Origin of the sequence: Hydrogenophaga sp., from assembly GCF_011772445.1 — a bacterium.
In the GTDB taxonomy this organism is placed as follows: Bacteria; Pseudomonadota; Gammaproteobacteria; order Burkholderiales; family Burkholderiaceae_C; genus Hydrogenophaga.
This window is the reverse complement of record NZ_WVZN01000010.1, coordinates 1-57,671: the sequence shown is the minus strand read 5'-3', so window position 1 is coordinate 57,671 and position 57,671 is coordinate 1. Positions and strand designations below refer to the sequence as shown.

The window sequence follows — 57,671 nt, the reverse complement described above, 5'->3', positions numbered from 1 at the left end:
CGGTCCGCTGCGCGGAATGACGCCGGAGTTGCTGAGCACGGCGATGACGGGCGCCGCCGCACCGGGGGCGCCCCGGGCCGGGGTGAAGGTGGCGACGAGGTGGCCTTCGGCGCCAACGATGCGGGTCTGCTCCTGCATGCTTAGGGTGTGTTCACACTATTTTTCCAAGTGCGAATGGGGTGAAAACAGCGCCAATCTAGGCGCGCGACGACGGCCAGGCTGGACGCCTGGCCTAGGAGTGCAACGACGAGTGGCGCTGTTTTCACCCCATTCCCTTCGGGTTGCGATCAGAAAGGCCATGCGCCGCGTTGCGAAGCCTCGCCGGGCCACCGGCCCGCCTGTGTTTCGCGCCTTGCGCATGGCCTTTCTGATCGCAACGCATCTTGGAAAAATAGTGTGAACACACCCTAGTCGATCGTGGAGAGAAGCACCCGCGGGATGTCGGGCGGCGCGATGGCGGTGCCCATGGCCTGGCTGGACATCCAGTCGGTGGGGTGTTCGACGGTGTGCAGCTTGAACGTGGGCAGGGCCGCGTGGCCGTTGAAGGGGTGGGGCTGGTCGCCGCGCACGGCGCAGGTGATGCGCAGGCCGCGGCGCAGTGCGGGCAGCACGTTGAGATCGGGCAGGGCGCGCAGCTCGGCGACGAGGCGGTCGCCGAGTTCGAAGCCCAGCACGTCGCCGGGCAGCGTGGGCTCGGCCACCTTGCCACTGCCGGCGATCTGTTCCCAGGGCTGGGCGAACATCATGGACAGTTCGGCCTTGTGGCCGGCGATGAGGGCGTCGAGGTAGTCGGCGCCATTGAAGACGGGCTCCCACAGGATGAGGTGGCGCGGCGGGTGTTTGGCCAGCAGCGCCGCGCGCAGGGCGGCCACCGCGCCCAGGCCCATGCCGAACCAGTGCACGGGAGGTCCGCCGTCCGCGGCGATGAGTTCGTGCGCCGTCAGGATGTCCTGCACCCAGTCGTCCAGCGACTGGGCGGATTCGTCGCCCGGTGAGTCGCCGGTGCCGTGGTAGTCGAAGCGCAGGGATTCGACGCCCTCGCGCGAGAGCCGCTCGCCGGCCACGCGGAAGGCGGCTGCGCTGCGCACGGCCTCCTGGCCCAGCGGGCGGCAGAGCAGGAAGCGCGCGCGCGGCGGTGCTGCGCCTTCGGCCGACACGTGAACCCCCACCATCGGCCGATCCCAGCGGCCAAAGTGCCTGATAGAGATGGTCATGGGTGCCGACGGTAACAGGCCCGCGCGTTCATTGCCTCACGCCCCTTGCACGAGACGCCGCAGCCGGGACATCAGGCCGCCGCCGCTCTTCGGGGCGCTGGTGGCGGCCTTGGCACCGGTGTCGGTGGTGGGCGCACCGGCCTGGCCGTCGTAGGCGGCGGCCAGTTGGGCCAGGGTTTCGGATACCAGGCGGCGCGGGCTCACTTCCTGGCCCAGGCGCTTCTGCAGCTTCTGCACGGCCTGCATGGCGCTGAGCGACGTACCACCGAGGTCGAAGAAGTTGTCGTTGCGGCGGATGGACGTGGTGCCCAGCAGCTCGCTCCACACGAGGAAGACCTCGCGCTCGGTGGGCGTGCCCTGGAAGTGGTCGGCGGCCGAGGCGGCGTTGTCGCGGCGGCGCAGGCGCGAGGCACTGGGCGCGAAGCGGCCGTCGGCCGTGGTGGCCAGGCGTTCGCAGCACCGCAGCTCGACGTGGGCGCGCGCGGCGGCGGGCACGAGCTGCACCAGGCGCTGGTCCACGCGCTGCAGCAGGGCGTCCAGGCCGGCGTCCTGCAGGCTGGCCTCGGGCTCGAGGCCGAGCAGCAGGCGGCGCGCGCCGTGGGCATCCACCTGCAGCGCAGTGGCGGCACGGGCCACCAGGGGCAGCCGGGCGATGTCCTGCTCCAGGGCATCAAGCGCGAGGCGTTCGCCCGCCAGGCAGGCGTACGCACCGTCCTCGCCGATGCGCTGCAGCACGCCGTCGGAGCGCCAACGCGCGAGCATGCCGGTGGCGCGCCAGGCGCCATCGGCTCCACGCGTCCACAGGGGCGCGCTCACGCCGATGGCGGCGAAGCGCTCGGCGGATTCACCGACGCGCAGGGTGTCGCACAGCAGGGGCTTGCCGACGTTGTCGTGGTCGGCGGGGCCGTGTGCCCAGGCCATGGCCAGCGGCTGACCGGTGGCGGCGTCGATGGCCAGGTTGAGGGTGCTGGCCTGGGTGTCGGCCAGGGCCTGCATCACTTCGGGGCTGGCCTCGCGCACGTCCAGCGCGGCGATGAGCGAGAGCGCGCGGCCGGCGTTGGCCTGCAGCAGCGCGGCCCAGGTGTTGGCGTCGGCAAAGACGAGGGCGGTGTTGTCGGCGTGCAGGGCCTCCAGGGCCTGGGGCGCGTTCGCAGCGTCGGCCAGCACCAGCTCCACGCCATGGCGCAGCGCCAGGCCGAGCAGGGCCAGGCGCAGGCCGGGCAGGCCGCCGTGGGCGATGAGGCGGTCGCCGGGCAGCAGTTGCACCTGCGCGGCCAGGGCTTCCACGGTGTCGCTCCAGCGGCGCGCGTCGAGTGTGGCACCGGCGGGCGCGCCAGGCCAACGCACGGCGCGGTTCGCGGCGAAAGCCGCCAGTGCCGAGGCCAGGGCCTCGAGGGGCTCGACAGCGGCGATGTCGACGGGGCCGCTGCCCGGGCCCAATGGGTCGCGCGCGGCGGCCGCACGCGCTTGCAGGGCAGGCCCGTCCAGTGCCTGTGTGCCGACGCGCAGCAGGGTCGCGCCTTCGCTGCGGGCCAGGGCCTTGAGCAGGTCGTGACCGCTGACGGGCGCGGCGTCGAGCGCGCGCAGGCGTTCCAGCTCGGCGGCGCTGGGCGTCAGCGCCTCGGCGACCTGGCGGTTCGGGTTATCGGCCAGGCCCATCAGGGTGGCCAGGAAGCGCTCGCGCAGCAGTTGCGCCGTGCTGGGCAGGAAGAGCTGCGTGTCGTACTGGATGCCGCCTTCGATGCCGCTGGGGATTTCCACCAGCCAGAAGTTCAGGTCTTCAGTGGCACCGCGGTGCTTGAAGCGCGTGCGCTCGTGCGAGAGCGGGCCCCAGTTGCCGGGACGCGCGCGTGCGTCCTGGAAGGTGAAGAGGGCCTGGTAGAGCCGTCCGTGCAGGCCGGGCTGCGCGGTCTCCAGCGCGGCCGACAGGCGTTCGAAGGGCACGTCCTGGTTGGCAAAGGCGTCCACCATGGTGGCGCGCACGTGCTTGATCCACTCCAGCCACGTCATCTCGGGCCGCACGGCCAGGCGCACCGGCAGCATGTTGTTGAAGAAGCCCATGATGGGCTCCAGGTCCGGGTGCGGGCGGCCACGCACCGGCACGCCAATGGTGGGCTCGGGATCGTGCAGCAGTTGCGAGGCCAGCACCGCGTACACCGCCAGCGCGACGATGCTCAGCGTGGAGCCGGTCTGCTTGGCCACCTCGCGCACGCGCTCGGCGTCGGCGGATTCGATGCGCATGTACTCGGTGGAGCCCACGCGCTGCGCACCGGGCAGGCGGGGCAGATCGGTCAGCGCAGGCGGCACGGGGCGCTTGAGGAACTGGCGCTGCCAGTGGTCGAGCTGGCCGGCGATCTCCTCGCTTTCCATCCACTCGTTGTGCCAGGCGGCGAAGTCCACGTACTGCAGCGGCATGGCGGGCAGCACGGGTTCGCGCTTCTCCAGCAGGGCCGAGTAGTAGGCGCTCATGTTCTCGTACAGCAGGTCGAAGGACCAGCCGTCCCACACCACGTGGTGGGTCATGAAGAAGAAGATGTGGTGCTGCGCGTCCAGGCGGATGAGCCGCGCGCGGAACAGCGGCGCCTGATCCAGCGTGAAGGGCTGGGCCACCCAGGTGGCCACGAGGTCGACCATCGCCTCCTCGCGCCGGTCCTCGGGCACGTGGCTGAGGTCTTCCACCGGCAGCAGCGAGCAGGGCACGCTGTCGAGCGTGCGCTGCACCCAGGTGTCGCCATCGCGCACGACGACCGTGCGCAGCGAGGCCTGGCGCCGCACCATGGCCTGGAAGGCCTGGTCGAAAAGGGCCTCGTCCATGGGCCCGCGCAGGCGGTGGGCCGAGGGCACGTTGTAGACCACGCGGCCCGGGTGCATCTCTTCGATGAAGCGGATGCGCTCCTGCATGAGGGTGAGCGGGGCCTGGCGGCGCTCGGGCTGGTGCACCAGCGGCGGGCGCTGCGGGGCCTTGCCGCCGCGCTGCTCGTCGATGGCGCGCGCCAGCTTCTGCACCGTGGGCGACTCGAACAGCACGCGCAGGTTGAGCTGCAGGCCCAGGCCCTTGTTGAGCTGGCCCATGAGCTTGGCCGCCAGCAGCGAGTGGCCGCCGAGCGCGAAGAAGTCCTCGTCGGCACCGATGGCGGGCAGCTTGAGCACGGCCTGCATGGCGTCCAGCACCGCGCGTTCCGTCTCGGTGGTGGCGGGGGTGAGCGGGCCGCTGGACACCGGCACCGTGGCCACGGGCGCGGGCAGGGCCTTGCGGTCGATCTTGCCGTTGGGCAGCAGCGGCATGGCATCCAGCAGCACCACCTGCTGGGGCAGCATGTAGTCGGGCAGGCCGCCGCGCAGGGCGTCGCGCAGGGCGGCGGGTTCGGGTGTGGCGCCGGCCGAGGGCACGGCGTAGGCGATCAGGCGCACGTCGCCGGGCGTGTCCTCGCGCGCCATGACGACGGTGCGGGCGATGCCGGGCAGCGCGGCCAGGCGGGCCTCGATCTCGCCGAGCTCGATGCGGTAGCCGCGGATCTTGACCTGGAAGTCCAGGCGCCCGAGGTGCTCCAGGCCGCCGTGGTCGAGCCAGCGCGCCAGGTCGCCGGTGCGGTAGAGGCGGGCGCCGGGCACGTTGCTGAACGGGTCGGGCACGAAGCGCTCGGCGGTGAGCTCGGAGCGCTTGAAGTAGCCGTTGGCCACGCCGGTGCCGCCGATGCAGAGCTCGCCTTCCTGGCCGATGCCGCAGGGCTGGCCCTGTTCGTCGAGCACCCAGACCTGCGTGTTGGCGATGGGGTGGCCGATGCTGATCTTCTGCGCGGCGTCGGTGATGCGGCTGAGCGTGGACCAGACCGTGGTCTCGGTCGGCCCGTACATGTTCCACAGCTCGATCTTCTGGTCCAGCAGTTTGGCGGCCAGCGAGGGCGGCAGCGGCTCGCCGCCGCACAGGGCGCGGAAGTTCGCGGGTGCGCGCCAGTCGGCGTCCAGCAGCATGTGCCAGGTGGTGGGCGTGGCCTGCATCACGTTGATGCGCTGATCCGCGATCAGGCGGCCGAGCACCTCGCCGTCCATGATCTCCTCGCGCTGGGCGAGCACGGTGCAGGCGCCGGTGACCAGGGGCAGGTAGAGCTCCAGCACCGCGATGTCGAAGGACAGGGTGGTCACGGCGAGCAGGCGGTCGCTGGCGGTGAGACCGGGCTCGCGCTGCATGGTCATGAGGAAGTTGCTCACCGCGCGCTGCGGCACGGCCACGCCCTTGGGCTTGCCGGTGGAGCCGGAGGTGTAGATCACGTACACCGGCGCGTCGCCGCCGGGGTTGTGCGGCGCGGGCAGGGCGGTGGCGGGCGCGGCATCGATGAGGGTGCGGTCGTCGTCGACACGCAACTGCCGTTCGCGCGGCAGGCCGGCCAGTTCGGCGTGCGCCGATTCGGTGACGACCAGGCGCAGCTCGGCGTCCTCGGCCATGTAGCTCAGGCGGTCCTTGGGGAAGTTCGGGTCCAGCGGCACGTAGGCGGCGCCGGTTTTCAGGATGCCGAGCAGCGCGGGCACGAGCTCGGGGCCGCGCGAGAGGCACACGCCCACCAGGGCGCCGGGGCCGATGCCGCGCTGGGCGAGCAGCTGGCCGAACTGGTTGGCGCGTTGTTCGAGTTGCGCGTACGTGAGCGAGGTGCCGCGCGCGATCACGGCGGTGGCGTCGGGCGTGGCCTGGGCCTGTCGGCTGATGGAGGCTTCGACGCGCGTGTTGAGGTCGAAGGGCACGTCGGTGGCGCGATTCCAGGCGGCGATGCGCGGGTCGATGGCGGCGGTGGCGGCCTTCATCGGCGTGCTCGCGGTCGTCGGTGTGCCGGCGCTCGCGGCGGGCTTGCTCAGCGCGGGCGCGCCATTGAGCCGGTCGATCTGCGCCAGCAGGCCGTCGACCAGCGACTGCGCACGCTCGAGGCTGAAGAACTCGGCGCTGTGGTGCAGGTCCAGCGTCAGGGCCGCGTCCTGCTCGTAGAAGTTGAAGAACAGCTCGGCCAGCAGGCCCTGTTTGCGGCCTTCGTGCATGGCGGCGCGCAGCGGCAGGTAGCCCGAGAGATCGACCTTGGGGTTGAGGTTGAAGTAGATGCCGGTGAGCGGCGGGCGGTCGCCGCGGCTGGGCAGGCCCAGGGCGCGGGCCAGGGTGCCCTGCGTCATGACCGGGTACTCCAAGGCATCCATGAGGTGCGAGCGCACGCGGGTGAGCAGCGCCTCATCGGTGTCCTGCGGTGAGCACGACAGTCGCAGCGGCAGATCGAGCACGCCGTCGGCCATGAGCGGGCCGTGGCGCTGCAGCGACTGGCTGGCGTAGGGGATGCTGACGACGAATTCGCCCTGGCCGCTGCGTTCGTGGATGAGGCGCGTGACGGCGGTGAGCAGCCACTGGAACAGCGTGGCGCCGCGCGCCTTGGCGCGGGCGCGCAGTTGCTCGAGCCGCGCGCCGTCGATGCGCACGCGCACGGTGTCGGCGCTGAACTGGCGGCGTCCGTCGGGACGTCGGTCGCCCAGGTTCACGGGCGGCGGCGGCTGGCGCATCACCTCGGTCCAGAACGCCAGCGCTTCTTTCGCCTGCGGACCGTCCTGACGGGCCTGCTCGCCGATGGCGAAGGCCAGCGGCGATTCGGCGGGCTTGGCGAAGGCGGGTGCCATGCCCTGGCGGCGCGCCTGGTAGGCCTCGGCGAGTTCGGCGTTGAAGACGCTGGAGGCCCAACCGTCGAAGATCAAGTGGCTGGCGACGACGTGAACGACGACGCGGCCGTCGGACAGATCCAGCAGGCTGAAAGCGGCGAGCGGTGCCTGATCGAAGGGAAAGTCGCGCCGGCTGGCCTGCGTGCAGAAGGCGTCGAGCGCGGCATCGGCGTCGGTCTCGCCGCGCAGGTCCACCTCGGCGATGGCGACCGGCTGTGCGGGGCGCAGGCTCTGGCGCGGCTCGGTGGTGTCGAAGCTCAGGTGGAAGGCGGCGTGGCGCGTGGCCACGTCCTGCAGGGCCTGGCGCAGCGCGGCCTTGTCGACCTCGCCTTGCAGGCTCACGCAAAAGGACTCGTTGAGCGCGCGGCGCGCGTTGTCGTCGAAGGCGCCGACCAGCCAGCGCTCGGTCTGGCCCGGGGCCAGCGCGGCCTCGGTGGGGGCGGGCGTGGCCGGTTCGCCGGACGCGGCGTCGAGCGGCAGGCCGCCGCCGGGCGAGCCGCCGTCGCGGCGCGTGATGAAGCCCAGGGCCATCAGCTCGTCCAGCGCCTTGAGGATGGTGTCGGCGATCCGGTTCGTGATCTCCTCCGTCATGGCCTCGGTCACGAAGTGGCCGAACTGCTCGTACACGTGCAGGCCGAGGTGGCGGATGAGGTAGTAGAAGAGGCTGACGTTCTTCTGCCCGTCGTCCCAGTGCAGGCGCCAGATGGACGCGCAGTTCACCGCGCTGCAGGGCGCGCCGCGTTGGGCAAAGCCGGCGTTGAGGCGGTCGATCATGCGCTGGGTGCGGGCGTTGATCTCGCTGTAGAACGCAGGGCCCGCGCGGTCGATGTGCTCCAGCGAGGCCTTGGCCGCGGCCAGGGCCAGCGGGTGGCGCACGAAGGTGCCGGCGAAGTAGGTGACGCCCGCTTCGGGGTAGGAGTTGTCTCCGTACTGCCAGTGGCCGCCGTCCAGCGCGTCCAGCCAGTTGGCATTGCCCGCGATGGCCGCGAAGGGCAGGCCGCCGCCGATGACCTTGCCGAAGGTGGAGATGTCGGCGCGCACGCCGTAGAACTCCTGCGCGCCGCCGCGGGCCACGCGGAAACCCGTGACGACCTCGTCGAAGATCAGCGCGCAGCCGCTGGCGTCGGCAATCTCGCGCAAGGAGCGCACGAACTCGCGCGGGCGGATGTTGGGGTACTTGTTCTGGATCGGCTCGGTCATGATGGCCGCGAGCTGCGGCCCCTGCTCGCGCAGGACCTTGAGCGATTCCTCGCTGTTCCAGTCGAGCACCAGGATGTTCTCGACCGCGTTGGCCAGGATGCCCGGCGCGGCGGACAGCGAGCGCAGCTGTTTCGTGCCGCGCACGATCACCTCGTCGAAGATGCCGTGGTACGAGTTGGTGAAGATGGCGATCTTCTTGCGGCCGGTGACGGTGCGCGCAATGCGCATGGCGCCCATCACGGCCTCGGAGCCGGTGTTGCAAAAGCCCACGCGCTCCATGCCGGTGAACTTGGAGATGAGGTGTGCCACGTCGGCCGACAACGGGTGCTGCGGGCCGACTTCCAGACCGCGGTCGAGCTGCTCGTGCATGGCCTTGAGCAGGTAGTCCGGCTGGTAGCCGAGCATGTTGGCACCGAAGCAGGAGAGCAGGTCGATGTACTCGTTGCCGTCCAGGTCCCACAGGCTCGCGCCCCTGGAGCGGTCGACCACGATGGGGTAGACGAGGTCCTTCCACATCGGGTTGAAGCCGGTGACCACGCGCGGGTCGGCCATCACCTTGCGGTTGTCCTGGCTGAAGGATTTGGACTTGGCGGTGCGCGCGTTGTATTTCGCGATGAAGTCGTCGATCCAGCGGTGCTGGGCGGGCGTGAAGTCCTGGCCGGCCTGCAGCGTGAGGCGCGGCGAAGCGCCAAAGGGCTTTTCCACCAGGGACTTGATGGAGGGCTGTTCGTTGCTCTCGCTGGCGGCGGGCGCGGGGGCGCTGGCGCGGGCCACGGGGGCGGCCACGTGGGCGGCGGACGTCGCGGGCGCAGCGACGGGGAGCGGCGCGGCGGCGGCCGGGGCCACCGGCGTGCCCGCCAGCAGCGCGAGTTGCTGCGACATCAGCTGCATCTGCTGCTGGATGAGCGTGTGCAGCGCATCGCCCTGGCCCGTGGCCAGCGGTGTGGCATTGAAGGCGGGCAGCGCAATCGGCTGCTGCGGTGCGGCCTGGGCCATGGCGGCGGGCGCTGCAGCGGGCGGGACGGGTGCCGGCGCAGCGGCCGGCGGCGCGAAGCGCTCGGGCGGCATCTCCGCGTCGAGCAGCACCGCGAGCTTGCGCGTGTTGTCCAGGTCTTCCAGCAAGCGGCGAAAGCGCAGCTTGACGCCGAACACGCGCTCGATCTCCAGTGTGGCCTGGGTCAGCGACAGCGAGTCCAGGCCCTGGTCCACGAAGGTGGCCTCGGGCGTGATCTCGTCGGCGGGGATGCCCGAGACATCGCTGAGGATGCGTTGCAGTTCGGCTTCGACGGCGGGTAGACGGCTCATGGCGATGGGGGCCTGCTGGGGTGCGGAAGCACCGGTCGATGAAAGGGGTGTGGCGGGGGCGCGGCGCGTGAACCAGTGGCGCTCGCCGCCGAAGGGGTAGGTGGGCAGGGCCGCGCGCGGGGCGCTGGCGGCCACGGGCCAGGCGATGTCCACGCCCGCGCTCCACAGCACGCCGATGGCGGCGAGCGCGTGCGCGGCGGGCTCGCCGGGCTGGTTGGCGGGGCCCAGCAGGGCCAGGTTGCGTGGCGCCGCGTTCTGCGCGCCACGGTGCTGGCGCACCAGGGCCGACAAGGCCTGGCCGGGACCGACCTCGAGGAACACGCAGTCGCCCTGTGCGAGTTCGGCGTTCACGGCCTGGCTGAAGCGCACCGGCGCGCGCACCTGGCGCGCCCAGTAGGCGGGGTCGGTGGCCTCGGCGGCGCTGAGCGGCGCGCCGCTCACGCAGGAGTAGACGGGCAGGCGCGGCGCGCTCAGGCGGGCCTTGGCGAGTGCGGCCTGCACGCGCGGCAGCGCGCCGTCCATGCTGGCGCTGTGGAAGGCGTGCGAAACGCGCAGGCGCGTGCAGTGAACCTCGCTCGCTTCGAGATCCCTTGCCAGCGATTCGACGGCATCGACGGGGCCGGCGACCACGGTGAGCGTGGGCGCGTTGATGCCGGCGATGTCGATGTTGGTCGGCAGGCGGGCGCGCAATTCGTCGGCGCCCAGGCGCACGGCGAGCATGGCGCCGGGCGGCTGATCGGCCATGGCCTGGCCACGCGCGACCACGGCGGCCAGCGCGTCATCGAGTGAGAGCACGCCCGCATGGCAGGCGGCGGCGTATTCGCCGATGCTGTGGCCGATGAGCGCGGCGGGCTTCACGCCCAGGGTGTCGAGCCAGCTCGCCAGGGCATAAGACATGGCGAACAGCGCGGGCTGCGCGTGGCGCGTGTCGGCCAACTGGCGCGCGATGGCCTCGTCGGCCGGCTCGGCTTGCACGAGCCAGGGCAGCAGGTCGTTGCCGCCGAGCAGGGGCTTGAGCGCCTCGGTGCAGCGCTGCAGGGCCTCGGCGAAGGCCGGGACCTCGTCGAACAACTGGCGCGCCATGCCGGGGTGCTGCGAGCCCTGCCCGGGGAACAGGAAGACCAGGCGCGGCGAGGCGAGCGCGGCCGTGGGCGACTTCGCCGCGCGCAGCGCCTCGATGGCCTGGGCGGTGGAAGTGGCGACCACGCTCAGGCGATGCGCCATCGCCCGGCGGCCGCGCATCAGCGTGGCGGCCACGGCGGGCAGGGGCAGTTCGGGGTGGGCCTGCAGGTGATCGGCCAGCGCGCGGGCGCGGGCCAGGGCCTCGTCGGCGGTGCGGGCGGACAGCGGCAGCACCCAGCGCTGGCCCTCGCTTGCGTCGTCCGATGCGGCGGCGGTGGTGGGCGCGGCCTCGATGACCACGTGCGCGTTGGTGCCGCCGACGCCGAAGGAGCTGATGGCCGCGCGGCGCGGCGCCTCGCCGTGGCCATCGGTCCAGGGCGTGTTGCGCGCCACCACCTGGAAGGGCGTGCGCGCGAAATCGATCTGCGGGTTGGGCTGCGTGTAGTGCAGCGTGGCCGGGATCACGCCGCGCTGCAAGGCGAGCGCGGCCTTGGCCAGGCCCACCACGCCGGCGCCCGCGGCCAGGTGGCCGATGTTGCTTTTCACGGAGCCGATGCCGCAGAACTGCGTGTCGGCCGTGTCCTCGGCCCAGGCCTTGCTGAGCGCGCTGATCTCGATCGGGTCGCCCAACGCGGTGGCGGTGCCATGCGCCTCGACGTAGCCGATGCTGCGCGGGTCGATGTCGGCATGCTCCAGCGCCATGCGGATGGCCTCGAGCTGGCCCGCGACGCTGGGCGCGGTGAAGCTGGCTTTGTCGCCGCCGTCGTTGTTGATACCCACGCCGCGCACCACGGCGTAGATGGTGTCACCGTTGGCGATGGCATCGTCCAGCCGCTTGAGCACCACCATGCCGCCGCCGCTGGCGAACACGGTGCCGCTGGCCTGCGCGTCGAAGGGGCGGCAGTGGCCGTCGGCCGATTCCATGCCGCCTTCCACGTGCAGGTAGCCCGTGGCCTGCGGCGCGTGCACGTTGGCGCCGCCCGCCAGCGCGATGTCGCACTGGCCGCTGGCCAGCGCATGCCAGGCCTGCGCCACGGCCACCAGGCTGGTGGAGCAGGCGGTGTGGATGCTGATCGCCGGGCCCTTGAGGTTGAGGCGGTTGGCGATGCGCGTGGCGACGTAGTCCTTCTCGCTCGCGAGCATGGTGGCGAATTCGCCCACCTGGCGGATGAGTTCGGGGTTCTCCTGGCGCAGCGCGAGGGCGTAGGCGTTGTTGCCGGTGCCCGCGTACACCCCCACGCGTTCATGGAGGCGCGTGTGGTCGATGCCCGCGTGCTCCAGCGCGGTGATGCTCAACTCCAGCATCAGGCGCTGCTGCGGGTCGAGCATCACGGCTTCACGTGCGGAGACGCCGAAGTGCGCGGCGTCGAAGCGCTCGACGTCTTCGAGCGCGCCGTGCGCGGCCACGAAGTTGGGGCGCGCGCGCAGCTCTTCAGGCAGCGAGGGGTCGAGCTCCTCGGGGCGGAAGTGACGGATGCCCTCGCGGCCATCGAGCAGGTTCTGCCAGAAGGACTCGAGGTCGGGCGAGCCCGGCACGCGCACGGCCATGCCCACGATGGCGATGCCGCCACCGGCGTTGGCGGGCGCCGCACGGCGCTGGCGGCGCGGCGCGCTGGCCGCGCCGGCCATGGCCTGCGCGATGCCGGCCAGGGTGGGGCGGTCGTACACGTCGGCCACGCCCAGGGTGTGCACGCCGGCCTCGCGCACGCGGGCCACGAAGCGCATCACCAGCAGCGATTTGGCGCCCAGGTCGAAGAGGTTCTGGCCGTCGGCGATGCGCTCGACGCCCAGCAGCTCACACCACAGGCGGCGCGCGAGTTCGAGCGGGTTGCCGGTGTCCAGCGGGCTCGCATCCAGCACGGGCAGCGGCAGGTTGCGCCGGTCGATCTTGCCGCTGGGCGTGACGGGCAGGCGGTCGAGCACCACGTAGCGCACCGGCACCATGTACTCGGGCATGCGCGCGCGCAGGTGCTGGCGCCACTGGGGCGGGAGGCTGGCCGCGTCGCCGGCCGCGCCGGGGTTCAGCACCACGTGGGCCACGAGCTGGCGGCCCGCGCCGGGCACGTCGGGCGCGGTCACCACGGCTTCCTTCACTGTCTCGTGCGCCATCAGCGCGAGTTCGATCTCGCCGGGTTCGATGCGGAAGCCATCGACCTTGACCTGCTGGTCGGCGCGGCCGAGGTAGGTGAGCGCGCCGTGTTCGTCGCGGCGCACCAGGTCACCCGTGACGTACCAGGTCTGGCCAGGCGCGATGTCGGTGCGGAAGCGCTCGGCGCTCAGGTCGGCGCGGCCCAGGTAGCCGTTGGCCAGGGTGTCGCCGCCCAGCAGGAGCTCGCCCACGGTGAAGCCTTCGCCGTCGTCGTGCGCCTCGCGCAGCATCACCTGCACGTGGGGCAGGGCCTTGCCGATGGGGGGGATCTCGGGCCATTGGGCGGGGTCGCCCGTGAGGTCGTGCGCGGTGACGACGTGGCTTTCGGTGGGGCCGTAGTGGTTGTGCAGTTCGGCGCCGGGCAGGCGCAGGAACAGGGAACGGATGGCGGGGCTCACCTGCAACTGCTCGCCGGCGCTCACCACCTCGCGCAGGTGGAGCGGGGCCTCGTCGCGCGAGGCGTCGGCGATCATCTGCAGCGCCACGTAGGGCACGAAGATGCGCTCGATGCGGCGCTCGATCAGCGCGCGGTGCAGCAGGCCGGGGTCGCGTCGCTGGATGTCGGGCACCAGCACCAGCGTGCCGCCGGTGGCCATGGTGGAGAAAATCTCCTGGAAGTGCACGTCGAAGGACAGCGGCGCGAACTGCAGGGTGCGCGCGGCCTGGCCCAGGCGCGCGTGCGCCACGTGCCAGTCGATCAGGTGGCGCAGGGGGCGCTCGCCCATGGCCACGCCCTTGGGGCGGCCGGTGGAGCCGGAGGTGAAGAGGACGTAGGCCAGGTCGGGCTCGGCCGCGTGCAGGCCCGTGGTGGCTGGGGCGGGGCGTTCCAGCGTGGGCAGCGCGCCCACGCGCTCGCCCAGTTGGGCCAGGGCCTGTTCTTCACCCACCACGGCGCGCGGCTTCGCATCTTCCAGCATGGCCGCCAGGCGTTCGGCGGGGTAGGCCAGGTCCAATGGCACGTAGGCCACGTCCAGGTGGGCGGCGGTGAGGATGTGAACGATGGAGTCGGCCGAGCGCGTGGCGGCGATGGCGATGCGCTCGCCACGGCGCACGCCCGCGCCGCGCCAGCGGCGCGCGCCGTCTTCGACGCGCGCGAGCAACTCGCGGTACGTCAGCGTCTGACCGTCGGCGGTTTCCAGGGCGGGCCGCCCGGGCCAGGCCTGCGCCGCAAGGACGAGCCAATCACCCAAACGGGACACGCGCCGCGCCGATGGTTCCGTTCGAGCTTTCGTGTCCATCCTCACCTCGTAGAACCAGAGCCGGAGAATCTAATACAAAATGACGCCAGTCGAAACCGACTGTAACCACGGCGTTCCCGCCAGCCAATTCCCGTGGCTCCGCGGTTGTGAACTTTTTGACGGTACCGGTGGCGGTATGGGGTATCAGTCGCCAAGCGGTGCGTGAACCCCTTTTGGCGGCTGGATGCGGGTACCGGTAAAGCAATTGTGTTGATATTTGACATCTGATGCATCGCCATTTCGTGGAGATATTGCACGCTTTCGTGTGCATCGAAGGTACGAAGATGTCAAACGCTGTGCTAGTTTCGCCGGGTCCCGCTGGCCAATGAACGCCGGCCCCTGCGCAATTCAATTGGAGGCGTCCGCATGACGAGCCCGACTTCACACGACGCGCAACGCGTCAGCCGCGAGGCCGAGATCTACGACAACGACGAGCTGGAGCGAGACCGCCTGGAAGCGGTCATGGAGTACACGCAGATGGGCCCCGCGCGGCGGCGGCGCGACGAACTGATCCGCGCCGTGCATACGCGCCACACCGACACGCGCGTGCTCGAGGTGGGCAGCCAGGCCTGGGAGGCCCACTACCTCAAGTGGAACCTCAAGCCCACGCAGCTCACCTGCATCAACATTTCCGACCGCGAGCTCGACAAGGGCCGCCAGGTCGCCCAGGCCAAGGGCCTGCCGGTGGAGTTCAAGCTGATGGACGCCCACGAATTGCAGTTCCCCGATGCCACCTTCGACCTGGTGTTCGGCACGGCCATCCTGCACCACCTGGAGTTCGAGCGTGCGGTGAAGGAAATCGCCCGCGTGACCAAGCCGGGCGGTGAGATCCTGTTCGTCGAGCCGCTGCTGCTCAACCCGGTGGCGCGCCTGGTGCGCGCGCTCACACCCAAGGCGCGCACGCCCGACGAGAAGCCGCTGGCGCGCGAAGAACTCGACATCCTGGACCGTTACTTCGCGCCCAAGCACCTGTACACCGACCTGTTTGCCTTTCCGGCGGCGGTGGTGTCCAAGGCCGTGCGCGCGCGGCCCAGCAACTGGATGGTGAACGCGGCGGATCGCTTCGACGCGGCGATCGCCTCGTCCATGCCCTCGCTCGGCGCCTACTACCGCACGGTCACCGTGCACGGCACGCGCCGCGTCTGATTCCACCGCGCCCAGCCGCCCTCACGATGGTCGCCGGCTACCGCCCGATCACGCACCCGGACCTGCGCCCGGTGCCCGCCCAACGCTCGTCCGAGCGACCCATCCTGCTCGTGGTGGTGGACACCGAGGAGGAGTTCGACTGGTCCAGGCCCTTTGACCGCGACTCCGTGGGCACGGAGTCGATTCCGGCGCAGGACCACGCGCACGCGGTGTTCGACAAGTACGGCATCGTGCCGACCTACGTGCTCGACCATGCCGTGGCGCGTTCGGCCCCGGCCGCGGCCTATTTGCGCCGCCTGGTCGACGCGGGCCGCGCGCACTTCGGCACGCACTGCCACCCCTGGGTGACGCCGCCGTACGAGGACGAGGTCAACGACTACAACTCCTTCCACGGCAACCTGCGGCCCGAACTGGAGGCCGCCAAGCTGGAGGCCAGCACGGACGCCGTGGCCCAGGCTTTCGGGCAGCGTCCGCTCATCTTCAAGGCCGGGCGCTATGGCGTCGGTGCCGCCACGCTGGGCGTGATCAGGCGCCTGGGCTACCGCATCGATTGCAGCTTCGTGCCCGCCACCAGCTTCGAACGCGTGCACGGCCCCAACTTCCTGGGCACGTCCATGCACCCCTTCTTCGTGGACGAGTCGTGCGAGTTGCTGGAGGTGCCGCTGACCGTGGGCTATGGCGGGCGGGCCTGGTGGGCGGGGCAGCGCTTCGGCGGCTTGTGGGACAACCCCCTGCTGCAGCGCCTGCGCGTGCAATCGGTGCTGAGCCGCTCGGGTGTGTTGTGGCGCGCGCGCCTGAGCCCGGAAGGCTTCGACGCGGACACGCAGATCCGCTTGATGGAGGCGCTGCTCGCGCAGGGGGTGCGGGTGTTCAGCCTGACCTATCACTCACCGTCGCTGGCGCCGGGGCACACGCCCTACGTGCGCAACGAGCAGGACCTGCAGGAGTTCCTGCGCCGCATTGACCGCGTCTGCGCGCACTTCCGCGACCGGCTGGGGGGAGAGTTTTCGACCCTGACGGACCTGTGGCGTGACGCGCTCGCCGCCACGCCGGCCACCCCGGCCGCGCCGCACCGGCCTGAAGCGCTCGCGCCTCAGCGCGGCACGATCGCGTAGGACGGATCGCTGGAGAAGCCGCGCGCGCCGGAGTCCAGCAGCGGCGTGAAACCCTTCCAGCGCGCGTAGGCGCTGGCCGCGTTGTTGGCGTTGGCGTTGCTGGCCGCAGCCAGCATGCCGCGAGCCACCGCCGCGTAGCCACCCGCCCAGTCGGGGTAGGCCGGGTCACCCGCCAGGGCGGTGCTGCCGCAGCTGGCCGAGCCGTAGTTGATGCGGAAGAACTCGCTCCAGCTGTTGACGTAGCTGCCGCCGCTCATGGTCTGCAGCCAGTAACCCGCGGCGTGGCTGGTGCAGAAGCCAGCCGATTGCGTGCTGGCCAGGAAGCGGTCGATCTGCATGCGGCCCACGCTGTTGAGCACGGTGGCCGCGTTGGGCACGTTGTTCTCCGCCAGCCACGCCATCACGGTGGCGAAGAAGTCCGACTCGTACGAGGGCGTCTGGTTGTTGTTGTACTGCGAGATCAGCGCGCCCATGGGCGAGAACAGGCTGCCCGAGCGGCCCGGCCCGTAGGTGTTCAGGGCCCAGCTCATGTTGTTCGACAGGATGGTGTCGAAGTAGCTGTTCATCGGGTGCGTGTCCGGCGCCGCGAACGACGCCTCGGCAATCGAGCGCAGGCCCCAGGCCTGCCCGCGCACCTGCTCCGGCATCAGCAGGCCCTTGTCGCGTTCGCGGTAGATGGGGTCGTTGGCGGCGATGTTCCAGGCGGCCCAGAACATCATCTCGTCGAGGTAGAACGCGTCGCCCGTCACGAGGTAGGGGATGTAGGCGTAGGAGCCCTGGTGCGCGATGTCGGGTGTCCAGTTGCTGGAGCCGCCGCTGGGGACGGAAGGACTGGAGCTGCCATAGCGCAAGGCGATGCCGGGGTGACGCACGACGCTGATCGGCTGGTCCGTGGCCTCGTCGCGGTAGTGCACGGGGGCGCTGGCGGCGGCGTCGGCATTGGCCAGCATCGAGGCACGGGCGCGATCGTCCTGCGTGATGAGGTAGAGCGCGGTCCAGCGCGGCAGCGGCGCGATCTCGTCACGGCCGCCGGTGCCGGGCATGTCGGTCGTCAGTTTGGCCGCGCCCATGGGATTGGTGTTGGAATTCGCCAGCGAGCGCGCTTCTTCGGACAGCACGCTGTCGGGAATGCTCAGGCCCAGGTTGTAGTTCCAGGTGGCACGGGTGGCCAGGAAGTAGGGCATGTGGTGGCGCACACGCAGGTTCGGGTTGCCACCGCTCCACACCACCCGGTGCCAGCGGGCCTTGCTCGAGTGCGTGAAAGATGGCTGCGAGAGCAGGGTCTGGCCGTTGGCGGTGACCGTGAGCGAGTAGGTGAGGTTGGAGGGATTGGACTTGAGGGCCCAGTTGTTCTCCATCACCACGTCGGTGCGGATCTGGCCGGTCTTGTACAGGCGCACATGCAAACGGGCCGTGAGGCGGTCGTTCAGGGGCGACACGACATTGAACTCGCTGGCGACGGGGCCGTGCAGGCGGCGGCCACTGCCGTTGGCGATCTGCTGCTGCAGCTGCGCCTGCGGGTTGGCCACCAGGGTGGTGCCGTCGGACAGGCGGGCCGTGATCTGCAGGTTCCAGGCGGGCGCGGCGGGCAGGGACACGCTGGTGCTGGTGCGGGCGGCCGGGTAGAGGTTGACGATGCGCGCGGCGTTGGCCGTCAGGCTCGGCAGCGAGAGGCTGAGCACGGCGAAACGCACCGATCCGTTGGGGTGGGTGGAGACCTCGTCCATCTGCACCGGCACGGCGTTGCCCGCGCTGTCCTCGGCGCGCAGGCCCTGGCTGCTGGCCAGGTCGCCGACCCGGAACGGCTGGCCGAACGTGACGGGCACATTGGCCTGGGTGCTGCCCGAGGTGATTTCCACGCAGGTGATGGCGCCCGACGCGCAGGACAGCCCTCCAGGACCCACCGGTGCCGCGGGCAAGGGCGAAGGAGACGAATCGCCGGATACCACCTGGGACGGGTTGTCGCTGACCAGTCCGCTGCCGCCACCACCGCCGCCACCGCCGCAAGCGGCCACGACACAGGTGGCGGTCAGGAGGGCTGCAAACATGGGCCGGCGGGCGTGAACCTCGAGAAAGTAGGTGTTCATGAATGCCTGGTCAAACAATCCCTGCGTCGGGCCACACGGCACCGACAGAAGGCCATTGAGGTTCTGGATCAGCGAGGGTGGGAATGCGGTGCCGCCGTCGCACACCCAGTAGGGGTATTTTTGGCGGCGCGTGGATCATTTCACGAATTGATGACGCCCCGGATTCAGAATGTGAGTTCCGGCGCAATGGAAACAGAGTGAAAACAAGCGGGTTTCTCCTCGACAGACGCTCGGCGACCCAGACCAGGACCGGCTCGAAACGGTGGTTTCAAATTGATACATTTTGGTCTTCATGACCGTTAGCGCCCTGACGACGCCGGCCGCTGCGGCCCTTGCCTTGTTCACCGCCACCGCGTCCCTCGCAGGCGCCTGGGCGCACCCGGTGCTGTCCCTGGGCCCAGCCGTGGCTGCGCTGATGGCGGTGATCGCCCTGACGGCCTGGCGTCCCATCTGCGGGACCTGGCTGTTGCCGGCGGTGTTGCCATGGGCCAATCAGTCCGTGCACACGGGTTGGCTGATGTTGGAGGAGTTCGATCTGCTGGTTCTGGCAGTGGCGGCCGGCGGCTGGGGCGCATGGGCCTGGCGTGCGGTGCGTGCGCAGCGGGCGGGGGACACGACGATGGCGCTCGACCGCCGGGTGCTGGTCCTGTCGGGCGCGTTGCTGGCGGTGGCGGCCTTGGGTGCGGCCAGGGCCTGGGCGCACGGTGGCGACTGGCCGTCGTGGGCCGCGTTTCCATTCGCCGATTACCAATCGCCGGCGAACGTGGGGCGGTCGAGCAAGTCGCTGGTCTGGGCGGCGCTGTTGCTGCCGCTGTGGACGATCGGACAGGATGCCGTCTCCCGCCGGCGCTGGGTCGTGGGCTGGTGGCATGGCAGTCTGGCCGGCCTGGCCACGGTCTGCGCGCTGGTGGTGGCCGAGCGGTGGCTTTACGCGGGCCTGCTGGACGTGTGGTCGGGCTATCGCACCACGGCCTGGTTCTGGGAAATGCACGTGGGCGGCGGCGCGATCGACGCCTACCTGAGCCTGACGGTGCCGCTGGCCGCCTGGTGGTGGCTGCGCGCGCCCACCGCGCGGGTGTGGTGGGCTGCGGCGGTGCTGTTCGTGCTGGCCTGCCACGTGGTGCTGACCACCCAGTCGCGCGGGCTGTACGGCGCGGTGGTGATCGGCGCGGTGCTCGCGTATGCGCTGCACCGGCGTGCGCCACCGGTGGACGGCGACGCCGGGGTCGCGCCGCGCCTGGGCAACGCGGTGGTGTTGCTGGCGGTGCTGGCGCAACTGGTGTGGGTGTTGCTGGGCGCCACGGCGATCGCCGATCGGCTGGCGCGCTCGGGCCAGGACTTCACGCACCGCTTCGACCACTGGCGCTCGGTCGCTTCGACGCTGGGCGGCGGGGCGGACCTGCTGCTGGGCATCGGCGCCGGCCGGCTGCCGGCGCGCATGGGTGAACGCGCGGACACGGGAACCCCGGGCCGATTGACATGGATCGATGGCAATGGCGGCCCCCGTATGCAGGTGCACGGACCCAGCCACCCGGGCCTGGACGGCGTGCGCTTCGGTGCGGTGCAGCGCCTGTCCGGCTTCGATGCGGGCACCTGGCGCGTTCGCCTGGCCTACGGGGCGCAGCCCGGGTTGCGGTTGCTGGTCAGCGTCTGCGAACGCCACCTCATCTACGACCGCCGCTGCCAGTGGCGCTTCATTCGCCACACCGGGGACACCGCGCCCGGGCCGGTCGTGCGCGAGGTCGATCTGTTCGGCGACTCGCTGGCGCCCGACGCGGCGCTGGCGCGCTGGCGCGAAGGCTTCTTTTCCGTGTCGGTGCTGACGCCAGGCGCGGTGGTCGAGGTCGAGCGCCTGGAGCTGTTCGATGCGCAGGGGCGGCAGCGCCTGCTCAACCCGGGGTTCCAGCAGGGCCCGGCCCACTGGCTGCCCGCCGCACAGGGCCATTTCGAGCCCTGGCACGCCGACAACCTCTACCTCGAGGTGTTGGTCGAGCGCGGCACCATCGTGCTGGCTGCGCTGCTGGGCTGGTTCGCCTGGACCACGCGCTCCGTGTGGCGCGGCTGGCTGGCCAAGGAGCCTCTGGCCGGCGCCTGGCTGTCCGCCATGGCCGCGATGGCGGCCCTGGGCATGCTCATCAGCGTGACCGAGGTGCCCCGCGTGGCCTGGTGCTGGTGGGTCACATGGGGTCTTGGTCTGGCGTTCGAGCGAAATACTTCACACAAAAGCAGGATGTAAGCGATTGTGTTGACATGGAGGCCCAACTATCCTCGGATGAATGGGCAGGATGCACTAGGGGGTACCCGTAGGACACCGACCTGGCCGCGTCCGGAGAACCTCGCGTGATCAGACTCTTCAATCACTATTTCGACCGACACACACTCATCCAGCTCCTGCTCGACGTGACGCTGGTGGCCGGGGTGTTCGTGGGGGCCTTGATCGCCTTGTCCAAGCCCGAGGACCTCACGTCTGCCCAGATCGCGCGCGGCGCGACCCGCGGCCTGCTCATGGGCTTCGGTTTCCTGGCCATCAACGCCGCCCTGGGCTTCTACGATCGCCGCACCATTCTGTCGACCCGGCAGGCGCTGGCCCGCTCGCTGGTGTCCTTCAGCATGACCACCGCGCTGGTCGTCGCGGTGCTGTTGCTGCTGCCACTGGAGGCGTTCTACGGCCGCACCTGGTCGGTGGTGCTGATCATGATGGTCACGGCCGTGCTGCTGCTCTACCAGGTGCTGGTGGGGGAGTACCTGCCCAAGGCCATTCCCAAGCGCCGGGTGCTGGTGTTCGGCACGGGCGCGCGCGCCCTGGCCGTGGGACGCGCGCTGGAGATGCCCGGCGCCAATGCCGAGCTTTGCGGTTACCTGGCCGGCCCCAACGAGCAGGAGCAGCAAGTGCCCGCCGGCAAGGTGCTGACCACCGACCTGGCCCTGACCGATCTGGTGCAGAGCAAGCGCATCGACGAAATCGTGGTGGCGATCACCGAGCGCCGCGGCGGCAGCATGCCCATGCGCGCGCTGCTCGATTGCAAACTGGGCGGAGTGCGCGTCACCGACATCGCCACCTTCTACGAACAGAACCTCGGCCAGATCCGCCTGGACGCCGTGTCGGCGGGCTGGCTGATCTTCGGCGACGGTTTCAACCAGGGCATCCTGCGCACCTCCATCAAGCGGGTGTTCGACATCCTCGGCGCTTCGGTGCTGATCCTCATCTCGCTGCCGATCATGGCGGTGGCCGCCCTGGCCATCAAACTCGAGAGCGCCGGCCCGATGCTGTATCGGCAGGAACGCATCGGGCGGGGCAACCGGCCATTCAACGTGGTCAAGTTCCGCAGCATGCGCACCGACGCGGAAAAGGATGGTGTGCCCCGCTGGGCCACCGCCGGCGACAGCCGCGTGACGCGTGTGGGGAAGGTTATCCGCAAGCTGCGGGTGGACGAACTGCCGCAGTTGTTCTCGGTGCTCAATGGCGACATGAGCCTGGTCGGTCCGCGGCCGGAACGCGGCTTCTTTGTCGACCAGCTGACCCAGCAGATTCCGTTCTACGCCGTGCGCCACAGCGTCAAGCCGGGCGTGACGGGGTGGGCGCAGGTGCGCTACCAGTACGGTTCCACGGTGGAGGACACCGCGGAGAAACTCCAGTACGACCTGTACTACGTGAAAAACCACTCCCTGTTTCTCGACCTGGTGGTCCTGTTCGAGACGGTCGGGGTGGTGCTGACGGGCAAGGGGGCGCAATGAGCCCGTTATCCTGCCCGCCGGCCGTCCAGAAGATTACTTTTTGCTACAGAGCGTTCTACAATACCCCGTATGTGTGCGGCCAAGCTCGCGGGGTTGGCAGCCAGGCCGAAGGAGGTTGTTTCCATGTCCGATATGAACCATTCTGAAGACGTCGCCGTGCAGGAAGCCGAGGCACCGGCGTCCGGTCTCTCGCGCCGGCACCTGGTTCGCGCGGGCCTGAGCGCCGCGCCCGTGCTGGCGGCGCTCAAGAGCAACACCGTGCTCGCCGGCGACCACACCTGCATCAAGCCCTCCACGTTCTCGTCGTTGCGCGCCGCTCAGATGAAGGTGAGCGCGCGCCGCGAACTCAAGACCGACTACGAGTGCCAGTCGCACGGTTACTGGAAGAACCGCGAGAACGGCCTGCCCAACCAGTACAAGACCACCACCAAATTCCTGTCCACGGAAACGGGCTTCACTCAAAACCCGGGCGGCGTCTACACCAACAAGACCCTGCAGCAGGTGCTGGAAAACGGTGGCAACCACGGCAACGCCGCGCTGGCTCGCCACGTGGTCGCCGCCTTCCTCACGGCCAAGGCCTACCAGAACGATCCGTCGCGCGTGATGCTCACACAGTCGCAGTGCCGCGCCATCTGGAATGGACAAGGCATCTGGCAGCCCTTCGCGGGCACCACCTGGACGCTGAGCCAGACCATGGCCTACTTCGACATGGTCTACGGTCCCGCGTTTCTGTGACCCTGGCGCCAGGCGGTTCGCTCGCCTGGGTCTGTCGGCGCACGCAGGCGCTGCTTCTGCGGCGCTGGCCCGAGGGCGGGGTGATCTACGACGCCGCCGACGGCAGCCTGAGCGCCGTGTCCCCGGTGGCGGCGGAACTCATCGAACGCCTGCTGGACGGGCAGCCCATGGATGCCGAGGCACTCGCGCGGCATCTGCTGCAGGCCACTCCCGAACCCGAGGACATCGACGGCGTGAACCAGCATCTCGCGCAGTTCGAGCACATGGGCTTCATCGAACGGATGTCTCCGTGAGCGCGCTTCGCGGGCGCATCGCCGATCTCTCCCCTGCCGAGTTGTCAGCCCGTCTCCACGGTGACGGCCTGGCTCTGTCGGTGCCGCCGTTCACCGTGCGCGTGCGCAGCCCCATTCCCGTGGTGCGCGAAGGCATCGAGCGGATGTACGCGCTGCACGAGCACATGGGCGACGACGAGGTGTTCTGCGATTTCCACCTGAGCATCCTGCCCCGCCTGGGCTGGACGGGCCTGCGCTGCGAGCTCGACGTCGATGGCCAGCGACCGTTCACGCCGCTGGCGCGCGGCGAGGCCTTCGCCTTCTTCGAGTGGGGCCTGAACTGGTGCGTCACCAGCCACTGCCACCATTGGCTCACGCTGCACGCGGCCGTGCTGGAGCGCGACGGGCGCGCCGTGCTGCTGCCCGCACCGCCTGGTTCGGGCAAGAGCACGCTGTGTGCCTGGCTCATGCAGCAGGGCTGGCGTCTGATGTCGGACGAGCTCGCGCTGATCGACCCGGCGACTGGACAACTGAGCGCCTCGCCGCGGCCCGTCAGTCTCAAGAACGAATCGATTGTGCTGATGCGTGAACGCCTGCCGGGCGCGGTGTTCGGGCCCGTGGCCCACGACACGCTCAAGGGCATGGTCGCGCACCTGCGAGTGAACGAGTCCAGTCTGCGTCAGGCGGCGCTGCCGGCCACGCCACGCTGGATCGTCTTTCCGCGATTCGAGAAAGGCGTTGCCTTGCGGGCCGTGCCGCGCCCGAAGCCGCAGACGCTGGTGGAGCTGGCCTCCAACAGTTTCAACCACCACGTGCATGGCCCGCGCGGCTTCGACTGCCTGGCCGACCTGGTCGATGGCTGCGAGGCCTTCGACCTGAGCTACAGCCAGCTCGACGACGCGACCGCCTGGTTCGATTCGCTGGCGAGGCCGTCGTGACCTTGCCCGCACTCGATCTGCTGCTGCTGCCGCTGCGCGAGCCCGAGCGCCTGGGCACGCTCACGCCGGGGCAGTGGGACTTGCTGGTGCGTCAGGGTCGGCGCGCCGATGTGCTCGCACGCGTGGCCGAGCGCATCGAGGCGGCGGGCCGCTGGGCCGATGTGCCGCCCGAAGTGGCGCGCCATCTGCAGTCGATGCGGCTGCTCGCGCAGCGCCAGCACGAGGAGCTGCGCCACGAGACCGGGCAACTGCTGCGCGTGTTCGAGTCGGCCGGGCTGCCGCTGGTGCTGCTCAAGGGCGCGGCCTACGTGTTGCAGGGCCTGCGCGCAGGCGAAGGGCGCATGGTGTCGGATATCGACATCCTCGTGCCGCGCGAGCGGCTGGCCGACGTGGAATCGGCCCTCATGCTCAGCGGCTGGGTGAGCACCAACAACAACCCCTACGACCAGCGCTACTACCGCACCTGGATGCATGAGTTGCCGCCCATGCGCCACCTGCGGCGCGGCACGGTGCTGGACGTGCACCACGCGCTGGTGCCGCTGTCGGGGCGCCTGCGGGCCGATCCCTCGGCCATGCTGGCGGACATTCGCCCGATCGCGGGCCATCCGGGTGTGCACGCGCTCAGCCCCGCGGACATGGTGCTGCACAGTGCGGCGCACCTCTACGCCGAAGGCGAACTGGAACTCGGATGCCGCGGCCTGTTGGACATCGAACTGCTGGTGCTGGAGTTCGGGCAGGGTGCGGACTTCTGGCCGGCGCTGACGCAGCGCGCCGCCGAGCTCCGGTGGGAGCGCCCGCTCGCGCAGGCGCTGGTGTATCTGGACGAACTGCTGCGCACGCCCTTGCCACCCGAGGTGCGCGGCTGGGCCCTGCAGGCGCACCGTCGCCTGGCGCCCGGCTGGCGCGGGCGTGCGCTCGACGCGATGTACCGCCGCGCGCTGCGGCCGGATCACGAGTCGCTGTCGGATCGCTGGACCGCACTGGCCCGCGCCGGTTTGTATGTGCGCGGGCACTGGCTGCGCATGCCGCCCTGGCTGCTGGCGGGCCACCTGGCGCGCAAGGCGCTGATGGCGGCGCGTGCGCCGAAGCCGAACGAAGCCTGAACATGCAGCGCCGCCATTGCCTGGGAATGATCGGCTCGCTGCCCTTGTGGGGCGCCGTGGGCCTGGCCCGCGCGGCCCTGCCCGACACCGTCTCCCGGATGAAGCCGTCCGTGGTGCTGGTGGGCACCTGGCGCGACACCGACAGCCCGCGCTTCCAGTTGCGCGGCACCGGTTTCCTGGCCGGGCGCGCGTCGCAGGTGGTGACCTGCGCGCACGTGCTGCCCGTGCCTCAGGAGAGTGAGCCACCCGCGCAACTGGTGGTGCAGGTGTGGCAGCGCGACAGCACCTGGTCGATGCGCCAGGCTCGCGTGCTGGGCACCGAGCGCCACGGCGACATCGCGCTGCTGGGCATCGAGGGCCCGGCCGGGCCGCCAGCGCGGCTGGGCGATTCCTCGACCGTTCGCGAGGGCGACGACCTGGCCTTCATGGGCTTTCCCATCGGCAACGTGCTGGGCTACGCGCACGTGGTGCACCGGGCCATGGTGTCGAGCATCGCGACCTCGGTGCCTCCGAGCCCGGACGCGGACCGCCTGCGGGGCTCGGCGATCCGTGGTGCGCGGGAGGGCACCTTCGACATCTTCCAGCTCGACGCGGTGGCCTATCCGGGCAATAGCGGCGGGCCGCTGTTCAGGCCGGAGACCGGCGAGGTTGTCGGCATGATGAACATGGTGCTCATCAAGGGCACGCGCGAGTCGGCCCTGAGCCAGCCCTCGGGCATCGCCTACGCGATTCCGTCGGCCCGGGTGAACGAGCTGATGACGGGCCTGAGATGACGGCCGAACGCGTCGATGCGATCGTCGTGGGCGCGGGCGTGGTGGGGCTGGCCGTGGCCCGCGCTCTGGGGCAGGCGGGGCGCGAGGTGCTCGTGCTCGAGCGTGAGTCCGGCATCGGCACCGGCACCAGTTCGCGCAACAGCGAGGTCATCCACGCCGGCATCTACTACCCGGCCGGCTCCCTGAAGGCGCGGCTGTGCGTGCAAGGCAAGGACGCGCTCTACGCCTACGCGGCCGAGCGCGGCATTGCGCACCGGCGCTGCGGCAAGCTGATCGTGGCCAACACGCCCTCGCAGCTCGCCGCGCTGCGCGGCATCGTCGCGCGCGCGGCGGCCAACGGGGTGCACGACCTGATGGTGTTGTCACGCGACGAGGCGCGGGCGCGCGAGCCCGCGCTCGAATGCCTGGGCGCTGTGCTGTCGCCGTCCACCGGCATCGTCGACAGCCACGCGCTCATGCTCTCGCTGCAGGGCGACCTGGAGGCGGCGGGGGGCATGGTGGTGTGCCACAGTGCGGCGCGTGAGATCGAGCGCCACGGCGAGGACTGGCTGATGACGTGTGAGGACGGCACGCAACTGCTGACCCGCACACTCGTCAACAGCGCGGGCCTGCAGGCCTGCGAACTGGCCGGCCGCATCGCCGCGCTGCCCGCGGGCAGCGTGCCGACCCCGCACTTCGCCAAGGGCAGCTACTTCACGCTGACCGGCCGCTCGCCGTTCCAGCGGCTGATCTACCCCGCGCCCGAGCCCGATCAGCACCTGGCGGGCCTGGGGGTGCACCTCACCCTCGACCTGGGCGGGCAGGCCAAGTTCGGCCCCGACGTGCAGTGGGTGGAGCGGGCCGATGACCTGCTCGTCGATCCCGCGCGCGGCGAGGGCTTCTACGCGGCCGTGCGCCGCTACTGGCCCGCGCTGCCCGACGGTGCGCTGCAGCCCGGCTACGCGGGGATGCGGCCCAAGATCAGCGGCCCCGGCGAGCCGGCGGCCGACTTTGTGATCCAAGGGCCGGCGCAGCACGGCCTGCCGGGGCTGGTCAACCTGTTCGGCATCGAATCGCCGGGGTTGACGAGCTGCCTGGCGATCGGTGAACGGGTGCGCGAGGCACTCACTTCCTGAGCGCCGCGATGGCCTTGGCCGATTCGTACACCAGCGCCGGGCCCTGGTAGATCAGGCCGGTGTAGATCTGCACCAGGTCCGCGCCCGCCTCGATCTTGCTCAGCGCGTCGCGCGCGCTCAGCACACCGCCCACGCCGATGATGGGGAACGGGCTGCCCAGCGCCGAGCGGAGCGCGCGGATCACGCGGTTGCTGGCCTCCAGCACCGGCGCGCCCGACAGGCCCCCGGCTTCCTCGGCGTGGCGCAGGCCCTTCACGGCCTCGCGCGAGAGCGTGGTGTTGGTCGCGATCACGCCCAGTTCGCCGCTGGCCAGGCCGTCGGTGCGGCAGCCGTGGCGGCGCAAGGTCTCGGCGATCACGCCGATCTGCGACTCGTCCAGGTCGGGCGCGATCTTCACGAACACCGGGATGCGGCGCTGGTGGCGCTGGGCGAGCTGCTCGCGCCGTTCCATCACCGCGCCCAGCAGCGCGTCCAGCGCGGCGTCGCTCTGCAGGCTGCGCAGGTTCTGCGTGTTGGGGCTGGAGATGTTGACGGTGACGTAGTCGGCGTGCGGGTACACGCCGTCCAGGCAGCTGAGGTAGTCCTCGGTGGCGCGCTCGATCGGCGTGCTGGCGTTCTTGCCGATGTTCAGGCCCAGGCGCATGGGCGTGTTGCCGCCATCGCGGCGAAAGCGCGCGCGCTGCACGTTCGCCAGGAAGGCGTCCAGGCCCTCGTTGTTGAAGCCCAGCCGGTTGATGAGGGCCTTGCGCTCGGGCAGGCGGAACATGCGCGGCTTGGGGTTGCCGGGCTGGCCCTTGGGCGTGACCGTGCCCACCTCCACGAAGCCGAAGCCCATGGCGGCCAGGCCATCGATGCAGCGGGCGTTCTTGTCCAGGCCGGCGGCCAGGCCCACGCGGTTGGGAAATTGCAGGCCGGCGAGCGTGAAAGGGTCGCTCACGCGCGGCTGGCTGTACAGGCAGGTGAGGGGGGAGCGCTGCACGCGGGCGATGGCGCCCAGGGTCAGCTCGTGCGCGGCCTCCGGGTCCAGGCCGAAGAGGAAGGGGCGCGCCGCGCCGTAGGGAAGGAATGACATCGGATAATCCGCCGTTTTTCGACCAACCCCGGATTCTCGCAAATGACCCAGGACGAACTCAAAACACTGGTGGGCCAGGCCGCCCTGCAGTACGTGACCCCCGGCGAGGTCGTCGGTGTGGGCACGGGCTCCACGGTAAACAAGTTCATCGAGGCCCTGGCCACGATGAAAGACCGCGTGCCCGGCGCCGTGTCGAGTTCAGAGGCCTCCACCGCGCGGCTCAAGGCCATCGGCATTCCGGTGCTCGAGGCGAATGAGGTGGGCGAGCTCTCGGTCTATATCGATGGCGCCGACGAGATCGACGGGCACGGCCACATGGTCAAGGGCGGCGGCGCCGCACTCACGCGCGAGAAGATCGTGGCGGCCCAGTCGCGGCGCTTCGTCTGCATCGCCGACGAGTCGAAGCTGGTGCAGACGCTCGGCGCCTTCCCGCTGCCGGTGGAGGTGATCCCCATGGCCACGGCGCGGCTGGTGCGCCAGTTCGCGGCACTGGGCGGCCAGGCGCGCGTGCGCCTGAAGGACGGCCAGCCGCTGGTGACGGACAACGGCCAGCACATCCTGGACGTGACCGGCCTGCGCATCGGTGACCCGCTCGCCTTCGAGAGCGAGGTCAACCAGTGGCCGGGGGTGGTAACGGTGGGCGTGTTCGCCCACCAGAAGGCCGCCGTGTGCCTGCTGGGCACCACGGGCGGTGTGAAGACGTTGAACTTCTGAGCCTGCGACTCAGAAGCGGATGCCGGCGGGGTTGTCTGCCGGCGGCTGCACCGGGATCTCGGCCGGCGGCGCGGCGGTGCCTGGCGCGTTGGTGCCAGGGGCGCTACCCGTGGCTGAGGGCGTGCCCGGCACCGGCTTGACGGCCACCAGCGGCGAGGGCGCGGGCTGGCGGTAGCCCGGCGGCAGCGCCGACCGTTTCGGATAGCCGGCTGCGTCGAGGTACTGCGTCCACTCGGTTTCCAGGTAGCCGCGCAGCTTTTGTCCTCCGATGGTGAGCAAAGGCAGGGTGGCGTCGTTGTTCAGCCGGCGCAGGGCTTCGGCGTCTTCCGAGGTGGTAATGGTTTTCTCGGTGTACGGAATGCCGCGCGAGCCGAGCAGGTTGCGTCCGCTGTTGCAGGGCGCGCAGTTCTCGCCCGTGTACAGCACCACCGGGTAGCGCGAGGCCGTCTGGCGCAACTCGAACGGCAACTGGGGGCCGCCGGTGGCTGAACCGGAGCCCGAGCTGGCGCTGCCAGTACCCGCCTGCGGGCGCGCGTTGGCCGCGGGGGGTGGCTGGTCGGAGAACGTCACGCGGCCGTCGGGCCCCACGATGCGGTAGACGCCCTGGGCGGTGGCGGGGAGCGCCGCCAGCAGGCCGGCGGTGGCGAGGGTGGCGGCGATGATCCTCTTCATGTGGCTCACTCGGTTGTCGTCCTTGTCGGCTGCGGGTGCGGAGGCTCAGGCCATGCCCTGGTGCCGCAGCAGGGCGTCGATCGACGGTTCGCGACCGCGGAAGGCCTTGAACGATTCCATCGCAGGGCGGCTGCCACCGGCCTCCAGAATCGACTGACGGTAGCGCCGGCCCGTCGCAACGTCGAGCGTGCTGTGGCCATCGCGCGCCGCGGCTTCCTCGAAGGCGGCGAAGGCGTCGGCGCTGAGCACCTCGGCCCACTTGTAGCTGTAGTAGCCGGCCGCGTAGCCGCCGGCGAAGATGTGGCTGAAGGTGTGCGGCGTGCGGTTGTAGGCCGGGGGCATCAGCACCGCCACCTCGGCGCGCACGCGGTTGAGCAGCGTCAGGATGGCTGCGCCATCCGCCGGCGGGGTGGCCTCGCCATGCAGCAGCATGTCGAACAGGGCGAACTCCACCTGCCGCAGGGTCTGCAGGCCGCTCTGGAAGTTCTTGGCCGCCAGCATCTTGTCGAACAGCGCGCGCGGCAGCGGCTGTCCGGTGTCCACGTGGGCCGTCATGTGCTTGAGCACGTCCCATTCCCAGCAGAAGTTCTCCATGAACTGGCTGGGCAATTCCACGGCGTCCCACTCCACGCCGCTGATGCCCGAGACGTCGCGCTCGTTCACTTGCGTGAGCATGTGATGCAAGCCGTGGCCGAACTCGTGGAACAGGGTGGTCACGTCGTCGTGCGTGAGCAGCGCGGGCTTGCCGCCCACGCCGTCGGCGAAGTTGCAGACCAGGTGGGCCACGGGGGTCTGCAGGGCGCGCGAGTCGGGGCGCAGCCAGCGGGCGCGCACGTCGTCCATCCAGGCGCCACCGCGCTTGCCGGTGCGCGCGCCGGGATCGAGGTAGAACTGGCCCACGAGCTGGCCACCGCGCTCGATGCGGTAGAACTCCACGCCGGGGTGCCAGACGGGTGCGCTGTCGCGGCGGATCGCCACCTCGAACAGCGTCTCCACGATCTGGAACAGACCGGCCAGCACCTTGGGCGCCGTGAAATACGGCTTGACCTCCTGCTCGCTGAAGGCGTAGCGCGCCTCCTTGAGCTTTTCACCGATGTAGGGCCAGTCCCAGGCCTGCGGGTCCTGGATGCCCAGGTGCTCGGCACCGAAGGCGCGCAGGTCCGCCAGGTCCTGCTCGGCGAAGGGACGTGCCTTCTTTGCCAGATCGCGCAGGAAGGTGATGACCTGCTCGGGCGACTCGGCCATCTTTGGCACCAGGGAGACATCGGCGAAGTGCCGGTAGCCCAGCAGGCGCGCCTCTTCGTGGCGCAGGGCCAGCAGCTCCACCATCAGGGCCGTGTTGTCAAAACGCGCCAGCTCGGCCGGCGCCTGATCGCTGGCACGGGTCACGTAGGCGCGGTAGAGCTTCTCGCGCAGGGCGCCCGATCGGGCGAACTGCATCACCGGCAGGTAAACCGGCATCTTCAGGCTGAGCTTGTGGTCGGTCCGGCCTTCGGCGCGCGCCGCCGCCGCCGTGGCCTGCACCACGTCATCCGGCACGCCGGCGAGTTCTTCACCGCCCACGTACAGGGCGAAGGCGTCGGTGGAGTCGAGGGCGTTTTCGCTGAACTTCTGCGCCAGCTCGGCGGCGCGCTCCTGGATGGCGGCGAAGCGCTCCTTGGCTTCGCCCTGCAGTTCGGCACCGCCCAGCACGAAGCCGCGCAGCGCGTTGTGGTGCGCGCGGGCCTGCTCGGCGTTCAGCGAGGCCGGGTCCATGGCCTTGTACTTGGCATAGAGCCGTTCGTCGGCACCGAGACGGGTCCAGAACTCGGTGACCTTGGGCAGGGCCGCGTTGTAGGCCGCGCGCAGCGCGGGGGTGTCGGCCACGCTGTTGAGGTGGCTCACGGCGCCCCAGGCGCGCGACAAACGTTCGGTGGACACGTCCAGTGTGGTGGCCATGGCCGCCCATTCGGCGGGAAAGTCCGGGGCCGTCACGGTGTCGAGTGCGGCACTGGCTTGCGCCAGCAGTTCGTCGATGGCCGGGCCGACGGATTCCGGCGTGATCGCGTCGAAGCGCGGCAGGCCGCTGAAGTCGAGCAGGGGGTTGAGCTGGGCGGGGTCTTGGCGGACGTTCATGGCGGCTCAGATGGGTGGCAAGGGGCGGGAGTTCAAGCCGACGAGGCGCGCGAGCGTTCGGCGGGGCTCAGCCGGCGTTCTTTTTGATACTTGTTTTGCGAACCTTGGCACGCTTGAGCTTGCCGCCGGGCGTGATGCGCTGGTTGCCCAGCACCTTCACCACCTTGACTTCGGGCTTCTGGCCCGGGCGCTTGCCGAACTTGAGCACCTTCACCTCGCGCGGACCGGGCTTGCGGTCCTCGTCGGCGGCTCGCGCCTTCTCGGGGAGGGGGCGCCAGAGCACCAGCAGCTTGCCGATGTGCTGTATCGGCGCGGCGTCCAGCGCCTCGGCCAGTTCGGCCAGCATGGTCTCGCGCGCGGCGCGGTCGTCGTTGAGCACGCGGATCTTGATGAGGCCGTGCGCCTTGAGCGCGGCATCGGCTTCCTTGCGCACGGCGGGCGTCAGGCCGTCGTTGCCGATGTGGACCACGGGGTCGAGGTGGTGGGCCTCGGCGCGGTGGACCTTGCGTTGGGCGGGCGTGAGGGTAATGGAGGGCATGGGAGAATTATCGACCACCCCCGCCGCGCTGCGCGCGACCCCCTCAAGGGGGCGGCGCCTGCGGCCCGGCGAAGCCGGTTCCGCGGCACCCCGCGGTTCAACCTCGGAAATCGAATGGGCATCAAGGTCCGTACCCAGAGCAAGAAGGTCAACAAGGCCTGGCTGAACGAGCACGTGAACGACCCCTACGTGCGTCAGGCCCAGAAGGACGGCTACCGTGCCCGCGCCGCCTACAAGCTCAAGGAAATCGACGAAAGCCTGGGCCTGATCAAGCCGGGCATGGCTGTGGTGGACCTCGGCAGCGCTCCTGGCGCCTGGAGCCAGTACCTTCGTCGCCGCCTCAGCCCGCAAGGCGCGGCGGCGGGCCAGCTCAACGGCACCATCGTGGCGCTCGACCTGCTGCCGATGGAGCCGGTCGAGGGCGTGCAGTTCATCCAGGGCGACTTCCGCGAGCCCGAGGTGCTGGCCGCTCTGGAAGCCGCCCTGGCCGGACGCGGCGTGACCCAGCTCGATGTGGTGGTCTCCGACATGGCACCCAACCTCTCGGGCGTGGCCGATGCCGACGCCGCGCGTATCGAGCACCTGATCGAACTGGCGGTGGATTTCGCCCGCGCCCACCTCAAGCGCGATGGCGCGCTGGTGGTCAAGCTCTTCCATGGCGGCGCGTACGAGCCCATGGTCGCCCTGTTTCGCCAGACGTTCCGGGTGGTCAAGCCCGTCAAGCCCAAGGCCAGCCGGGACAAATCGTCCGAAACCTTCCTGGTCGGCCTGGGTCTGAAGGTCTGAACCGCCTGTCTTTCCTTACCGGATCGGCGGTGCGGATGGGAAAAACCTAAGCTTTCCATTGACATTTCCACGTCACCGACAAACGGCAGGGGGACTTGAAAGTCCTAGAATGCCTTGCATATGCGTGCACTTGCGCGCGTGCGCACCCAGGAGCAGCAGTTGAACAACCAGTGGTTCTCGAAAATCGCCGTGTGGATGGTCATCGCCATGGTGCTCTTCACGGTCTTCAAGCAGTTCGACGGCCGCACGAGCGCAGGCGCGGGGTACATCGGTTACTCCGAGTTCCTTGACCAGGTCAAGGCTCGCCAGATCAAGAGCGCCACCATCCAGGAAGGCCAGGGCGGCACCGAGATCGTGGCCGTCACCCAGGACGACCGGCGCGTGCGCACCACGGCCACCTACCTCGACCGTGGGCTGGTCGGCGACCTCATCAACTACGACGTCAAATTCGACGTGCGCCCCCGCGAAGAGGGCTCGCTGCTGATGACCCTGCTGGTGAGCTGGGGCCCCATGCTGTTGCTGATCGGCGTGTGGATCTACTTCATGCGGCAGATGCAGGGCGGTGGCAAGGGTGGAGCCTTCAGCTTCGGCAAGAGCAAGGCGCGCATGCTCGACGAGAACAACAACACCGTGACCTTCGCCGACGTCGCCGGCTGCGACGAGGCCAAGGAAGAGGTGAAGGAAGTCGTCGATTTCCTGAAGGATCCGCAGAAATTCCAGAAGCTGGGCGGGCGCATCCCGCGCGGCGTGTTGCTGGTCGGCCCGCCGGGCACCGGCAAGACGCTGCTGGCCAAGGCCATCGCCGGCGAGGCCAAGGTGCCGTTCTTCAGCATCTCCGGCTCCGACTTCGTGGAGATGTTCGTCGGCGTGGGCGCGGCCCGCGTGCGCGACATGTTCGAACAGGCCAAGAAGAACGCGCCCTGCATCATCTTCATCGACGAGATCGATGCCGTCGGCCGCCACCGCGGCGCCGGTCTGGGCGGCGGCAACGACGAGCGCGAACAGACCCTCAACCAGATGCTGGTGGAGATGGACGGCTTCGAGACCAACCTGGGTGTGATCGTGGTGGCCGCCACCAACCGCCCCGACATCCTGGACCCCGCGCTGCTGCGCCCGGGCCGTTTCGACCGCCAGGTCTACGTCACGCTGCCCGACATCCGCGGCCGTGAGCAGATCCTCAACGTGCACATGCGCAAGATCCCGCTGGGCACCGACGTGAACGCCGCCATCATCGCGCGCGGCACGCCGGGCATGAGCGGCGCCGATCTGGCCAACCTGTGCAACGAGGCCGCGCTGATGGCCGCGCGCCGCAACGCGCGTACCGTGGAGATGCAGGACTTCGAGAAGGCCAAGGACAAGGTCCTCATGGGCCCCGAGCGCAAGAGCATGGTCATGCCCGAGGAGGAGCGCCGCAACACGGCCTACCACGAGGCTGGCCACGCGCTCGTCGGCAAACTGCTGCCCAAGTGCGACCCGGTGCACAAGGTCACCATCATCCCGCGCGGCCGCGCGCTCGGCGTGACCATGAGCCTGCCCGAGAAGGACCGCTACAGCTACGACCGCGAGTACATGCTCAACCAGATCAGCATGCTGTTCGGCGGCCGCATCGCGGAAGAGGTGTTCATGAACCAGATGACCACCGGCGCGAGCAACGACTTCGAGCGCGCCACGCACATCGCGCGCGACATGGTGATGCGCTACGGCATGACGGACGCGCTGGGCCCCATGGTCTACGCCGAGAACGAGGGCGAGGTGTTCCTGGGCCGCTCGGTCACCAAGACCACCAACATCTCCGAACAGACCATGCAGAAGGTGGACTCGGAGGTGCGCCGCATCATCGACGAGCAGTACGCCGAGGCGCGCCGCCTGATCGAGGAGCACGCCGACAAGATGCACGCCATGGCCAAGGCCCTGCTCGAATGGGAAACCATCGACGGCGACCAGCTCGACGACATCATGGCCGGCAAGCCGCCGCGCCCGCCCAAGGACTGGACGCCGCGCAACCCGGTGGGCGGCGGTGGTGGCAGCGGCGGCTCGCCGGCGGTCACGCCGGATCCCGCACCCAACGCGGCCTGATCACCACCATCTCACCACCCGAACGGGGCCATGATCGGCCCCGTTTTCTTTTTCCCTTGCCCATCCGCCCGCCATGCGCTGGACCACCACCCGCTTCGACATCGACCTGAGCGAGCCCCGCGTGATGGGCATCGTCAATGTCACGCCCGACTCGTTCTCCGACGGCGGCCAGCACGCCAGCACGCGCGCCGCCATCGCCCACGCGGAGCAACTCGTGGCCGAGGGCGCGCACATCCTGGACATTGGCGGTGAATCCACCCGCCCGGGCAGCCAGCCCGTGCCCTTGGACCAGGAACTGGCGCGCGTGCTGCCGGTGCTGCGCGAGACCCTGCGCCTGGGCGTGCCGCTGTCGGTAGACACGAACAAGCCCGAGGTGATGCGCGCCGTGCTCGATCTGGGCGTCGACATCGTCAACGACATCTGGGCCTTGCGCCAGGGCGACGCGCTCGGCGCGGTGGCCGCCCACCCGCGTGCCGGCGTGTGCCTCATGCACATGCACCGCGACCCGCTGACCATGCAGGTGGCGCCGCTGGAGGGCGACGTGCTGCCGGTGGTGCGTGGCTTCCTGCGCGAGCGCGCCCAGGCCCTGCGCGATCTCGGCGTCGCGCGCGACCGCATCGTGCTGGATCCCGGCATCGGCTTCGGCAAGACCGTGCCGCAGAACTTCAGCCTGCTCGCGCGCCAGGGCGAGCTGCTGGAAGAAGGCTACCCTCTGCTCGCGGGCTGGTCGCGCAAGTCCTCGCTGGGTGCGGTCACCGGCCTGCAGAACCCCGCCGAGCGCGTGCACGCCAGCGTCGCCGCCGCCGTGCTGGCCGCCCAGCGCGGCGCGCGCGTGCTGCGCGTGCACGACGTGCGCGCCACGGTCGAGGCCCTCAAGGTGTGGCAAGCCGCACATTGAACCTCGTCGCCCGGCCCCACCGGGCCCTGATAATCCGAAGGTCATACAGAACAAGCCAGACCCGAGGAGAGCAAGACATGGCCCGGCAGTATTTCGGCACCGACGGCATCCGTGGCACCGTCGGTCAAGCCCCGATCACCCCCGATTTCGTCTTGCGCCTGGCGCACGCGGTGGGCCGCGTGCTCAAGCGCACCGAAGCCCACCCCACGGTGCTGATCGGCAAGGACACGCGCATTTCCGGCTACATGCTGGAGGCCGCGCTCGAGTCCGGCTTCAACTCCGCTGGTGTGGACGTGGTGCTGCTGGGCCCCGTGCCCACGCCGGCGGTGGCCTACCTCACGCGGGCGCAGCGCGCCAGCCTGGGCGTGATGATCTCGGCCAGCCACAACCCGTACGACGACAACGGCATCAAGTTCTTCAGCGCGCAGGGCACCAAGCTGAGCGACCAGTGGGAACTGGATGTGGAGGCCGCGCTGGATGAGCCCCCGGTCTGGGTGCCGGCGGCGGGCTTGGGCAAGTCGCGCCGGCTGGACGACGCGGCGGGCCGCTATATCGAGTTCTGCAAAAGCACCTGCCCGCAGAACCTGAGCCTCAAAGGCCTGAAGATCGTGGTGGACGCGGCGCATGGCGCGGCGTACCACATCGCGCCCGCCGTGTTCCACGAGCTCGGCGCCGAGGTCATCAAGATCGGCTGCGCGCCTGATGGCCTGAACATCAACGCCGGCGTGGGCGCCACCCACCCCGAGGCCCTGCTGGCGGCGGTGCGCGAGCACGGCGCCGACTATGGCATCGCGCTCGACGGCGACGCCGACCGCCTGCAGATGGCCGACCGCCACGGCCGCCTCTACAACGGCGACGAACTCCTCTACCTGATGGTGGCCGATCGCCTGGCGCGCGACGAGGACGTGCCCGGTGTTGTGGGCACGCTCATGACCAACATGGCGGTGGAGGTGGCGCTCAAGGCGCGCGGCGTGCGCTTCGTGCGCGCCAAGGTGGGCGACCGCTACGTGCTCGAAGAACTGGAGCGCCATGGCTGGATCCTCGGCGGCGAAGGCTCGGGCCACCTGCTGGTGCTCGACCGCCACACCACGGGCGACGGCCTGGTGTCGGCCCTGCAGGTGCTCTACGCCTGCGTGGGCAGCGGCAAGACGCTGGCGCAACTGCTGGCCGATGTGACGCTGTTCCCGCAGACGCTCATCAACGTGCGCCTGCAGCCCGGGCAGGACTGGAAAACCAACCACCGCCTGGCCGACACCACCAAGGCGGTGGAGGGTGAGCTGGGCGAGGCTGGCCGCGTGCTGATCCGCGCCAGTGGCACCGAGCCGCTGCTGCGCGTGATGGTGGAGGCGCGCGACGCCGCCGTGGCCCAGGCCAGCGCCGAGCGTCTGGCCGACGCTGCGAGGGCCGCCTGATGGCCGCGGCCTATTCCGTGCGGCGTGCCGACTACGCCCGGGCAGCCGACGCGCGCGCCATCGTGGCCCTGCTGGACGCGTACGCGAGCGATCCGGCCGGCGGTGGCGAACCTTTGAGCGATTTCGCCCGCCAGCGTCTGGTGCCCGAACTGGCGAGCCGTCCACACGCTTTCAGTGTGCTGGCTTTCGACGGCGAAGCCGCCGTGGGACTGGTCAACTGCATCGAGGGGTTCTCCACCTTCAAGTGCCTGCCGCTGGTGAACGTGCACGACGTGGCGGTGCTGGCCAGCCACCGGGGGCGCGGCATCGCCGAGGCCATGCTGGGCGAGGTGGAGCGCATCGCGCGCGAGCGCGGCGCCTGCAAGCTCACGCTGGAGGTGCTGTCGGGCAACACGCCGGCCCTGCGGCTGTATCAGCGCGTGGGCTTCGCTGGGTACCAGCTGGACCCGGCGATGGGCAGCGCGCAGTTTCTGCAGAAGTGGCTGGACTGAGCGCCGCTTGAGCGCTCAGTAGAGCAGGAAGGGCCGGCGCGCCTCGACCCACGCAGCCTCGTCGGCCCGCGCGGGCGCATCCAGCGCCTCGGGCGGCGCGGTCACGTCGTCCACCCATTCGCGCAGCAGCGGCCCGCCGTTGATGAGCTCGATCGCCAGCCGGTCGCGCTCGTATTCGTAGGGAAAGTCGCGCCACAGCGGGTAGTCGGGCCGCTGGAGCCGGATGGCCCGGAACGCCAGGGCCTGCAGGCGCCAGGGCTGGAATTCCGTGTGGCCGTAGTGCGCCGGGTCTTCCACGTGGATCTGCACGCCCGCGCACAGCTGGCCCACGTGCTTGTGGAAAGTGGGCTCGAACCAGCACTCGCGAAGCACGCAGCCGCGCAGCCACTGCGGTGCGATGCGGCGCATGTCCGCCAGCAGCCGCGGGGTGTCGATGTCAGGCGCGCCGAACAGCTCCAGGGGCCGCGTGGTGCCGCGGCCTTCGCTGAGGGTGGTGCCCTCCAGCATCACGGTGCCCGCGTAGGCGCGCGCCATCGACAGGTTGGGTGCGTTCGGGCTGGGGTTCACCCAGCTGCGTTCGCCGATGGGCCAGCCGAAGCCGGGCGCCTCGTCGGGGCGCCAGCCGGCCATGGTGATCACGCGGTACTCCAGCGACAGGCCCAGCGTGGCGATGAACCACTGGCCCAGTTCGCCCATGGTGAGCCCGTGCCGCATGGGCATGGGGCCCGCACCCACGAAGCTCTCCCAGCCCTCGCGCAGCGTGGTGCCTTCCACCGGGCGCCCGGCGGGGTTGGGCCGGTCCAGCACCCACACGGCCTTGCCCAGGCGCGCGGCGGCTTCCAGCACATAACGCAGCGTGGTGATGAAGGTGTAGATGCGGCAGCCCAGGTCCTGCAGGTCGACGAGCAGCACGTCGAAGCTGTCCATCATGGCGTCGGTGGGGCGGCGCACCTCGCCGTACAGGCTGAACACGGGGATGCCCAGGCGCGGGTCGGTGTAGTCGGGCGACTCGACCATGTTGTCCTGTTTGTCGCCGCGCAGTCCGTGCTGCGGGCCGAAGGCGGCACTCAGCTTCACGTCGGGCAGGGCGGCCAGGGCGTCCAGGCTGTGCGTGAGGTCGCGCGTGACCGAGGCCGGGTGGGCCAGTACGGCCACGCGCCGCCCGGCCAGGGGTGCGCGCAGCGCGGGGTCGTTCAGGAAGCGTTCGATGCCGAATTGCATGGGTGTGGGTGGGAGCAGATCAGTCGGCGGGCAGGTGCAGCGTCCACCCGGCGGGGTCGTGGAAGTCGGGGGTGGGCCGGGGGTGGTGCAGCGCCCAGTGCGACACCTGGCCGCGGGTGTCCTCGATCACCGCGCTCAGGCCCAGTTGCCAGGCCCCGGGCGGCAGGTACCGCCGCTCCAGCACCGCCACCAGCTCCACGCCGTCGGCGGTGTCGCGCCGCTCGATCACGGGAGCCTGCGGCGCGCGTGGCTGCGCGTCGCGCACGCGCGTTCGGCTGAAGGCGTAGTCGGCCCACCGGCCCGACGGGGAGAAATTGAACTCGCGGTAGGCGCCCTGGCCGGCCTGGGCGATGAAGGCCTCCAGGCAAGTGTGGCGCCACAGGCCGTCGGCCATGCCGCCGCCCCGGGGCTCAGGCCAGCGCACCGCGCCAGTATCCCCGTGCACGCGGTAGTGCAGCACCAGCTCGCGGGGCTCGGCGCTCACGCTCACCGTGATGCCGAGCGCGATCGGCGGCGAAGCGGGGTGGGGAATGAGGGGCAGCGGGGTGGGCACGGGCGCCATTGTGTCAGCCCGGGCACCGTGTCGTTTCACGCAACCGTCACTTGCTTGCCATGTGCATGCCACGGGTGCGTCGCAGCATGGAGGGCCATGGACAAGACGCAGATCATCGCAGCGACGCCGCTGCCCATGGCCCTCCCGGCGCCCGAGCGCGCGGGCGGTTTGCAGGTGCGCTGGGCGCGCCACCTGGACGACGTGCGCGCCGCGCAGCGCCTGCGCTTCGACGTGTTCGCGGGCGAGATGGGCGCTCGGCTGGCCACGCCGCTGCCGGGCCACGACATCGATCTCTTCGACGACTTCTGCGAGCACCTGCTGGTGTGCGACGTCGCCACCGACGCAGTGATCGGCACCTACCGCGTGCTCACCCCGGCGCAGGCGCGCCGCGTGGGCAGCACCTACAGCGACACCGAGTTCGACCTCACCCGCCTGCGCCAGGTGCGCGAACGCATGGTGGAGCTGGGCCGCAGCTGCGTGCACCCGGACCACCGCCAGGGCGGCGTGATCTTGGCGCTCTGGGGCGCGCTGGGCGCCTTCATGCAGCGCAACGGGCTGGACGTGATGATCGGCTGCGCCAGCATCCCCATGCACCACGACGGCCGCCTGGCCGCCAGCCTCTGGCGCCAGGTGCGCGAACACCACCTCGCACCCATCGACTGGCACGTGCGCCCGCGCCTGCCGCTGCCGGTGGATCGGCTGGACGGCTCGCTCGACGTCGAGCCGCCCGCCCTGATCAAGGGCTACCTGCGCCTGGGCGCCAAGGTGCTGGGCCCGCCGGCCTGGGACCCGGACTTCAACACCGCCGACCTGCCCATGCTGATGCGGCTGGGCGACCTGCCGCCGCGTTACCGAAAACACCTGTTGGGAGGGGCCGCCTGATGCGAACCGCTTTTGATGCACTGGGCGGCTGGGCCGCACGATCGCGCCTGCAGGCGGGCGGGGGAGGGGCCCTGCCCATCGACGTCGACCACGGCGACGCCGACGACACCCCCGACGGCCCGGAGCGCGCCCGCTACCGGGCCGTTTTCATCTCCGACCTGCACCTGGGCACCGCCGGTTGCAAGGCCCGCCCGCTGCTGGAGTTCCTCAAACAGCACCCCAGCGAGACCCTGTACCTGGTCGGCGACATCATCGACGGCTGGCAACTGCGCCGCAAATGGTTCTGGCCGCAGTCGCACAACGACGTGGTGCAAAAGCTCCTGCGCCGCGCGCGCAAGGGCTGCCGCGTGGTCTTCGTGCCGGGCAACCACGACGAATTCGCGCGCCAGTTCGATGGCAACCAGTTCGGCGGCATCGAGGTGAGCAACGAGGCCGAACACCTCACGGCCGACGGCCGGCGCCTGTGGGTGGTGCACGGCGACCACTTCGATGGGGTGATCCAGTGCGCCAAGTGGCTGGCCTACCTGGGCGACAACGCCTACGAACTGCTCCTGCGCCTGAACAACCACCTCAACTCGCTGCGCGCGCGCATGGGGCTGCCGTACTGGTCGCTCTCGCAGTACCTCAAGCACAAGGTCAAGAAGGCCCTGAACTACGTGATGGACTTCGAGCGCGCCGTGGCGGCCGAGGCCCGCTCGCGCGGCTACCACGGGGTGGTCTGCGGCCACATCCACCGGCCCGAGATGCGCCACATCGACGGCACGCTCTACTGCAACGACGGCGACTGGGTGGAAAGCCTGTCGGCCCTGGTGGAGCACATGGACGGCCGCCTGGAGCTGGTGCACTGGGCGCCGGGCGCCTTGCCCGAGGGCATCGCGCAGGCTGAAAAAGCGCGCGGCCAAACCATAATTGGCGCATGACCGGCCAACCCACCGCCCCGCGTTTTTCCCTTCTCGACCGCGACCACAGCATCCTCGCGTTCAACGAACGCGTGATGGACTGGGCGCGCCGCCCGGACGTGCCCGAACTGGAGCGCCTGCGCTACCTCAGCATCGTCTCCAGCAACCTCGACGAGTTCTTCGAGGTGCGCATGGCCCCGCAACTGGCGGCGGCCAAGGCCCACGAGACGCGCGGTCTCTACACCGTCCAGACCTTCGAGGCCCTGTCCGCCGAAGTGCACCAGCTGGTGGCCCAGCAATACGCCATCTACAACGACGAGCTGCTGCCCGCGCTTGAAAAGAAGGGCATCAAGATCGTGGCGCACAGCGAGCGCAACGCGCGCCAGCGGCGCCACGTGCGCGAGATCTTCCACAACGAGGTGCAGCCCCTGCTGATGCCCGTGGGCCTGGACCCGGCCCATCCGTTTCCCCAGGTGGCCAACAAGTCGCTCAACTTCATCGTGCGCCTCACCGGCAAGGACGCCTTCGGCCGCGAGAACGAGATCGCCATCGTCAAGGTGCCGCGCATCCTGCCGCGCTTCTTCCGCCTGCCGTCGGTCAAGGGCTCTCGGCAGATCCACTTCGTCTCCATCTCCAGCCTCATCCGCACCCACCTGAACGAGCTGTTCCCCGGCCGCCAGGTGACCGAGTTCTCGCAGTTCCGCGTCACGCGCCATTCCGATCTGGCGGTGGACGAGGAAGAGGTGAAGAACCTGCGCACCGCCCTGCGCAAGGGACTGCAGCAGCGCCACTACGGGCAGGCCTTGCGCCTGGAAGTCTCCGCCGGCGCCTCCACCTTCCTGTCCGACTTTCTGCTCGAACAGTTCGGCCTGCCGCCGGCCTGCCTGTACCGCGTGCCGGGGCCGGTGAACCTGGTGCGCCTGAACCAGCTCATCGACAAGGTGGACGCGCCCGAGTTGCGCTTCGAGCCCTACCTGCCCGGCTGGCCGCAGCAGCTCACGCCCGGGCAGTCGTTCTTCGAGCGCCTGCAGCAGGGCGACGTGCTGATCCACCAGCCCTATGAGAGCTTCGATGCCGTGCTGTCCTTCCTGCGCGAGGCGGTGGAAGACCCCGACGTGCTGGCCATCAAGCAGACCATCTACCGCACCGGCGCCAAGAGCGAGCTGATGGACCTGCTGCGCGAGGCCGTGCGCCGTGGCAAGGAAGTGACGGCGGTGGTGGAGCTCAAGGCGCGCTTCGACGAGGAAGCCAACATCAACTACGCCGAGCGGCTCGAATCCGTGGGCGCGCAGGTGGTGTACGGCGTGGTCGGGCTCAAGACGCACGCCAAGATGCTGCTCATCACGCGGCGCGAGCCCGCCGGTTTGCGCCGCTACGCGCACCTGTCCACCGGCAACTACAACCCGGGCACCGCGCGCGTCTACACCGACCTGAGCTACCTGACGGCCGACGAATCGCTCACCGCCGACGTCGACCAGGTCTTCCTGCACCTGGCCAGCCAGAACCGGCTGGCCAAGCTGAACAAGGCGCTGATCGCGCCCTTCCTGTTGCACAAGGCCATGCTCGACAAGGTGGCGGCCGCTGGCGAGGCCGCCGCGCGCGGCCAGGACGCGCGCATCACGCTCAAGATGAACGCGCTCACCGACGAGCCGCTGGCGCGCGCGCTGGCCGCGGCTTCGCAGCAGGGCGTGAAGATCGACCTCATCGTGCGCGGCGCCTGCGTGCTGCCGGCCGGCGTGCCGGGCTTTACCGACAACGTGCGCGTGCGCTCGGTCATCGGACGCCTGCTGGAGCATTCGCGCGTGTACCACTTCCGCGTCAATGGCGACGAGGAGATCTGGCTGTCCAGCGCCGACTGGATGAACCGCAACATGCTGCGCCGCGTGGAGCTGGCCTGGCCGGTGACCGACCCGAGCCTGCGCCAGCGCATCGTGGACGAGTGCCTCAACGCCTACCTGCACGACACGCGCGACGCCTGGCTGCTGCAGCCCGACGGCCACTATGTTCCCGCGGCTTCCGGGCGACATCGCAACCACCTGCAGTCCGCCCAGGCCGGCTTGATGGCGAGACACGGTGGGAAAGGGTAAGGCGATGACGGTGCGTGGCATGGACCTGATCCTGTGGCGCCACGCCGAAGCGCAGGATCACCCCGACCTGGCCGAGGGCGTGCCGGGTGATCGGGAGGATCTGGCGCGTCGGCTCACCCCGCGCGGGGAGAAGCAGGCCGCGCGCGTGGCCGCCTGGCTGGACCGCCAACTGCCCGAAGGCGCGCGGGTGTGGAGCAGCCCGGCCGCGCGCTGCGAACAGACTGCCATGGCGCTGGGCCGGCGCTACAAGATCAGCGAAGCGATCGCCCCGGAGGCCAGTGCCGACGCCTTGCTGGAACTGGTGCAGTGGCCCGCCGGCAAAGGGCCGGTGGTGGTGGTGGGGCATCAACCCACCTTGGGTCAGGTGATCGCCCGCCTGATGGGTTTCACCGAGGACGACTGCTCGGTGAAGAAGGGCGCGCTGTGGTGGCTGCGCCACCGCGAGCGCAACGGCTCGGGCGAGACCGTGGTTGTCACGGTGCAGACGCCCGAGATGCTCTGAGAAGGTGTGAGAGCACCCGCCATGGCCGCTCATCTCGCGCAGAGGCGCCCACTCGGCGTTGCAAATGCTCGCCGTAGCGCAAGCTACGGCTGCGCTTTGCGCCTTGATTGGACGCCTCTGCGCGATCTGCTCGACCACGCCGGGTCCTCTCACACCTTCTGCGGACTCAGGCGGCCTTGACGGGTGCCGTCTTGCGAACGGCTTTCTTCGCGGGTGCAGCCTTGGCAGCGGGCTTCGCCGCCTTCTTCGCTACCGGCTTCTTGGCTGCGGCTTTCTTCTTGGCCGGCGCTGCCACGGGTTTGGTGGCCGGCGCCTTCGCGGCGGCGGGGCGACCGGTCTTCAGCGTGGGCACGGCGGCCACGGCGGCCTTGTAAGCCGCGTCGCTCAGGCCCTGCAGCGCCATCAGGCCGGCGCGCAGCAGTTCGCTCTTCTTGACGCTGGTGCCCAGGGCGATTGCCCGGGCCTTGAGTGCCTCGATCGCGGCGAATTCGTTCTTCGGGATGGTGAAGCTGTCGCGAACGAGCTTGGGCTTCTTGCTGGCGGACTTGTCGTTGGCCGGGGCCATGGATCACTCCTCGGGGGTATGGGAGCGATGAGTATAAACCGTATAAACGGTTTATATGAAAGGCGTGCGACGGCTCAGCGCACGTCCGCCGTGAACTTCCAGGACGAGACCTTCTGCCAGGCCTGGATCTCTTCCCCCAGCAGCCAGGCCGACTGCGGGAAGCGCCGCGCCCAGCCCGATGGCGTGGCCAGCTTGAAGGCGCCGGTCTTGTAGCTCAGGCGCATGGACTGGTACTCCGGCAATTGCCGCGCGTGGCACAGCAGCACGGCCAGGCGCAGACAGACGAGTTGCTTGGCGAACAGTTCGTCCTGCAGGGCTTCTTCCAGCTTGCGCAGCTTGCCGCGCTGGCCCAGCACCAGCAGGCTCATGCGGTGCAGCTCGCGCAGCGAAAACCCCGGCGCGTCCACGTTGTCCAGGATGTAGGCGCCGTGGTGGTGGTTGCGCTCGTGCGAGATGTGCGAGCCGATCTCGTGCAACTGCGCCGCCCAGGCCAGCTTCTGCGAGTAGCGGGAGTCCTGCTCGTCGGGCGCAGCCACCTGCGAGAACAGCGCATTGGCCACCTCGCCCACGCGGCGCGCCTGGGCCTCGTCGGCCGAGAAACGCTGCGCCAGCCAGCGCACCGTGCGCTCGCGCACGTCGCCGCCGTCGCTCTCGCGGTCGATCAGGTCGTACAGCGCGCCGTGGCGCAGCGCGCCCTGCGCGGGCAGCATCTGGTCCAGGCCGTAGAGGTCGAAGATCGCGCGCAGCACCGCCAGGCCGCCGGCCAGCACCGGCCGCCGGTCGTCCTTCAGGCCATCGATGCGCAGGTTGTCCACATGGCCCGCGCGCAGCAGGCGCTCGGTGAGCCAATCCAGCCCGGAGCGGGTGATCAGCCCCATGGCCCAGCCGTTGGCGCCCAGCATGTCGGCGATCGAGCCCACCGTGCCGGAAGAGCCATAGGCCACGTGCCATTGCGTGGGCGGAAACTTGTCCATGGCCTCGTCGAGCACGGCTTTGGCCGCCACCTCGGCCGTCTTCAGCGTGGCCGCGGTGAACTGCCCGCGCGGGAAATAGCGCGTGGACCAGGCCACGCTGCCCAGCCGGTACGACTCGAGCACCTCGGCCGTGTAGCCCTGGCCCATGATCATCTCGGTCGAGCGCCCGCCGATGTCCACCACCAGGCGGCGCTCGTCGGAATGCGGCAGCAGGCGCGAGACGCCCTGGTAGATCAGCCGCGCCTCTTCGTGGCCGGAGACGACCTCGATCGGAAAGCCCAGCACCTGCTGGGCGCGGTTGAGGAATTGTTCGCGGTTGCGGGCCTCGCGCAGGGTCTGCGTGGCCACGGCGCGCACCTGCTGCTTCTTGAAGCCCTGCAGGCGCTCGCCGAAGCGGGCCAGGCATTCCCAGCCGCGCTCCATGGCGGCGGGGTTGAGATTCTTCTCGTCGTCCAGTCCGTTGCCCTGGCGCACGGTCTCCTTCAGGTACTCCACCCGCTCGATGTGCCCGGCGTGGTAGCGCCCGATTTCCAGGCGAAAGCTGTTCGAGCCGAGGTCCACGGCGGCGAGGAGGGTTCCGTTTTGCATGAAGAAATGGGGACGCGCGGCCGCAAGCGAGGGTCGGGGGGCGAGAGGCGCCGATTGTGACGCATGCCCCGTGGGCGGGCGGTTGCGGTGCGGGCGTCGGCGGCCTTTTTGTTATGTGACATCACTGTCATGTGGCTGTCACACAGCGTCCATAAAGTCCGCTCGTCCCTTCTTTGCAACCCCTGAGGACTCTCTGCATGAACAGCAAACGCACCCTTCTGAAAGCCCTGGCCGCTGCCGCGATGGCCACCGTCGCGCTCGGCACCGCACAAGCCGCCGACATCACCGGCGCTGGCGCCACGTTCCCGTTCCCGATCTATGCCAAGTGGGCGGAGATGTACAAGGCTCAGACGGGCACCGGCCTGAACTACCAGTCGATCGGCTCGTCGGGCGGCCTGCGCCAGATCCGCGCCAAGACGGTGGCCTTCGGTGCCTCCGACGCGCCCGTGAAAGGTGAAGACCTCGACAAGGACGGCATGGTGCAGTTCCCCGCCATCATCGGCGGCACCGTGCCCGTGTTCAACCTGGAAGGCTTCGCCCCTGGTTCCATCCGCATCACCGGCCCCGTGCTGGCCGAAATGTTCCTGGGCAAGATCACCACCTGGAACGACGCCAAGATCACCGCGCTGAACCCCGGCAAGACCCTGCCCAACACCCCCATCACCGTGGTGCACCGCGCCGACGGCTCGGGCACGACCTTCAACTTCACCGACTACCTGGCTTCCGTGAGCAAGGACTGGGCTGACTCGGTGGGCAAGGGCGCTGCCGTGAAGTGGCCCGCCTCCACCTCCGTGGGCGGCAAGGGCAACGAGGGCGTGGCCGCCAACGTGAGCCGCACCCGCGGCTCCGTCGGCTACGTGGAATACGCCTACGCCAAGAAGAACAACATCCCGCACATGAGCCTGCAGAACGCCGATGGCCAGTACGTGCAGCCGGACGACAAGAGCTTCGCCGCCGCCGCTGCCGGCGTGGACTGGATGAGCGTGCCCGGCATGGGCGTGTCCATGGTGAACGCCAAGGGCAAGGAGAGCTGGCCCATCAGCACCGCGTCGTTCATCCTCATGTACAAGCAGCCCACCGACAAGGCGCAATCGGCCGAGGTGCTGAAGTTCTTCGACTGGGCCTTCAAGAACGGCAAGCAGGCCGCCGTCGAGCTGGACTACGTGCCGCTGCCCGACAGCGTGACCAGCCAGATCCGCGACAAGGTCTGGTCGCAGATCGCTCGCTGAGCCGGGCCTGAGCGCCCCAAGAACCCACCGGCAGGCGCGTGCCGTCCGGTGGGTTCTTTCAGTCCGATGTCTGTCATACAGTCTGTCACACCAGGCCCGAAGGGGGTCCGATGAACACCACCACCAGCAGCGCAGACCCCAGCATGGCTTCCACCAGCTCCCCGTCCAGCGGCGCGCGCGAACAGCGCAGCGACAGCGCCATGCGGGCCGTCGCCCGCCGCCAGCAATGGCAGGACATCGTCTTCCATCGCCTCACGCAGGCCTTCTCGCTGCTGGTGCTCGTGGCGCTGGCCGGCATCATCGTCTCGCTCTTCCTCAACGCCTGGCCCACCTTCAAGACCTTCGGCCTGGGCTTCCTGTGGACGGTGGAGTGGGACATCGTCAACGAGCAGTACGGCGCGGCGATCGCGATCGTCGGCACCCTGCTCAGCGCGGGCATCGCCATGCTGTTCGGCGTGCCGCTGGCCTTCGGCATCGCGCTCTTCCTCACCGAAACCTGCCCCGTGTGGCTGCGCCGGCCGCTGGGCACCGCCATCGAGCTGCTCGCCGCCGTGCCGTCCATCATTTACGGCATGTTCGGCCTGTTCGTCTTCGCGCCGGTGTTTGCCGACCACTTCCAGGTGCCGGTGCGCGAGCTGATGATGGGCATGCCCCTGATCGGCTGGCTGTTCGGCGGCGCGCCCAATGGCCTGGGCATCCTGGCCGCCGGCATCATCCTCGCGTTCATGGTGCTCCCCTTCATCGCGGCGGTGATGCGCGACGTCTTCGAGATCACGCCGCCCATCCTGCGCGAATCCGCCTACGGCCTGGGCTGCACCACCTGGGAGGTGGTCGCCAAGGTGGTGCTGCCCTACACGCAGAAGGGCGTCATCGGCGGCATCATGCTCGGCCTGGGCCGCGCGCTCGGCGAAACCATGGCCGTCACCTTCGTGATCGGCAACGCCAACCGCATGCCCACCTCGCTGTTCTCGCCGGGCACGTCCATCGCCTCGGTGCTGGCCAACGAATTCGGCGAGGCCGAAGGCCTGCACTTCAACACCCTGTTCGCCCTCGGCTTCCTGCTGTTCTGCATCACCTTCGTGGTGCTGGCACTGGCCAAGTGGATGATCATTCGCGCCGAGAAGGCCAAGGGCGCCTGAGCGCAGAGCGAGACACACCATGCAAATGAACCAAGCGCTCTACAACCGCCGCCAGCGCACCAACCTCGTCGGCCTCACGCTCTCCATGGGCGCCATGGTCCTCGGCCTGTTCGTGCTGCTGTGGATCCTGTGGGTCCTGTTCTCCAACGGGCTGGCCGGTCTCGACCTCAACACCTTCAGCGCCGACACACCCGCGCCGGGTTCGGAAGGCGGCGGCCTGCGCAACGCCCTGCTGGGCAGCCTGATGATCGTGGGTCTGTCGGTGCTGGTGTCCACGCCGGTGGGCATCCTGGCCGGCATCTACCTCACCGAATACGGCGACAACAGCAAGGTGGCCGAGTTCACGCGCTTCGTCACCGACATCATGCTGTCGGCCCCGTCCATCGTGCTCGGCCTGTTCGTGTACTCCATCGCCGTGGCCACCGTGGGCAACTTCTCGGGCTACGCCGGCAGTCTGGCGCTCTCGCTGATCGCCATTCCCGTGGTGGTTCGCACCACCGAGAACATGCTGCGCCTGGTGCCGGGCAGCCTGCGCGAAGCGGCCTTCGCGCTCGGCGCGCCGCGCTGGAAGGTGTCGTTGATGGTCACGCTGCGCGCGGCCAAGAGCGGCGTGATCACCGGACTGCTGCTGGCCGTGGCCCGCATCAGCGGCGAAACCGCGCCACTGCTGTTCACTGCGCTCAGCAACCAGTTCTACAGCACCGACATGGGCGGCCCGATGGCCAACCTGCCGGTGGTGATCTTCCAGTTCGCGATGAGCCCCTACGACAACTGGATCCGCCTGGCGTGGGCCGGCGCGCTGATCATCACGCTGACGGTGCTTGCCCTGAACATCCTGGCGCGCGTCTTCTTCCGCGACAAAGTGAAAACGTGAAACACCCCCGCCGCGCTTTGCGCGACCCCCTCAAGGGGGCGGCGCCTGCGGCCCGGCAAAGCCGGTTCCGCGGCACCTCTCGGTAACAGCTTCATTCAAGGAACTCATCGTGTCCGAAACCGCCTTCGCCATCCGCCCCGAGAACATGGCCGCGAGCAAGTCGCCCGCCGCACAGGGTGAGGTGCGCAACGCCCTCGAGGTGCGCAACCTCAACTTCTTCTACGGCAAGTTCCAGGGCCTGAAGAACGTCACGCTCGACATCCAGGAAAAGCGCGTCACGGCCTTCATCGGCCCCTCGGGCTGCGGCAAGTCCACGCTGCTGCGCACGCTCAACCGCATGTACAGCCTGTACCCGGGCCAGCGCGCCGAGGGCGAGATCAAGCTGTACGGCCAGAACATCCTCGACGCCAAGCAGGACCTGAACCTGCTGCGCGCGCGCATCGGCATGGTGTTCCAGAAGCCCACGCCGTTCCCCATGTCGATCTACGACAACATCGCCTTCGGTGTGCGCCTGTACGAGAACCTGCCGCGCAGCGAAATGGACGACCGCGTGGAGTGGGCGCTGACCAAGGCCGCGCTGTGGAAGGAAGTGAAGGACAAGCTCAACCAGAGCGGCCTGTCGCTGTCCGGCGGCCAGCAGCAGCGCCTGTGCATCGCGCGCAGCGTGGCGGTCAAGCCCTCGGTGCTGCTGCTCGACGAGCCCACCTCCGCGCTCGATCCGATCTCCACCGGCAAGGTGGAAGAGCTGGTGCACGAACTCAAGTCCGACTACACCATCGCCATCGTCACGCACAACATGCAGCAGGCCGCGCGCTGCAGCGACTACACCGCCTACATGTACCTGGGCGAGTTGATCGAGTTCGGTGCCACCGAGCAGATCTTCTTCAAGCCGACCAAGACGGCGACCGAGGACTACATCACCGGCCGCTTCGGCTGATCCGCGCCACACCCCGGGAGACACACGCATGAGCGACAAGCACCTGTCCAGTCAGTTCGACGCCGAACTCAATTCCATCTCCACCAACGTGCTGGAGATGGGCGGCCTCGTCGAATCGCAACTGCACCAGGCGATTTACGCGCTGGTCAACATGAGCCTGGAATCCGCCCTTCAGGTGGAAGAGAACGAGAACCGCATCAACCAGATGGAGGTGTCGATCGACCACGAGATCATCTCGACGATCGGCCGTCGCCAGCCCACGGCGCGCGACCTGCGCTTCCTCATGGCCATCTCGCGCACCACGCAGAACCTGGAGCGCGCGGGCGACGAAGTGGCCCGCATGGCGCGCATGGTCAAGTCCATCATCGAGACCGGCTCGCCGCGCAACCTGCCGATCTCCGAATTGCGCCTGGCCGCCGACCTCGCCGCCTCGCTGCTGCGAAAATCGCTCGATTCCTTCGCGCGCCTGGACACGCAGATGGCGGTGTCCATCATCAAGGCGGACGACGAGATCGACGAGGAGTACAACGGCTTCCTGCGCAAGCTCATCACCTACATGATGGAAGACGCGCGCAAGATCTCGCCAAGCCTGGACCTGCTGTTCCTGGCCAAGTCCATCGAACGCATCGGCGACCACGCCAAGAACATCGCCGAACAGATCATTTTCATCGTCAAGGGCGAAGACGTCCGTCACACGCCCGTCGACAAAGTGGAGTCCGTTGCCGGATGAGAAAACTGCCCCGCGTGCTGGTCGTCGAAGACGAACCCTCGATCGCCGAACTGATTGCCGTCAACCTGCGGCACAACGGCTTTGCGCCCACCATCGTGTTCGATGGCGCCGCAGCCCAGCGCGAGGTCGATGCGGTGCTGCCCGACGTGATCCTGCTCGACTGGATGCTGCCCGGCGAGAGCGGTGCGGTGCTGGCGCGCCAGTGGCGCAAGAGCGAGCGCACCAAGACCGTGCCCATCCTCATGCTCACCGCGCGCAGCGACGAGAGCGACAAGGTGCAGGGCCTGGACGCCGGTGCCGACGACTACATCACCAAGCCCTTCTCCACGCAGGAGTTGCTGGCGCGCATCCGCGCCGTGCTGCGCCGGCGCGCGCCGGAGATCGTGAACGACTCGGTGCAGGTGGGCGACCTCACGCTCGACGCGGCCACCTACCGCGTGAGCTTTCGCGGACGCGAACTCAAGGTGGGGCCCACCGAGTTCAAGCTGCTGCACTACCTCATGAAGCACGCGGAGCGCGTGCACTCCCGTGGTACGCTGCTCGACAAGGTCTGGGGAGACCATGTCTTCATCGAGGAGCGAACCGTGGACGTGCACGTCAAGCGATTGAGAGAGTCTCTGGGTGAGGCATCGACCATGGTCGAGACGGTGCGTGGCGCCGGCTACCGCCTCACCGCCCTGAACAGCCCCGCTCGCACGGCGCAAGGGTCGACGCTCTCGGCCACATGAGCCGCGCACGGCCGCCCGAAGGGGCTCGCACCGCAGCGCGTCGCGCGCAGGTTCTCCAGTGAGTCGGAGGTTCCTGGAACTGCTGCTCCTGGTGGCTGCGGGAGCGGCGATCGGTTGGGTCGCCGACAAGGCGGCCTTGTCGTTCGTGGGCGCGCTCGTCGGGTGTGGCATATGGGCCGTGCGCGACGGTCTGCGCGCGCAGCGCGTGCTGCGCTGGCTCAACAAGGCCGACGTCTCCCGCATGCCCGAGCTCGGCGGATTCTGGGGCGAGGTGCTCGACCGCTGCCGCAAGCTGATCAAGAAGCTGGAAAAAAAGGCCGCCAACAGCGACGCGCGGCTGGAGGACTTTCTCGCGGCGATCCAGGCCTCGCCCAACGGCGTGGTGCTGCTGGACGCGGCGGGCCGCATCGAATGGGCCAACCTCACGGCGTCCAACCAGCTCGGCTTCGATCCGCAGCGTGACCTGGGCCAGTACGTGCGCAACCTGGTGCGCCACCCCGCCTTCAACGCCTACCTGTCAGCCGGCGATTTCGGGCACGAGATCACCATCGACGGCATCGGTCCGCGCCCCTCGCAGCCGGCCAAGATCTCACTGCAGATCCACCCCTACGGCAAGAAGCGCAAGCTCATGATCACGCGCGACATCACCGCGGTGCAGCTCGCCGAGGCCATGCGGCGCGACTTCGTGGCCAACGTGTCGCACGAAATACGCACGCCGCTCACGGTGCTCAGCGGGTTCGTCGAGACCATGCAAAGCCTGGAGCTCAGCAACGAGGAGCGGCAGCAGTACCTCGGGCTCATGAGCCAGCAGGCCCACCGCATGCAGACGCTGGTGAACGACCTGCTGACGCTCTCGCGTCTGGAGGGCAGCCCCGCGCCAGGGCAGGGCGAATGGTGTGCCACGCAGGAACTGCTGGAGCACGCGGTGCAGGAAGCGCGTGGCCTGAGCCAGGCGATCGCGAGCACGCCCCACCGCATCGAACCCTCGGCGGGCAGCGCCTCGTTCTGGGTGTCCGGCGCGAAGACCGAACTCATCAGCGCCATGTCCAACCTCATGAGCAACGCCGTGCGCTACACCCCCGGTGGTGGCCTGATCGAGCCGGGCTGGCGCATCAACGACGAAGGCGTGGCCGAGTTCTACGTGACGGATGCGGGCCCCGGCATCGCCGCCGAGCACCTGCCGCGCCTGACCGAGCGCTTCTACCGCGTGGACCGCAGCCGTTCGCGGGAAACCGGCGGCACCGGCCTCGGGCTGGCCATCGTCAAGCACGTGGCGCAGCGCCACGGCGGGCGCATCGACGTGCAGAGCACCGTGGGGCAGGGTTCGACCTTCACCATCGCGCTGCCGCCGACCCGGGTGCGCACGACGCCGCCGGGTTGAGCTGGCGGGGTCAGCCGCCCACGCGCAGGTACAGCACCAGGCTTTCCTTGCTGTCGTTCAAGCGCCAGACGTTGGCCTTGAACGCCCATTGCGTGAGGTTCACGCGCTGGTGCAGGCTGCCCTGGCTTTGTGGCGTGGCGATCAGGCTGCGACAGTCGGCGCCGCCACCGCCTCCCGTGCGCACCAGTCGCAGGCCGCCGTGGTGGCGCAGCGCGGCGATCTGCGCCTGCGACAGCCCGTCGGCCAGCACGCAACTGTTGGCGGGCACCAGCTCGGCAATGCGCCGCGAGATCGGGCCGTAGCTGCGGCCGAAATCGAGCAGCGGCAGCCACAAGGTCATCAGCAACAGCCAGCACAGCGTGCTGCCCGCGGCAGGCAGCACCAGGCTCTTCCAGATGGCCTCGCGGTGGCGGCCGACACGCCAGGACACCAGCCACAGCCAGGCCAGTGTGGCCGCCGCGCCGAGCGCGAACAGCACGAAGGAGAAGTCGGGCACGAAGCCCGGTGCCAGCCGGGCCACGTTGGCGGCCGGCTTGGCCGGCACCCCGGTCATCATGGCCACCCAGATCACCCAGATGACCAGCGCGCAGAACGAGAAGAAGAGCAGGGTGAACCAGTCGATGAGCGAAGACACGCTGCGCCGCAGCGTGGGCAGGGCGAAGGCCGCGAGCACGGCCAGCGCCGGCAGGGCCAGCAGCAGGGCGCGGTCGCGCTCGGGCGCCAGCGCCGAATGCACCACCACCACCAGGGCGGCCCACAGCGGCAGGGCCACGTGGGCCTGGCGCCACTGGCGCCGCCAGCGCCACAGCGTCCAGAGCACCAGTGGCCAGGCGGGCCAGGTGAACCACAACAGCAGGCGCCCCCAACTGTCCAGCGGCAGGCGGGCCAGGGCCTGGGGCGCATCGGCCGGACCCAGGGCGCCTGTCCAGCCGCTGCCGACCGCGATGAGCGCGCCGGCCACGGTGGCGACGCCCAGCAGGGCTTGCCCGCTCCTGCCAGGGGCTTCGGTGGCCGTTGGCCGGGGCGCCAGCCACATCAGGCCCAGCCAGCCGGTGCCCAGCACCAGGCCCAGTCCGGCCGAGCCGCTCAGGGCCAGGGCCAACCAGCCGGCCGTCCACCACGCCACGCCGCGCCAGGGTTGCGGCAGGTCAGGAGAGGACAGGCGGGCGCTGCCCAGCAGCATGGCCGCCGTGGCGGCCAGGCGCAGCACGTCGGGCGTGGTTTCGTGGGACAGCTGGGCCAGCCCCAGGCAGGCGACCAGGGCCAGCAGACCGGCGTCGGCGAGCGCGCGGGCGTAGTCGGCGGGGCGGGCCTCGCCGCCGAAGGCGAAGGCCACCGGCTGAGCCGCCGGCTGGCGCGCCAGGTGGTACACGGCGTACCAGGTGCAGGCGAGCGTAAGGGCCAGCAGCCCACCGAAGGGCAGACGGGCGGCGAAATCAGGCGGCAGGAACGGAAGGGCCTTGATGAACAGCGCGCCCAGCCAGTAGGGCAGCAACGCGGCGTCTTCCACCGGCAGGCCCAGCACTGCGGGATGCCACCAATCGCCGCCCCGGGCCAGTTCGGCCATGGCGCCGAAGGCTCCCACGTCGGCGTTCTTCCAGGGCTCGCGGCCCAGGAAGCCGGGCAGCACGTAGGCCACGCAGAACAGGATGAGGGCCGCGCGCGGCAGTCGGCGCACGGCCGACTGGCTCACGATGGCGGGCGTCGGGCGGTTCACGGCTGGGGACTATACAAGCGGCGCACTCGGGGCAAATGGCGTGCGCGGGATCATTCGGGCGAAAAAAAAGCAGCCGGCTTGCGGCTGCTTTCTCGGGCCAGCGCCAGATTTACTTGGCGGTCTTGGCGTAGCGGTTGCGGAATTTCTCGACGCGGCCGCCCATGTTGTCCACGCTCTTTTGCGTGCCCGTGTAGAACGGGTGCGATTCGCTGGAGGTATCGAGCTTGAACAGCGGCAGTTCACGGCCGTCGTCCATCTTGATGGTTTCCTTGGTGTTCGCGCAGGAACGGGTGACGAACTTGAAGTTGTTCGACAGGTCGAGGAAGCAAACCTCGCGGTAGTTCGGGTGGATGCCTTCTTTCATGGCGATTCCTTCAGGTCGGTTGCGACAGCCGCGTCGGAACCCTTCCAACGTACTTGCCGCCGATAAAACCGAAGATTATAGCGTGACGGCCGGATCAGCCCCCGCGCCGCATCATGTCGAAGAACTCGGAGTTGTTCTTCGTGGCCTTCATGCTCTTCAAGACCATTTCCATGGCCTCGATCTCGTCCATGTTGTACATGAACTGGCGCAGGATGCGGGTCTTCTGCAGGATCTCGGGCTGCAGCAGCAGTTCCTCGCGGCGGGTGCCGCTGCGGTTGAGCTGGATGGAGGGGAAGACGCGCTTTTCGTACAGGCGGCGGTCGAGGTGGATCTCGCAGTTGCCGGTGCCCTTGAACTCCTCGAAGATCACCTCGTCCATGCGCGAGCCCGTGTCGACCAGCGCGGTGGCGATGATGGTGAGCGAGCCGCCTTCTTCCACGTTGCGGGCCGCGCCGAAGAAGCGCTTGGGACGCTGCAGGGCGTTGGCGTCCACACCGCCGGTGAGCACCTTGCCGGAAGAGGGCAGCACGTTGTTGTAGGCGCGGGCCAGGCGGGTGATCGAGTCAAGCATGATCACCACGTCCTTCTTGAGCTCGACGAGGCGCTTGGCGCGCTCGATCACCATCTCGGCCACGTGCACGTGGCGAGCGGCCGGCTCGTCGAAGGTGGAGGCGATGACCTCGCCGCGCACGGTGCGCTGCATCTCGGTCACTTCCTCGGGGCGCTCGTCCACCAGCAGCACCATCAGTTCGACGTCGGGGTGGTTGGCGGTGATGGCGTGGCAGATGTGCTGCATCATCACCGTCTTGCCGCTCTTGGGCGGCGCCACGATCAGCGCGCGCTGGCCGCGGCCGATGGGGGCGATGATGTCGATGATGCGGCCGGTGATGTTCTCGTCGCTCTTGATGTCGCGTTCCAGGCGCATCTGTTCCTTGGGGAACAGGGGCGTCAGGTTCTCGAACATGATCTTGTGCTTGTTCTCCTCGGGAGCCAGGCCGTTGATCTTGTCGAGCTTGTTGAGCGCGAAGTAGCGCTCGCCGTCCTTGGGGATGCGGACCTCGCCCTCGATCATGTCGCCGGTGTGCAGGTTGAAGCGGCGGATCTGGCTGGGCGAGATGTAGATGTCGTCGGTGCCGGCGGTGTAGCTGGTGTCCGGCGCGCGCAGGAAGCCGAAGCCGTCGGGCAGGACCTCGAGCACGCCGTCGGCAAAGATCTGTTCGCCGGTTTTCGCGCGTTTCTTGATGATGGCGAACATCAGCTCCTGCTTGCGCATGCGGCCGGTGTTCTCGATTTCGAGCGCTTCGGCCTGCTTGAACACTTCGGAAACGTGCAGGGCCTTGAGTTCGTTCAGGTGCATCGACGTCACTCCAGGGTGGAGGCGATTGGAGAAGAGCGGGGAGGTGGGCGCTGTGGTCCGGATGACGGACGTCGCGCGGGGGAGAGGCGGGCTTGCTGCCCGCATTGCGGCGGATTATGACAGGAATCGCTGCGAGTGCACCCTGTCGTCGAGCCCGCGCGCGGCTCGGGGCCCGGGCTCGCGCCCGGGCCGGGGGATCAGGCCAGTTGCTGGTCGATGAAGGCGGTGAGTTGGGCCTTGCTGAGCGCGCCCACCTTGGTGGCGGCGAGCTGGCCGTCCTTGAACAGCATCAGCGTGGGGATGCCACGGATGCCGAACTTTGCGGGCACGTCGCGGTTGTCGTCGACGTTGAGCTTGGCGATCTGCAGCTTGCCGTCGTAGGTGCCGGCGACCTCGTCCAGGATGGGGGCGATCATCTTGCAGGGGCCGCACCATTCGGCCCAGAAGTCCACCAGCACCGGGGCCTTGTTGTCCAGCACATCGGCCTTGAAGCTGGCATCGGAAACGTGTTTGATCAGGTCGCTGGCCATGGGGTTCGTCCTTGGGTTTTCAGTGAGCGGTGGGAGGTTACAGTGCGGCGCAAGCGGCAGGCCGGGCGACGACGTCGGCTCCCTCTGTGCAGGCCGCCGCATTGTGACAGAAACCCCCTTTTCATGACGCCAGCCCCCGCGAGACCTCACGACGAGTCAGCCCTTGTGGGCGCCGCCGTGCAGGCGGACGCGATGTCGTGTGCGTGGCGGGCCCCGTTCGACGAGCTGGTGCGCGCGGCGCGCGAGGCCGCGGTGCCCCTGTCGCGCGTGGTGGTGCTGCTGCCCTACGGCGCCCTGGCGACCGAGGCGCGCCGCGCCTGGGCCGAGCGCCAGCGGCAGGCCGCGGGCCTGGCGCCACGCTTCACGACGCTTCGCGATTGGGCCGCGGCGCTGGCGCCCTGGCGACCGGGCTCCGACGACATCAGCCACGACATGGCGCGCGACGCCCTGGTGGCCGCCGCGTGGATCGAGCGCGTGGTGCCCGCGCGGTTGGACGCGGGCCTGCGCCGCGAGCTGGTGGCCCGCCTGATCGACGCCGCTCGCCAGCTGGCGCCGCTGGCCGCCGCGCAGGCGCCCGAGCGGCGCGCGGCCTGGGCCGAGGAACGCCGCGCGGCGCTCGCGGCGGCGGGCGGCGCGGCCAGCACGCAATGGGAGTCGCTGGTGGCCAATCTGGCTGCCACCTGGGCCGGCACATCCGCCTACGTCACC

Annotated in this window: 43 protein-coding genes and 1 pseudogene (1 of these 44 running past the window's edge); 28 read left to right on the top strand and 16 right to left on the bottom strand. The window is 69.5% G+C overall.

Annotated elements, in window-relative coordinates:
- From GTO19_RS04550 to GTO19_RS04540, 3 genes are all read right to left on the bottom strand, one after another.
- On the bottom strand, window positions 1–138 hold the 5' end (the start) of the coding sequence (locus tag GTO19_RS04550) for an alpha/beta hydrolase (RefSeq protein WP_291017619.1). 744 nt of this gene lie to the left of the window's left edge; 138 of the gene's 882 nt are visible here — the first part of the coding sequence; its start codon is at window positions 136–138; its stop codon lies off the left edge, out of view.
- A 269-nt stretch (window positions 139–407) separates the two neighbouring features.
- Window positions 408–1,214, bottom strand: a complete 807-nt coding sequence (locus tag GTO19_RS04545; protein ID WP_291017617.1) for an alpha/beta fold hydrolase — start codon at window positions 1,212–1,214, stop codon at window positions 408–410.
- Between the two features lie 36 nt (window positions 1,215–1,250).
- On the bottom strand, window positions 1,251–13,874 hold the full coding sequence (locus tag GTO19_RS04540) for a non-ribosomal peptide synthetase/type I polyketide synthase (protein ID WP_291017615.1): 12,624 nt from the start codon (window positions 13,872–13,874) through the stop codon (window positions 1,251–1,253).
- Between the two features lie 405 nt (window positions 13,875–14,279).
- On the opposite strand from GTO19_RS04540, the gene GTO19_RS04535 reads away from it, so the two are divergent.
- Both GTO19_RS04535 and GTO19_RS04530 read left to right on the top strand, forming a co-directional pair.
- Window positions 14,280–15,059: a class I SAM-dependent methyltransferase gene (locus tag GTO19_RS04535; protein ID WP_291017612.1), complete on the top strand. Its 780-nt coding sequence runs from the start codon at window positions 14,280–14,282 to the stop codon at window positions 15,057–15,059.
- A gap of 26 nt (window positions 15,060–15,085) precedes the next feature.
- Window positions 15,086–16,174, top strand: coding sequence for a glycosyltransferase (locus GTO19_RS04530; RefSeq protein WP_291017609.1), 1,089 nt, complete (start codon window positions 15,086–15,088; stop codon window positions 16,172–16,174).
- On the opposite strand, the gene GTO19_RS04525 is transcribed toward GTO19_RS04530, so the two are convergent.
- Entirely contained in the window at window positions 16,153–18,222 is a 2,070-nt protein-coding gene (locus tag GTO19_RS04525) for a hypothetical protein (protein WP_291017606.1), read from the bottom strand. The two genes, GTO19_RS04530 and GTO19_RS04525, sit on opposite strands and share 22 nt — an antisense overlap.
- Window positions 18,223–18,553: 331 nt before the next feature.
- Here GTO19_RS04525 and GTO19_RS04520 point away from each other — a divergent pair, with 331 nt between their 5' ends.
- The 8 genes from GTO19_RS04520 to GTO19_RS04485 all read left to right on the top strand — a co-directional run bounded on the left by GTO19_RS04520 (window position 18,554) and on the right by GTO19_RS04485 (window position 26,932).
- Complete coding sequence (locus GTO19_RS04520) at window positions 18,554–20,497, top strand: hypothetical protein (protein ID WP_291017603.1); 1,944 nt, start codon at window positions 18,554–18,556, stop codon at window positions 20,495–20,497.
- Window positions 20,498–20,601: 104 nt separating this feature from the next.
- Window positions 20,602–21,996 (top strand): TIGR03013 family XrtA/PEP-CTERM system glycosyltransferase, encoded by a 1,395-nt coding sequence (locus GTO19_RS04515; RefSeq protein WP_291017601.1) that lies wholly within the window; start codon window positions 20,602–20,604, stop codon window positions 21,994–21,996.
- A gap of 132 nt (window positions 21,997–22,128) precedes the next feature.
- The gene (locus tag GTO19_RS04510; RefSeq protein ID WP_291017599.1) at window positions 22,129–22,731 is read left to right on the top strand and encodes a hypothetical protein; all 603 of its coding nucleotides are present in this window, start codon (window positions 22,129–22,131) and stop codon (window positions 22,729–22,731) included.
- On the top strand, window positions 22,728–23,024 hold the full coding sequence (locus GTO19_RS04505) for a hypothetical protein (protein ID WP_291017597.1): 297 nt from the start codon (window positions 22,728–22,730) through the stop codon (window positions 23,022–23,024). Before GTO19_RS04510 ends, GTO19_RS04505 begins: the two co-directional genes overlap by 4 nt.
- Complete coding sequence (locus GTO19_RS04500; protein WP_291017595.1) at window positions 23,021–23,941, top strand: HprK-related kinase A; 921 nt, start codon at window positions 23,021–23,023, stop codon at window positions 23,939–23,941. The genes GTO19_RS04505 and GTO19_RS04500 overlap by 4 nt, the downstream gene beginning before the upstream one ends.
- Window positions 23,938–25,044: a nucleotidyltransferase family protein gene (locus GTO19_RS04495; RefSeq protein WP_291017593.1), complete on the top strand. Its 1,107-nt coding sequence runs from the start codon at window positions 23,938–23,940 to the stop codon at window positions 25,042–25,044. The genes GTO19_RS04500 and GTO19_RS04495 overlap by 4 nt, the downstream gene beginning before the upstream one ends.
- Before the next feature lie 2 nt (window positions 25,045–25,046).
- The gene (locus GTO19_RS04490; protein ID WP_291017591.1) at window positions 25,047–25,817 is read left to right on the top strand and encodes a serine protease; all 771 of its coding nucleotides are present in this window, start codon (window positions 25,047–25,049) and stop codon (window positions 25,815–25,817) included.
- Window positions 25,814–26,932 (top strand): NAD(P)/FAD-dependent oxidoreductase, encoded by a 1,119-nt coding sequence (locus GTO19_RS04485; protein WP_291017588.1) that lies wholly within the window; start codon window positions 25,814–25,816, stop codon window positions 26,930–26,932. The genes GTO19_RS04490 and GTO19_RS04485 overlap by 4 nt, the downstream gene beginning before the upstream one ends.
- Here GTO19_RS04485 and GTO19_RS04480 read toward each other — a convergent pair.
- Window positions 26,922–28,004 (bottom strand): quinone-dependent dihydroorotate dehydrogenase, encoded by a 1,083-nt coding sequence (locus tag GTO19_RS04480; RefSeq protein WP_291017585.1) that lies wholly within the window; start codon window positions 28,002–28,004, stop codon window positions 26,922–26,924. The genes GTO19_RS04485 and GTO19_RS04480 overlap by 11 nt on opposite strands.
- A gap of 42 nt (window positions 28,005–28,046) precedes the next feature.
- Here GTO19_RS04480 and rpiA point away from each other — a divergent pair, with 42 nt between their 5' ends.
- Window positions 28,047–28,718, top strand: a complete 672-nt coding sequence (gene rpiA, locus GTO19_RS04475) for a ribose-5-phosphate isomerase RpiA (protein ID WP_291017582.1) — start codon at window positions 28,047–28,049, stop codon at window positions 28,716–28,718.
- 9 nt (window positions 28,719–28,727) lie between these two features.
- Here the strand turns inward: rpiA and GTO19_RS04470 are convergent, their stop codons facing one another.
- From GTO19_RS04470 to GTO19_RS04460, 3 genes are all read right to left on the bottom strand, one after another.
- Complete coding sequence (locus tag GTO19_RS04470) at window positions 28,728–29,390, bottom strand: DUF4124 domain-containing protein (RefSeq protein ID WP_291017579.1); 663 nt, start codon at window positions 29,388–29,390, stop codon at window positions 28,728–28,730.
- Between the two features lie 45 nt (window positions 29,391–29,435).
- Window positions 29,436–31,505, bottom strand: a complete 2,070-nt coding sequence (locus GTO19_RS04465; RefSeq protein WP_291017576.1) for a M3 family metallopeptidase — start codon at window positions 31,503–31,505, stop codon at window positions 29,436–29,438.
- A 67-nt stretch (window positions 31,506–31,572) separates the two neighbouring features.
- Window positions 31,573–32,043 carry a YhbY family RNA-binding protein gene (locus GTO19_RS04460; protein WP_291017573.1) on the bottom strand — a complete coding sequence of 157 codons (471 nt, stop codon included), beginning with the start codon at window positions 32,041–32,043 and terminating at the stop codon, window positions 31,573–31,575.
- 120 nt (window positions 32,044–32,163) lie between these two features.
- Between GTO19_RS04460 and GTO19_RS04455 the strand changes: the two genes are divergently transcribed.
- From GTO19_RS04455 to GTO19_RS04435, 5 genes are all read left to right on the top strand, one after another.
- Entirely contained in the window at window positions 32,164–32,829 is a 666-nt protein-coding gene (locus tag GTO19_RS04455) for an RlmE family RNA methyltransferase (RefSeq protein ID WP_291017632.1), read from the top strand.
- 159 nt (window positions 32,830–32,988) lie between these two features.
- Window positions 32,989–34,905, top strand: coding sequence for an ATP-dependent zinc metalloprotease FtsH (gene ftsH / locus GTO19_RS04450; protein WP_291017630.1), 1,917 nt, complete (start codon window positions 32,989–32,991; stop codon window positions 34,903–34,905).
- A 73-nt stretch (window positions 34,906–34,978) separates the two neighbouring features.
- The gene (gene folP, locus GTO19_RS04445) at window positions 34,979–35,803 is read left to right on the top strand and encodes a dihydropteroate synthase (RefSeq protein WP_291017569.1); all 825 of its coding nucleotides are present in this window, start codon (window positions 34,979–34,981) and stop codon (window positions 35,801–35,803) included.
- 77 nt (window positions 35,804–35,880) lie between these two features.
- Window positions 35,881–37,215, top strand: coding sequence for a phosphoglucosamine mutase (gene glmM / locus GTO19_RS04440; protein WP_291017567.1), 1,335 nt, complete (start codon window positions 35,881–35,883; stop codon window positions 37,213–37,215).
- Entirely contained in the window at window positions 37,215–37,706 is a 492-nt protein-coding gene (locus tag GTO19_RS04435; RefSeq protein WP_291017565.1) for a GNAT family N-acetyltransferase, read from the top strand. Before glmM ends, GTO19_RS04435 begins: the two co-directional genes overlap by 1 nt.
- Window positions 37,707–37,721: 15 nt before the next feature.
- Here the strand turns inward: GTO19_RS04435 and GTO19_RS04430 are convergent, their stop codons facing one another.
- Entirely contained in the window at window positions 37,722–38,927 is a 1,206-nt protein-coding gene (locus tag GTO19_RS04430; protein ID WP_291017563.1) for a DUF1343 domain-containing protein, read from the bottom strand.
- A gap of 19 nt (window positions 38,928–38,946) precedes the next feature.
- Window positions 38,947–39,480 (bottom strand): DOMON-like domain-containing protein, encoded by a 534-nt coding sequence (locus GTO19_RS04425; protein WP_291017560.1) that lies wholly within the window; start codon window positions 39,478–39,480, stop codon window positions 38,947–38,949.
- 135 nt (window positions 39,481–39,615) lie between these two features.
- On the opposite strand from GTO19_RS04425, the gene GTO19_RS04420 reads away from it, so the two are divergent.
- From GTO19_RS04420 to GTO19_RS04405, 4 genes are read left to right on the top strand one after another with little or no spacing between them, the layout of a single operon-like run.
- On the top strand, window positions 39,616–40,362 hold the full coding sequence (locus tag GTO19_RS04420; protein WP_291017627.1) for a GNAT family N-acyltransferase: 747 nt from the start codon (window positions 39,616–39,618) through the stop codon (window positions 40,360–40,362).
- Window positions 40,362–41,282, top strand: coding sequence for a UDP-2,3-diacylglucosamine diphosphatase (locus GTO19_RS04415; RefSeq protein WP_291017557.1), 921 nt, complete (start codon window positions 40,362–40,364; stop codon window positions 41,280–41,282). Before GTO19_RS04420 ends, GTO19_RS04415 begins: the two co-directional genes overlap by 1 nt.
- Window positions 41,279–43,348: a polyphosphate kinase 1 gene (ppk1, locus tag GTO19_RS04410; protein WP_291017555.1), complete on the top strand. Its 2,070-nt coding sequence runs from the start codon at window positions 41,279–41,281 to the stop codon at window positions 43,346–43,348. Before GTO19_RS04415 ends, ppk1 begins: the two co-directional genes overlap by 4 nt.
- A 19-nt stretch (window positions 43,349–43,367) precedes the next feature.
- Window positions 43,368–43,850, top strand: coding sequence for a histidine phosphatase family protein (locus GTO19_RS04405; protein ID WP_291017551.1), 483 nt, complete (start codon window positions 43,368–43,370; stop codon window positions 43,848–43,850).
- Window positions 43,851–44,016: 166 nt separating this feature from the next.
- On the opposite strand, the gene GTO19_RS04400 is transcribed toward GTO19_RS04405, so the two are convergent.
- Entirely contained in the window at window positions 44,017–44,415 is a 399-nt protein-coding gene (locus GTO19_RS04400; RefSeq protein ID WP_291017548.1) for a hypothetical protein, read from the bottom strand.
- Window positions 44,416–44,489: 74 nt separating this feature from the next.
- A complete protein-coding gene (locus tag GTO19_RS04395) occupies window positions 44,490–45,977 on the bottom strand; it encodes a Ppx/GppA phosphatase family protein (protein WP_291017545.1) in 1,488 nt (495 codons plus the stop codon).
- A 197-nt stretch (window positions 45,978–46,174) separates the two neighbouring features.
- Between GTO19_RS04395 and pstS the strand changes: the two genes are divergently transcribed.
- From pstS to phoR, 7 genes are all read left to right on the top strand, one after another.
- A complete protein-coding gene (pstS, locus tag GTO19_RS04390) occupies window positions 46,175–47,206 on the top strand; it encodes a phosphate ABC transporter substrate-binding protein PstS (protein ID WP_291017543.1) in 1,032 nt (343 codons plus the stop codon).
- Window positions 47,207–47,316: 110 nt separating this feature from the next.
- Window positions 47,317–48,345 carry a phosphate ABC transporter permease subunit PstC gene (gene pstC, locus GTO19_RS04385; RefSeq protein ID WP_291017540.1) on the top strand — a complete coding sequence of 343 codons (1,029 nt, stop codon included), beginning with the start codon at window positions 47,317–47,319 and terminating at the stop codon, window positions 48,343–48,345.
- A gap of 19 nt (window positions 48,346–48,364) precedes the next feature.
- A complete protein-coding gene (gene pstA / locus GTO19_RS04380) occupies window positions 48,365–49,219 on the top strand; it encodes a phosphate ABC transporter permease PstA (RefSeq protein ID WP_291017538.1) in 855 nt (284 codons plus the stop codon).
- A gap of 145 nt (window positions 49,220–49,364) precedes the next feature.
- A complete protein-coding gene (gene pstB, locus GTO19_RS04375; protein ID WP_291017624.1) occupies window positions 49,365–50,156 on the top strand; it encodes a phosphate ABC transporter ATP-binding protein PstB in 792 nt (263 codons plus the stop codon).
- Window positions 50,157–50,184: 28 nt separating this feature from the next.
- On the top strand, window positions 50,185–50,886 hold the full coding sequence (gene phoU / locus GTO19_RS04370) for a phosphate signaling complex protein PhoU (protein WP_291017536.1): 702 nt from the start codon (window positions 50,185–50,187) through the stop codon (window positions 50,884–50,886).
- Window positions 50,883–51,614, top strand: a complete 732-nt coding sequence (phoB, locus tag GTO19_RS04365; protein WP_291017534.1) for a phosphate regulon transcriptional regulator PhoB — start codon at window positions 50,883–50,885, stop codon at window positions 51,612–51,614. The genes phoU and phoB overlap by 4 nt, the downstream gene beginning before the upstream one ends.
- Window positions 51,615–51,672: 58 nt before the next feature.
- Complete coding sequence (gene phoR / locus GTO19_RS04360) at window positions 51,673–52,995, top strand: phosphate regulon sensor histidine kinase PhoR (RefSeq protein WP_291017531.1); 1,323 nt, start codon at window positions 51,673–51,675, stop codon at window positions 52,993–52,995.
- Window positions 52,996–53,005: 10 nt separating this feature from the next.
- On the opposite strand, the gene GTO19_RS04355 is transcribed toward phoR, so the two are convergent.
- The 4 genes from GTO19_RS04355 to trxA form a co-directional block, all read right to left on the bottom strand.
- Window positions 53,006–54,712: a hypothetical protein gene (locus GTO19_RS04355; protein WP_291017528.1), complete on the bottom strand. Its 1,707-nt coding sequence runs from the start codon at window positions 54,710–54,712 to the stop codon at window positions 53,006–53,008.
- Window positions 54,713–54,821: 109 nt separating this feature from the next.
- A complete protein-coding gene (locus GTO19_RS04350) occupies window positions 54,822–55,076 on the bottom strand; it encodes a type B 50S ribosomal protein L31 (protein WP_291017526.1) in 255 nt (84 codons plus the stop codon).
- A 94-nt stretch (window positions 55,077–55,170) separates the two neighbouring features.
- The gene (rho, locus tag GTO19_RS04345) at window positions 55,171–56,433 is read right to left on the bottom strand and encodes a transcription termination factor Rho (RefSeq protein ID WP_291017523.1); all 1,263 of its coding nucleotides are present in this window, start codon (window positions 56,431–56,433) and stop codon (window positions 55,171–55,173) included.
- 197 nt (window positions 56,434–56,630) lie between these two features.
- Window positions 56,631–56,963 (bottom strand): thioredoxin TrxA, encoded by a 333-nt coding sequence (gene trxA / locus GTO19_RS04340; RefSeq protein ID WP_009517103.1) that lies wholly within the window; start codon window positions 56,961–56,963, stop codon window positions 56,631–56,633.
- Between the two features lie 123 nt (window positions 56,964–57,086).
- Between trxA and GTO19_RS04335 the strand changes: the two are divergent.
- Window positions 57,087–57,671 (top strand): annotated as a pseudogene (locus GTO19_RS04335) (hypothetical protein); the annotation flags it as partial.

Excerpts from the sequence above, each read along its gene's own strand:
- GTO19_RS04545 (WP_291017617.1), bottom strand. The coding sequence starts at position 1,214 with ATGACCATCTCTATCAGGCACTTTGGCCGCTGGGATCGGCCGATGGTG.
- GTO19_RS04535 (WP_291017612.1), top strand. The coding sequence starts at position 14,280 with ATGACGAGCCCGACTTCACACGACGCGCAACGCGTCAGCCGCGAGGCC.
- GTO19_RS04530 (WP_291017609.1), top strand. The coding sequence starts at position 15,086 with ATGGTCGCCGGCTACCGCCCGATCACGCACCCGGACCTGCGCCCGGTG.
- GTO19_RS04525 (WP_291017606.1), bottom strand. The coding sequence starts at position 18,222 with ATGTTTGCAGCCCTCCTGACCGCCACCTGTGTCGTGGCCGCTTGCGGC.
- GTO19_RS04520 (WP_291017603.1), top strand. The coding sequence starts at position 18,554 with ATGACCGTTAGCGCCCTGACGACGCCGGCCGCTGCGGCCCTTGCCTTG.
- GTO19_RS04510 (WP_291017599.1), top strand. The coding sequence starts at position 22,129 with ATGAACCATTCTGAAGACGTCGCCGTGCAGGAAGCCGAGGCACCGGCG.
- GTO19_RS04490 (WP_291017591.1), top strand. The coding sequence starts at position 25,047 with ATGCAGCGCCGCCATTGCCTGGGAATGATCGGCTCGCTGCCCTTGTGG.
- GTO19_RS04485 (WP_291017588.1), top strand. The coding sequence starts at position 25,814 with ATGACGGCCGAACGCGTCGATGCGATCGTCGTGGGCGCGGGCGTGGTG.
- GTO19_RS04480 (WP_291017585.1), bottom strand. The coding sequence starts at position 28,004 with ATGTCATTCCTTCCCTACGGCGCGGCGCGCCCCTTCCTCTTCGGCCTG.
- rpiA (WP_291017582.1), top strand. The coding sequence starts at position 28,047 with ATGACCCAGGACGAACTCAAAACACTGGTGGGCCAGGCCGCCCTGCAG.
- GTO19_RS04470 (WP_291017579.1), bottom strand. The coding sequence starts at position 29,390 with ATGAAGAGGATCATCGCCGCCACCCTCGCCACCGCCGGCCTGCTGGCG.
- GTO19_RS04465 (WP_291017576.1), bottom strand. The coding sequence starts at position 31,505 with ATGAACGTCCGCCAAGACCCCGCCCAGCTCAACCCCCTGCTCGACTTC.
- GTO19_RS04460 (WP_291017573.1), bottom strand. The coding sequence starts at position 32,043 with ATGCCCTCCATTACCCTCACGCCCGCCCAACGCAAGGTCCACCGCGCC.
- folP (WP_291017569.1), top strand. The coding sequence starts at position 34,979 with ATGCGCTGGACCACCACCCGCTTCGACATCGACCTGAGCGAGCCCCGC.
- glmM (WP_291017567.1), top strand. The coding sequence starts at position 35,881 with ATGGCCCGGCAGTATTTCGGCACCGACGGCATCCGTGGCACCGTCGGT.
- GTO19_RS04435 (WP_291017565.1), top strand. The coding sequence starts at position 37,215 with ATGGCCGCGGCCTATTCCGTGCGGCGTGCCGACTACGCCCGGGCAGCC.
- GTO19_RS04430 (WP_291017563.1), bottom strand. The coding sequence starts at position 38,927 with ATGCAATTCGGCATCGAACGCTTCCTGAACGACCCCGCGCTGCGCGCA.
- GTO19_RS04420 (WP_291017627.1), top strand. The coding sequence starts at position 39,616 with ATGGCCCTCCCGGCGCCCGAGCGCGCGGGCGGTTTGCAGGTGCGCTGG.
- GTO19_RS04415 (WP_291017557.1), top strand. The coding sequence starts at position 40,362 with ATGCGAACCGCTTTTGATGCACTGGGCGGCTGGGCCGCACGATCGCGC.
- ppk1 (WP_291017555.1), top strand. The coding sequence starts at position 41,279 with ATGACCGGCCAACCCACCGCCCCGCGTTTTTCCCTTCTCGACCGCGAC.
- GTO19_RS04405 (WP_291017551.1), top strand. The coding sequence starts at position 43,368 with ATGGACCTGATCCTGTGGCGCCACGCCGAAGCGCAGGATCACCCCGAC.
- GTO19_RS04400 (WP_291017548.1), bottom strand. The coding sequence starts at position 44,415 with ATGGCCCCGGCCAACGACAAGTCCGCCAGCAAGAAGCCCAAGCTCGTT.
- GTO19_RS04395 (WP_291017545.1), bottom strand. The coding sequence starts at position 45,977 with ATGCAAAACGGAACCCTCCTCGCCGCCGTGGACCTCGGCTCGAACAGC.
- pstS (WP_291017543.1), top strand. The coding sequence starts at position 46,175 with ATGAACAGCAAACGCACCCTTCTGAAAGCCCTGGCCGCTGCCGCGATG.
- pstC (WP_291017540.1), top strand. The coding sequence starts at position 47,317 with ATGAACACCACCACCAGCAGCGCAGACCCCAGCATGGCTTCCACCAGC.
- pstA (WP_291017538.1), top strand. The coding sequence starts at position 48,365 with ATGCAAATGAACCAAGCGCTCTACAACCGCCGCCAGCGCACCAACCTC.
- pstB (WP_291017624.1), top strand. The coding sequence starts at position 49,365 with ATGGCCGCGAGCAAGTCGCCCGCCGCACAGGGTGAGGTGCGCAACGCC.
- phoU (WP_291017536.1), top strand. The coding sequence starts at position 50,185 with ATGAGCGACAAGCACCTGTCCAGTCAGTTCGACGCCGAACTCAATTCC.
- phoB (WP_291017534.1), top strand. The coding sequence starts at position 50,883 with ATGAGAAAACTGCCCCGCGTGCTGGTCGTCGAAGACGAACCCTCGATC.
- GTO19_RS04350 (WP_291017526.1), bottom strand. The coding sequence starts at position 55,076 with ATGAAAGAAGGCATCCACCCGAACTACCGCGAGGTTTGCTTCCTCGAC.
- rho (WP_291017523.1), bottom strand. The coding sequence starts at position 56,433 with ATGCACCTGAACGAACTCAAGGCCCTGCACGTTTCCGAAGTGTTCAAG.
- trxA (WP_009517103.1), bottom strand. The coding sequence starts at position 56,963 with ATGGCCAGCGACCTGATCAAACACGTTTCCGATGCCAGCTTCAAGGCC.